Annotated in this window: 41 protein-coding genes and 2 pseudogenes; 18 read left to right on the forward strand and 25 right to left on the reverse strand. The window is 67.9% G+C overall.

Features of this window, described 5'->3' with window-relative positions; genetic code table 11:
• A partial coding sequence (locus J9611_RS15215; protein ID WP_211881300.1) for an HNH endonuclease signature motif containing protein occupies nt 1-512 on the forward strand: 512 nt, incomplete at its 5' end.
• 168 nt (nt 513-680) lie between these two features.
• Here the strand turns inward: J9611_RS15215 and J9611_RS15220 are convergent.
• Nucleotides 681-1430, reverse strand: coding sequence for an ABC transporter permease (locus J9611_RS15220; protein WP_211881301.1), 750 nt, complete (start codon nt 1428-1430; stop codon nt 681-683).
• A 360-nt stretch (nt 1431-1790) separates the two neighbouring features.
• On the opposite strand from J9611_RS15220, the gene J9611_RS15225 reads away from it, so the two are divergent.
• Nucleotides 1791-3266 carry a sensor histidine kinase gene (locus J9611_RS15225; protein WP_246527875.1) on the forward strand — a complete coding sequence of 492 codons (1476 nt, stop codon included), beginning with the start codon at nt 1791-1793 and terminating at the stop codon, nt 3264-3266.
• Here J9611_RS15225 and J9611_RS15230 read toward each other — a convergent pair.
• Nucleotides 3214-3924, reverse strand: coding sequence for a response regulator transcription factor (locus J9611_RS15230; RefSeq protein ID WP_211881302.1), 711 nt, complete (start codon nt 3922-3924; stop codon nt 3214-3216). The two genes, J9611_RS15225 and J9611_RS15230, sit on opposite strands and share 53 nt — an antisense overlap.
• A 149-nt stretch (nt 3925-4073) precedes the next feature.
• Nucleotides 4074-4325: a hypothetical protein gene (locus tag J9611_RS15235; protein ID WP_246527876.1), complete on the reverse strand. Its 252-nt coding sequence runs from the start codon at nt 4323-4325 to the stop codon at nt 4074-4076.
• Between the two features lie 232 nt (nt 4326-4557).
• On the opposite strand from J9611_RS15235, the gene J9611_RS15240 reads away from it, so the two are divergent.
• Nucleotides 4558-4860 (forward strand): DUF4193 domain-containing protein, encoded by a 303-nt coding sequence (locus tag J9611_RS15240; protein ID WP_211881304.1) that lies wholly within the window; start codon nt 4558-4560, stop codon nt 4858-4860.
• On the opposite strand, the gene J9611_RS15245 is transcribed toward J9611_RS15240, so the two are convergent.
• Nucleotides 4853-5194: a hypothetical protein gene (locus J9611_RS15245; RefSeq protein ID WP_211881306.1), complete on the reverse strand. Its 342-nt coding sequence runs from the start codon at nt 5192-5194 to the stop codon at nt 4853-4855. The two genes, J9611_RS15240 and J9611_RS15245, sit on opposite strands and share 8 nt — an antisense overlap.
• Nucleotides 5194-5397, reverse strand: a pseudogene (locus tag J9611_RS15250) (DUF6616 family protein); the annotation flags it as partial. The gene J9611_RS15245 and the pseudogene J9611_RS15250, both read right to left, overlap by 1 nt.
• 23 nt (nt 5398-5420) lie before the next feature.
• On the opposite strand from J9611_RS15250, the gene J9611_RS15255 reads away from it, so the two are divergent.
• From J9611_RS15255 to J9611_RS15270, 4 genes are all read left to right on the forward strand, one after another.
• Complete coding sequence (locus J9611_RS15255; RefSeq protein ID WP_211881310.1) at nt 5421-5711, forward strand: hypothetical protein; 291 nt, start codon at nt 5421-5423, stop codon at nt 5709-5711.
• A 51-nt stretch (nt 5712-5762) separates the two neighbouring features.
• Complete coding sequence (locus tag J9611_RS22565; RefSeq protein WP_211881311.1) at nt 5763-6206, forward strand: cupredoxin domain-containing protein; 444 nt, start codon at nt 5763-5765, stop codon at nt 6204-6206.
• A complete protein-coding gene (locus J9611_RS15265) occupies nt 6203-6655 on the forward strand; it encodes a hypothetical protein (RefSeq protein WP_307857121.1) in 453 nt (150 codons plus the stop codon). Before J9611_RS22565 ends, J9611_RS15265 begins: the two co-directional genes overlap by 4 nt.
• 135 nt (nt 6656-6790) lie before the next feature.
• Nucleotides 6791-7525: a CDP-alcohol phosphatidyltransferase family protein gene (locus tag J9611_RS15270; protein WP_307857122.1), complete on the forward strand. Its 735-nt coding sequence runs from the start codon at nt 6791-6793 to the stop codon at nt 7523-7525.
• A gap of 26 nt (nt 7526-7551) precedes the next feature.
• Here J9611_RS15270 and J9611_RS15275 read toward each other — a convergent pair whose 3' ends face one another.
• Nucleotides 7552-9042, reverse strand: a complete 1491-nt coding sequence (locus J9611_RS15275) for an FAD-dependent oxidoreductase (RefSeq protein WP_211881315.1) — start codon at nt 9040-9042, stop codon at nt 7552-7554.
• A 180-nt stretch (nt 9043-9222) separates the two neighbouring features.
• On the opposite strand from J9611_RS15275, the gene J9611_RS15280 reads away from it, so the two are divergent.
• A complete protein-coding gene (locus J9611_RS15280) occupies nt 9223-9825 on the forward strand; it encodes a TMEM175 family protein (protein ID WP_246527878.1) in 603 nt (200 codons plus the stop codon).
• A gap of 58 nt (nt 9826-9883) precedes the next feature.
• Here the strand turns inward: J9611_RS15280 and J9611_RS15285 are convergent, their stop codons facing one another.
• Nucleotides 9884-10144, reverse strand: coding sequence for a GNAT family N-acetyltransferase (locus tag J9611_RS15285; RefSeq protein ID WP_307857123.1), 261 nt, complete (start codon nt 10142-10144; stop codon nt 9884-9886).
• A 142-nt stretch (nt 10145-10286) separates the two neighbouring features.
• Complete coding sequence (locus J9611_RS15290; protein WP_211881317.1) at nt 10287-11276, reverse strand: pirin family protein; 990 nt, start codon at nt 11274-11276, stop codon at nt 10287-10289.
• A 102-nt stretch (nt 11277-11378) separates the two neighbouring features.
• On the opposite strand from J9611_RS15290, the gene J9611_RS15295 reads away from it, so the two are divergent.
• Nucleotides 11379-12047, forward strand: coding sequence for an alpha/beta hydrolase family protein (locus tag J9611_RS15295; protein ID WP_211881319.1), 669 nt, complete (start codon nt 11379-11381; stop codon nt 12045-12047).
• On the opposite strand, the gene J9611_RS15300 is transcribed toward J9611_RS15295, so the two are convergent.
• A complete protein-coding gene (locus tag J9611_RS15300; RefSeq protein WP_211881321.1) occupies nt 12025-12660 on the reverse strand; it encodes a hypothetical protein in 636 nt (211 codons plus the stop codon). The genes J9611_RS15295 and J9611_RS15300 overlap by 23 nt on opposite strands.
• A 27-nt stretch (nt 12661-12687) precedes the next feature.
• Nucleotides 12688-13962, reverse strand: coding sequence for an MFS transporter (locus tag J9611_RS15305; protein ID WP_211881323.1), 1275 nt, complete (start codon nt 13960-13962; stop codon nt 12688-12690).
• A gap of 81 nt (nt 13963-14043) precedes the next feature.
• On the opposite strand from J9611_RS15305, the gene J9611_RS15310 reads away from it, so the two are divergent.
• Nucleotides 14044-14991 (forward strand): LysR family transcriptional regulator, encoded by a 948-nt coding sequence (locus tag J9611_RS15310; protein WP_211881325.1) that lies wholly within the window; start codon nt 14044-14046, stop codon nt 14989-14991.
• A 191-nt stretch (nt 14992-15182) separates the two neighbouring features.
• Here the strand turns inward: J9611_RS15310 and J9611_RS15315 are convergent, their stop codons facing one another.
• Nucleotides 15183-16466 (reverse strand): SAM-dependent methyltransferase, encoded by a 1284-nt coding sequence (locus J9611_RS15315; RefSeq protein WP_211881327.1) that lies wholly within the window; start codon nt 16464-16466, stop codon nt 15183-15185.
• 212 nt (nt 16467-16678) lie between these two features.
• Between J9611_RS15315 and J9611_RS15320 the strand changes: the two genes are divergently transcribed.
• Nucleotides 16679-17023 (forward strand): hypothetical protein, encoded by a 345-nt coding sequence (locus tag J9611_RS15320; protein ID WP_211881329.1) that lies wholly within the window; start codon nt 16679-16681, stop codon nt 17021-17023.
• 16 nt (nt 17024-17039) lie between these two features.
• On the opposite strand, the gene J9611_RS15325 is transcribed toward J9611_RS15320, so the two are convergent.
• Together J9611_RS15325 and ligD are read right to left on the reverse strand one after the other, a co-directional pair.
• Nucleotides 17040-17984 carry an alkaline phosphatase family protein gene (locus J9611_RS15325; protein ID WP_307857124.1) on the reverse strand — a complete coding sequence of 315 codons (945 nt, stop codon included), beginning with the start codon at nt 17982-17984 and terminating at the stop codon, nt 17040-17042.
• Between the two features lie 468 nt (nt 17985-18452).
• On the reverse strand, nt 18453-19475 hold the full coding sequence (gene ligD, locus J9611_RS15330) for a non-homologous end-joining DNA ligase (protein WP_211881332.1): 1023 nt from the start codon (nt 19473-19475) through the stop codon (nt 18453-18455).
• Nucleotides 19476-19627: 152 nt separating this feature from the next.
• Between ligD and J9611_RS15335 the strand changes: the two genes are divergently transcribed.
• The gene (locus tag J9611_RS15335) at nt 19628-19996 is read left to right on the forward strand and encodes a hypothetical protein (RefSeq protein ID WP_211881334.1); all 369 of its coding nucleotides are present in this window, start codon (nt 19628-19630) and stop codon (nt 19994-19996) included.
• 82 nt (nt 19997-20078) lie between these two features.
• On the forward strand, nt 20079-21779 hold the full coding sequence (locus J9611_RS15340) for a multicopper oxidase family protein (RefSeq protein ID WP_211881336.1): 1701 nt from the start codon (nt 20079-20081) through the stop codon (nt 21777-21779).
• 21 nt (nt 21780-21800) lie between these two features.
• Here J9611_RS15340 and J9611_RS15345 read toward each other — a convergent pair whose 3' ends face one another.
• Complete coding sequence (locus J9611_RS15345; protein WP_211881338.1) at nt 21801-22997, reverse strand: macrolide family glycosyltransferase; 1197 nt, start codon at nt 22995-22997, stop codon at nt 21801-21803.
• Nucleotides 22998-23150: 153 nt separating this feature from the next.
• On the opposite strand from J9611_RS15345, the gene J9611_RS15350 reads away from it, so the two are divergent.
• Entirely contained in the window at nt 23151-23372 is a 222-nt protein-coding gene (locus tag J9611_RS15350; protein ID WP_211881340.1) for a hypothetical protein, read from the forward strand.
• Between the two features lie 48 nt (nt 23373-23420).
• Here J9611_RS15350 and J9611_RS15355 read toward each other — a convergent pair whose 3' ends face one another.
• Nucleotides 23421-23864, reverse strand: a complete 444-nt coding sequence (locus tag J9611_RS15355) for a hypothetical protein (RefSeq protein WP_372447802.1) — start codon at nt 23862-23864, stop codon at nt 23421-23423.
• A gap of 10 nt (nt 23865-23874) precedes the next feature.
• Entirely contained in the window at nt 23875-25791 is a 1917-nt protein-coding gene (locus J9611_RS15360) for a primary-amine oxidase (protein WP_211881342.1), read from the reverse strand.
• Nucleotides 25792-25934: 143 nt separating this feature from the next.
• On the opposite strand from J9611_RS15360, the gene J9611_RS15365 reads away from it, so the two are divergent.
• From J9611_RS15365 to J9611_RS15380, 4 genes are all read left to right on the forward strand, one after another.
• The gene (locus tag J9611_RS15365) at nt 25935-26546 is read left to right on the forward strand and encodes a TetR/AcrR family transcriptional regulator (RefSeq protein ID WP_211881344.1); all 612 of its coding nucleotides are present in this window, start codon (nt 25935-25937) and stop codon (nt 26544-26546) included.
• 175 nt (nt 26547-26721) lie between these two features.
• The gene (locus J9611_RS15370; protein ID WP_211881346.1) at nt 26722-27690 is read left to right on the forward strand and encodes an AraC-like ligand-binding domain-containing protein; all 969 of its coding nucleotides are present in this window, start codon (nt 26722-26724) and stop codon (nt 27688-27690) included.
• A gap of 158 nt (nt 27691-27848) precedes the next feature.
• Entirely contained in the window at nt 27849-29258 is a 1410-nt protein-coding gene (locus J9611_RS15375) for an aldehyde dehydrogenase family protein (protein ID WP_211881348.1), read from the forward strand.
• 201 nt (nt 29259-29459) lie between these two features.
• Nucleotides 29460-30962 (forward strand): APC family permease, encoded by a 1503-nt coding sequence (locus tag J9611_RS15380; protein WP_211881350.1) that lies wholly within the window; start codon nt 29460-29462, stop codon nt 30960-30962.
• A 95-nt stretch (nt 30963-31057) separates the two neighbouring features.
• Here J9611_RS15380 and J9611_RS15385 read toward each other — a convergent pair whose 3' ends face one another.
• From J9611_RS15385 to J9611_RS15425, 9 genes and pseudogenes are all read right to left on the reverse strand, one after another.
• Nucleotides 31058-31360, reverse strand: coding sequence for a hypothetical protein (locus J9611_RS15385; RefSeq protein WP_211881352.1), 303 nt, complete (start codon nt 31358-31360; stop codon nt 31058-31060).
• 2 nt (nt 31361-31362) lie between these two features.
• Nucleotides 31363-32157 (reverse strand): FAD-dependent oxidoreductase, encoded by a 795-nt coding sequence (locus J9611_RS15390; RefSeq protein WP_211881353.1) that lies wholly within the window; start codon nt 32155-32157, stop codon nt 31363-31365.
• Between the two features lie 85 nt (nt 32158-32242).
• Nucleotides 32243-33256, reverse strand: a complete 1014-nt coding sequence (locus J9611_RS15395; protein WP_211881354.1) for an isopenicillin N synthase family dioxygenase — start codon at nt 33254-33256, stop codon at nt 32243-32245.
• A 155-nt stretch (nt 33257-33411) separates the two neighbouring features.
• Complete coding sequence (locus J9611_RS15400; RefSeq protein WP_211881355.1) at nt 33412-33783, reverse strand: hypothetical protein; 372 nt, start codon at nt 33781-33783, stop codon at nt 33412-33414.
• A 104-nt stretch (nt 33784-33887) separates the two neighbouring features.
• Entirely contained in the window at nt 33888-35072 is a 1185-nt protein-coding gene (locus J9611_RS15405; RefSeq protein WP_211881356.1) for a cytochrome P450, read from the reverse strand.
• Between the two features lie 101 nt (nt 35073-35173).
• A complete protein-coding gene (hrpB, locus tag J9611_RS15410) occupies nt 35174-37888 on the reverse strand; it encodes an ATP-dependent helicase HrpB (protein ID WP_211881357.1) in 2715 nt (904 codons plus the stop codon).
• A 96-nt stretch (nt 37889-37984) separates the two neighbouring features.
• Entirely contained in the window at nt 37985-38845 is an 861-nt protein-coding gene (locus tag J9611_RS15415; RefSeq protein ID WP_211881358.1) for an NAD(P)H-binding protein, read from the reverse strand.
• A gap of 277 nt (nt 38846-39122) precedes the next feature.
• Nucleotides 39123-41390: a gluconokinase, GntK/IdnK-type gene (locus J9611_RS15420; protein ID WP_211881366.1), complete on the reverse strand. Its 2268-nt coding sequence runs from the start codon at nt 41388-41390 to the stop codon at nt 39123-39125.
• A 50-nt stretch (nt 41391-41440) separates the two neighbouring features.
• Nucleotides 41441-41635, reverse strand: a pseudogene (locus J9611_RS15425) (bifunctional D-altronate/D-mannonate dehydratase); the annotation flags it as partial.

Below are 41635 nucleotides of genomic sequence, written 5' to 3' on the forward strand. Positions count from 1 at the left end.
TCGACTACCGTGCCCTCCTCGAAAGGCTCGGGAACACCGACGCGGCGGCCCGGACGGCGTCGCACACCGGAACAGGGAACACCGGAACACTGAACACCGGGACACTGCTGTTCACCGGGCCCGTCACCGCCGCCTCGGTCCGGAAGATCGCCTGCGACGCGGACATCATCCCGGTCCTGCTCGGGGGCGAGGGCAGGATCCTGGACATCGGCCGGACCTCACGGATCTTCCCGCCCCACATCCGCAAGGCCCTCACCGCCCGGGACCGGGGCTGCGCCTTCCCCGGCTGCACCATCCCCGCGCCCTGGTGCGAGGCCCACCACATCAGCTACTGGTCCCGCGGCGGGTCCACCGGCACCGACAACGGCACGATCCTCTGCTCACATCACCACGCCCTGGTCCACAAGGAAGAATGGACCATCCAGGTCCGCACCGGCATCCCCTGGTTCATCCCGCCGCCCCACCTCGACCCGCGCCAAGTGCCACGACGAAACCGCTACTTCAGGTCATGAAAGCCGCCCTCGCCCGCGCCACCGGCGCTGGCCCCTTCGCCGGAAACGTTTGGCTTCGAAGGCGCCCGCCGTGCACGCCCGGGCGGGGAACCACCGCCGCCGCCGGAAGCTGCCGTTCGTCGTCGAGCCTCAAGGTCGGGGAGATGCGTTGCCATTTCGGCTCCGTTCTCACCCGGGCGGTGCCGGCCGCACGCGGACGGGTGCCAGGATTCCGATCAGCGTGACCGCGGTGATGGACCCGGCCGCCATGATCGAGGCGAGTACGACGATCTGGAAACGCCCCGCCTCCAGGGGCGAGACTCCCCCGAAGATCGCGCCGACGAACGCCCCCGGCAGGGTGACCAGCCCCGTCGTCTTCGTCTGGTCGGTGGACGGAATGAGGGCGGAATATACGGCGTGTCGCGCCAGTTCCAGCGTGGACTGCCGCCGCGTGGCCCCGAGGGCCAGCCATGCTTCGACCTCCTCCCAGCGCGCGATCACGGTCCCAGCGAAGTGCCGGCCGGCCAGGGTGGCGATCGTCATCGAGTTTCCGACCACGATCCCGCCGATCGCGAGGGCATACCGGGGCGTGAACCCGATCGCGCCCGTGCTGAAGACGATCACCAGGGTCGCAGTGATGCCCAGGGCCATTGAGCCGCCGACCACCCCCAGACTGTTCCAGCTCCAGCCGAGGCGGCGTGAAGCCGTCACGGCGGCGACGCTGAACATGACCAGCAGTGCGACGGAGACCCAGGCCGGGCTGGTGATCACCCCGCCGAGAATCACGCTGATGACGGCCAGCTGCGCCGCTCCGCGGAGGATGGCGAGCGCCGGCGCGACACTGTGCGGTGCGCGGAACGCCGAGAGGACCGCCACCGTGAGGACCATCAGGAGCCCGACGCCGAGCAGGGTCGGTACGAAGTCGGCAAGGTCGGTCATGAGGCCAGCCTAGCGAGAGCTGAGCGCGCGGTTGTGGTGGGCGGGCGAAATGGTACCGGCCGCACGCTGGTTGAGGAGAGCGTGCGGCCGGAACTTTGGGACTGCGACTCCTGCCGAATACTCCTGCCGATTACTCCTGCCGATTACTCCTGGCGATGACCACTGGCGGGTGTCCGGATCCTGTGCCCAACTCTCGCTCATCCGGCTGAGAGCACGCTGAGAGAATCCGAACGCTCCGGTCCGAGGCTGCCCTGTCCGGCAGGAAGATCCGGGCGGGGCGCCACGCCGGGACCAGGCGGCGGCCCGGAAATTATGAACATGGTGGTTGTCGGGGGGCCGGAGGTGGCCCATTGTTGGTACATGGAACAGCCCCCCTCAGGCGCCGCCGGCCCCTCCCGCAGCGGCGTGTCCCACTGGGGCGTGCGCAGGCGCCTGACGGCGGTCGCCGTCGGCGTCATGGCATTGGCGTTGCTGGTCGGCGGAGTGATCTTGCTGGTGCTGCTCCAGACATCGTTGATTGCCTCGACGGAATCAGCCGCCGGGCAGAAGGTCCAGGACGTGATTGCCGAACTGGAAGATCGGGACGTCGCGGACGCCAGCGACTACATCGCCGCCACGGCGCATGCTGGCCAGTTCGTCCAACTGCTGGACCCCGCCGGGTATATCGTGGCCAGCTCGGACCCCGGCGCCGCCAGCACCCCCCTGTCAGCCCAGCGTCCCGGACCCGGCCGGACCTTGACCCAGGAGGTTTCAAGTCTTCCGGGCGTCGGTGATAACGACAATTTCTACATCGTCACCACCGGTGTGCGGGTCGGGGAAGGCGACTACACGGTGATCGTCGCCTCCACCGTGCAGGTCCGGTCGGACACCATCTCCACGGTGGCGTGGTTCATGCTGGGGGCCACTCCGCTGCTGCTGGCGGTGGTTGCGGTCTCCGTGTGGCTGCTGGTGGGGCGGTCCCTCCGCCCGGTCGAAAGGATCCGGGGGCAGGTCGCCCGGATCAACGCCGAGCGCCTGGACGGACGCGTCGATGTCCCGCCCACCAATGACGAAATCCATGCCCTCGCGTTGACCATGAACACGATGCTGGACCGCCTCCAGGTCTCGGACCGGGAACAGCGCCGGTTCGTCTCGGACGCCAGCCATGAGCTGCGCAGCCCGCTCGCAACCCTGAGGGCGGGGGTGGAGATCGCTTCGGCGGATCCTTCCGGGGCGATGTGGATCGAGCTGAAGGATGTTCTGGCGGGCGAAACCGCCCGCATGGGCTACCTGGTGGAGGATCTGCTGACCCTCGCGAAGGCAAACGACGGCGGGTTCAGGCTCGAGGATGCGGACGTGGATCTCGACGACGTCATGGACCAGGAGATCCGCCGCCTGCGCTCAACGAGCGCCCACCGGATCACGGCCGAGCTCACCCCCGCCCGGATCACGGGAGACGCCCGCCGTCTGACGCAGGTGCTGCGCAACGTTCTGGACAACGCCGACCGGCACGCCGACTCAAGGATCACGATCAATCTTAGGACCGCCCCGGAGGGGGTCGTCGTCACGGTTGACAACGACGGCGGGCCGGTGCCGGAGGCGGATCGGGAAAGGATTTTTGAACGATTCGTCCGGCTCGACGGGAGCCGCTCCCGGGAAGGCGGCGGCAGCGGACTCGGCCTGGCCATTGCGGCCGGGATCATGGCTGCGCATCAAGGCTCCATCCGGGCCACGGAAGGGCCGGCGGGCGAGTGCCGCTTCGAAATGGCGTTTCCCGCTCCGGACGAGGCCGCCGCTGCCCCGCTCACCCCCCGGGATGCCCGCCGGCCGCGGCAGCAGGGATCCGGTCGGCGCTGAGCAGATATCCCATGCCGCGCACCGTCGTCAGCGTGTGGAGGTCGAAAGGGAGATCGATCTTGCGGCGCAGGTAGCCGACATAAACCTCCACGACGTTGTCTCCGCCGTCAAAGGCAGGGTCCCAGACGTTGCTGAGGATCTCCGTCTTGGAGACGATCTGGTCGTGCCGGCGCATCAGGTATTGCAGGAGCCCGTATTCCCGGGCCGTGAGGCTGATGCCTGTATCGCCGCGGCAGACGCTGCGGTTAACGGGGTCCAGAGTCAAGGTCCCGAGGGTCAGCACGACGGGCCGCTCGGGAGCTCCCCTGCGGATCAGGGCCCGGATGCGGGCCACGAGGACCAGGAAGCTGAAGGGTTTGGTCAAGTAATCATCGGCGCCCAGGTCAAAGGCATCGGTCTGGTCGTATTCGCCGTCCTTCGCCGTGAGCATCAGAACCGGTGTCCAGATCTTGCGCTGCCGCAGTTCCTTCAGGACGTCATAGCCGTTCTTGAGTGGCAGCATCAGGTCCAGCAGGATCACGTCATAGGAGTTGTCCGTCGCGGCCCAAAGGCCGCGGACGCCGTCATGCGCGACATCCACGACGAACCCTTCATTGTTCAGCCCACGGCGGACCGTAGCGGCCAGGATTTTTTCATCCTCCACCATCAGGATCCTCAATGCCGGACTCCTCCCTTTGGGACAGTATGGCGCGTCCGGAACCAGCTTAGGTTTTATCCGTGGCTTCCACACCGGGACGAAAGTCCTCAAGGGATCCCTTGGAGTCTGCGGGACCTGCTGTGACGGCCCGGGGCCCCCGGCTGGCCGTCCTACGGTACCTGCGGAACTGGCCCGAACAGCCAGCCGGACACATCGCTGCGCAGGACAACGTGCGGCCCGCCCGTGGCGCTGACGCTTCCGCTTGGAACGTAGTAGCCCCGGCCCAGGCCAGGGCCCCCGGCCGCCCGGTCCAATGCGTCGGTGAGCTGCCTGCTCAGGTGTCCTTGAGGCCCGAGGGCGCGGAGTTCATCCAGTTCGCTGGGGGTCAGCCGTCCCAGTACCGCGGTGATATCGGCCATCATGAATCCCTTCCGCCTGTTGTGCCTAAGGCAACAGGCTAGGCCACTGCAATTAACGGGGAATGTCATCGAGGTGACCAACAACGAACGATCCCGGGTGCCCCGGGTTACGGAGGTATGCGCAGACTGTCGTGAGGGTCACTCCGCTGTGGCCTCCGGTACCCGGCAAATTAAGGGATTGATGCTGTACCGTTCAATCCCGGAACGCCAGAACAACGGAAAAGAGTATCACCAGGTGGCAACCGATTATGACGAAGTCCGATCCGACGTCGCGGAATCCCGCAACGCCTCCTTGGAGGCCCTCCGCTCCGCGAACGCGCCGGACGCCCGCAGCGTGGCCCGTGAGCTCGACGAGGCCGACACCTCGGAGGGCGTGGAACTGCCGGGCGCTGACCTCTCCGGCGAAGAACTGACCGTAACGGTCATCCCGCGGCAGGAAGATGAGTTCACCTGCTACTCATGTTTCCTGGTCCGGCACCGTTCCCAGCTCGCCCGCGAAAAGGACGGCCACGCGTATTGCGCTGACTGCCTCAGTTAGGCGGTCGGCCCGCGGTCGATGAACTCCGGGCCGATGAACTCCGCGCCGATGAACTCCGGTAGGCGACGGCCCGGTTGGCGCCGTCGACCTCGAAACGGTTGGGTCGGTGGCCAGCGTCGGTGCGTCCGATTTCGTGCAGCACCGTTCCGAGGAATAGCACCTCGTCGTCATAGTGCCCGCCGGCGACCAGACCTGCGCGACGCCGCTGCTGCGGCTGTAGAAGTAGCTCCGCCTCGGTGACGAATTCGACGGCGGCAACCGTCGCGGCGGCCTGCGGCCAGGAACCGATGGCCTCCGGCAGGTCTTCGAACGCCGTGGGCACAACGGCCGTCATCAGCGCACGTCCTCCCCCTTCAGAGCGAGGTGTTCGGCGGCGATGGCGTCGACGGGGCGGAGTGCGCCGAGCACGTTGACCTGCTCGAACCAGGTGTACCAACCGGAACGCTCGACGCCCTGCAGGAAGGCGCCCGCGAGTTCGGCGTTCGGCGCCTGCCACACCGCGAACCAGTCGTAGTCCGCGCTGTAGTCGGCCGATCGGTCGCAAAGGCCCCGGCCATCGCGTGGCCATCGTGATGCAGCCGGGGGTGGTGCCGCTCGATCTGGTGGTTCACATGCAGATCTTCAGACCGTGGCCGAACCACCTGCTGGCGGATGGCGCGGTCGCCAACCCGCACCGGGTCGATCTGGTCGGCAGCGACGGCGAATCCTGCGGCGATTGGCCGGGCGCCCACGGGATCGCGGCGCTCGACACGGCCGCCACCGTCGTCGACTCACTTCTGCCCGCGGACCCCAGCACGCCGCCCCAGGAAAGGATTTACCGGTGCTATTTCCCCGCGCCGGGCGGAGAATGAAGGAGTAAACTCTCCATGATTGCTCATTCCCAGCGCCGAGGATGGTACGCCGTGAACAATGGAAAGGTACGGGCCGCACTCCTGCTGGCCCTCGTATTGGCAGGGACGGCCGGATGCGCCTCCGGCGGCGGATCAACCGCCACGCCGTCGGCGCCGGCCCCGACGGCGACCGCGACCGCCAGCATGCCGGCGGAATCTTCCTCCGCCATGACATCCTCCCCGGGGACGGGAAGCGTCATGGCATCCGCCGCGGCCATCTCCATCAAGGACTTCGCCTTCGGGGATCCGATCACCGTGTCCCCGGGCGCGACGGTGATGGTGACCAACATGGACACCGCGGAGCATACCGTGACGGCGGACCAGGGCTCGGCGTTTGACGTGGAGGTCAAGGGCAGCGGCGGAACGGCCACCCTTACGGCTCCGTCAAAGCCTGGGACCTATGCGTTCCACTGCACCTACCACCCGAACATGCACGGGACGCTGACGGTCAAGTGAGCGTGCGAAGCCACTCCGGCGGTGCCGTGGGCGTGCGGGGAAATGACGTGGCCCTGCGGGTGTTCACTGCTGTAGCCCTGTTCATCGATGCCGGCGTCCACGTCCATCTCGCGCCCGGCTATCAGGCCGGGAACTCCGCCGGGATCGGGCAGGGCAACCTCTTCCTGCTCGAGTCCGCGGCCGCCGTCCTGGTTGCGCTGTATGTCCTCGTGCGGGGAAGCAGGGCGGCCTATGCGGCAGCCTTCATCGTTGCCGTGAGCGCCTTCGCGGCGGTGGTCCTCTACCGCTATGTGAACATCCCCGCGTTCGGTCCGTTCCCGGCCATGTATGATCCGGTCTGGTTCTTCGAAAAGTCCCTCAGCGCTGTGGCGGAAGCCGCCGGGGCAATTCTCGCCGGCATTGGGTTCGCCCGGGCCGGCGCCCGGCGTCCGGTCCGGCGTATCACCTGACTGTTCTCCCGGATTTCCCCTCCCGGGGGTTCGGCGCGTCTTCGCCGGTCATGCGGCGTTGCCGGGGCGGCAGCCGCGGATCCTGCTAGCATGTGGGCGGGGTGGTTCATGCCAAGGACAGCGGAGCATCGTGCCGTGGCCGACGTGGCAGCGGCAATGGCAGCGTTTTTTGTGCCCGGAATCTGGATCTCGGACCTGACCATTCCCGACGTCGGCCCGCGTGCCTTGGCGCTTGCCGCCGGCGCCGCCGTGGCCGGCCGAGCGGCCGCCTCCATTCTTCGACGCAACCCTCGGCTGTCCACCCCCGCGGACCGCGTCACGCTGCTCAGGGCCGTACTGACAGCGTGTTGCGCCACGGTAGTCGTGGCCGACCTCTTCGCAGGGTCCGGTCCCGGTGTGCTCCTCGTCCTTCTCGGCACAACTGCACTTTTGCTCGACGCCGTGGACGGCCGCGTGGCCCGGTCCACGGGCACCGCGTCTGCCGCAGGTTCACGCCTGGATACGGATACCGACGGCGCGCTCGTGTTGGTGCTCTCGTGTGCAGCGGCCGCGGCGTTCGGACCCTGGACCCTCTGCACCGGGCTGATGTACTACGCGTTTCTCGCCGGCGGCTGGTTCAGGCCGTCCCTGAGGGAACCCCTGCCACCCAGTAGTGCCCGCAAGGTCATCGGGGCCGTCCAGCCCTCAGCGTTGTTGTTCGCCCTGGCCCCCGGGGTCCCGCCCGCTCTTGGCGCGGTGGCGGCCGGCCTGGCCCTCGTGTTGCTCGTCGCGTCGTTCGGCCGGGACGTCGTCGAGCTGGAGCGCCTCCGCCGAAGGCCCCCGTCGGGTGTCGCCGCAGGGCCGGGCGCCGCCGAAGCCGCCCGAATGTGAGCCTGCCGGCCGGCAGGTGCCCGGCTTCAGCGCTCGCGGACAGGTGAGGGCCTGGGCGCCAGGTTTCTGGTGGCGGGGCCCTGGATGACGGCGCCGTCGGTGGAAAACCGGGAGCCGTGGCAGGGGCAGTCCCACGTCACGTCGGCAGCGTTGAACTCGACGGTGCAGCCCAGATGCGTGCAAATAGCCGAGTAGGCCCGGAGGCGCCCGGCCCGCTCGGCATAGACTGCAACCTTTTCTCCGTCCAGTTCGACGACGGCCCCCTCGCCCGGGGCGGGCATGGCGTTTACCGCCCTCGCGAAGCTCCGCTCCACGGAGGGTGCCGCGGTGCTGACCGGGCTGGCACGGAGGCTGTCGAACAAGCGCGCCCATGGGTTTTCCCGGCCGCACAGGGCGTCGGCGAGGATCAGGGCACCGGCGGTGCCGTTGCTCAGGCCCCATTTCCGCAGGCCGGTGATCACATGGATGTGGGCGGCCGACGGCGGCATGCGCCCCACGAAGGGCAGCCCGTCAACGGGGATGCCGTCCTGCGTGGACCAGCGGAAGACGGATTCGCCGGCGCCCAGCCGGTCACGGGAAAACGCCGCGAGCCGGCGGTAGCGCCCGGCGGAGTCGACGGTCTCCTCCGCCGGGTGCCCTTCGCCGCCGGCCAGCACGTAAGCGGCGCCGTCGACCTCGATCGCCAGGATCGAGCGCATCGGCTCGTCGACGCTGATATACGTTCCTTCCAGCGGCGCGGAGCCGGCGCGGCTGGCGACGAGATAGGAACGGTGCAGGACGGACCGCCGGTCGAAAAATCCGCCGTCGCCGAACGGCACATTCGTGGCCACGATGGCATCACGCGCCCGGACCGAGCCCCGCTCGGTCTCGACGATGACCGGCGGGCCGTCGCGGAGTGCCACAGCCCGGGACTCCTCGAACACAAAGCTGCCCGCGCCGTCGACCGCGCGGGCGAGGCCCTGCAGGTACTTCACGGCGTGGAGCTGTGCCTGGTCATCGAAGCGGACGGCGCCCTTGACCGCAAAGGGCAGCGGCACGTCCGTTGTGAAGACGGAGGGAAGGCCGAGCCTGGCGGCCAGGGCCGCTTCGTCCCGGACCAGGGCAAGGGCCTCGTCGGTTTCGGCGTAGGTGTAGTTGGCCACACGGCGGAAATCGCAGTCGATTCCCTCCTCGGCCACGACGCGCGCGATGTGTTCGACGGCGGCCTGGTTCGCGTGGCCGTAGCCGCGGGCAGTGTCCTGACCATGGCGGGCAGCCAGCGCGGTGTACGCCAGACGGTGCAGGGACGTGACCTTGCCGGTGGTGTGCCCGGTGACTCCGGTGCCGACGCGCGCCGCCTCAAGCACTGCGACGCTGTGGCCGGCCCGTTTAAGGGCGAGCGCTGCGGTCAGGCCCGCAATGCCGCCGCCAATCACCGCCGTGTCGACCTCAATCCCGCCGGCGAGCGGGGGATAACCGGTGGCCCCGGCGGTGGCGACCCACAGGGAAACCGGTTTTCCTTCGAAGCGCTCACTCATGGCGATGCCTTTCGACCAGCATGCATCCGAGTCCCGAATCTGCGTGCTTTACCCAGTGAAGATGGTCGGAATGTAGCACCGTTCAGAATGCATGCCTAGAGGCGGGCGGGCAGCGGAGAGTCCTGGGCCGGCGGGTAGCCGCACCTCTGCCCACGGCGTAGACTCGAGCAAATTTCCACGATGAAGGCCTTTCCCATGAACAAGAACCGGCTGGAGGCATTCAGCGACGGCGTGCTGGCCATCATCATCACCATCATGGTGCTCGAGCTCCATGTGCCCGCAGAGCCCAGCTGGCGTGCGCTGCTCGAGGAACTCCCGACGTTCTTCAGCTACCTGCTGAGCTTCATCTTTGTCGGGATCTATTGGAACAACCATCACCATATGCTGCACCTGGCCGGCAGGATCAACGGCGGGGTCCTCTGGGCAAACCTGCATCTGTTGTTCTGGCTGTCGCTGTTCCCTTTCACCACGCGCTGGCTGAACGCCGGCCTGGAGGAGATCCCCGTCCTGGTCTACGGGCTGAATCTGCTCCTCGCCGCCATCGCCTTCTACATCCTGAAGTCGGCCCTGATCGGCCGGCAGGGAAGGAACGGCCCCCTGGACGTGGCCATGGGCCGGGACTGGAAGGGAAAGGGATCCCCCATCCTCTATGTCCTGGGCATGGGGCTCAGCCTCGTGAATCCGGTCCTGGGGCTCGTGGTCTACTGCGGGGTTGCCGCCATCTGGCTCATTCCGGACCGGCGCGTCGAGCGGTTCCTCGCGGCCGCCGAACACGACGGCTGACCTCCAGGCCACGTGGCGCCGCATTCATCAACTGCTGCCGCGCCGGGGCAGGCGTTCGTCAACGCCGGGCGCGCGCCGCCAGCGCGCTGTCCAGAAATTCCAGAATGGCCGGGGTGGGCGTTTTGATATTCGCCGCGTACTGGCTGTGCCTTCCCAGATAGCTCCTGTTGCACGGGCAGACCGGGACGCTCACGAGGCCGGCGGCCACCGTCTCATCAAGCGCCCGGGCCGCCAGCCGGCCGGCAAGTCCCTGCCCGCCGTGCTCTTTGTCGATGACCGTGTGGGTAGAAAATCCGCCGGGAATCTTCGTCGTCGACATAGGCCGCCCGGCCGATGACGGTGTCGCCGTCGAGCACTTCGAAGCGGCTGCGCTCGGGGTTGTTGCGGATGCTGATCGTGGTCAAGGTTGTCTCGAATCTCTCCGGGCAGGCGTTCCGTGGCCGGGGTTCAGTGGCCGGGGTTCAGTGCCGGGGGCGCAGGCGGGCGTTCGGGAGTGCCGGGGCCGGCAGCGGTCCCGGGCCGCCGGCGGGGAAGGTGCCGAACCGTGGGCCCCGGCTGACGGGGTCGGGAGGGCCTTCAGCGCCGATCTCGGCCTGCCATTGGGCCCGGTATCCGACGATTTCTTCGTGGGTCCTGCCGACGAAATTCCACCACATGACGATTTGTTCGCCCAGGGGCTCCCCGCCGATCAGGAGTACGCGCAGCTGTTCGCTGCCGGCTGTCAGCGTCAGGGAAGGCCGCCCGGCGGGCAGGAACGCGAGGTGGTCCTTGGCGACGGACTGTCCGTCCAGGACCAGGGTTCCCGTGTCCACCAGCACGCCGTGTTCAAAGGACGGCTCGGTGTCGAGGGTCAGCTCCGTCCCCGGCGCCTGGATGATCTCCGCGCCGAGCAGGGCGGTGTGGGTGGTGACAGGCGAGGTGGAACCGGCGAGGGAGCCCAGAAAGACCCGCATCGTCCAGCCCTCTCCTGTGAGCGCTTCCGGGCGGTAGTGCTCGAAGGCGGGTTCCATGTGGCGGGCACGCTCCGGCAGCGCAATCCACAGCTGGGCACCATGGAGGACATCGGTGTCCGGAGTGGAGAATTCGGAATGGCTGATTCCGCGGCCTGCCGTCATCAGGTTGACTTCGCCGGGCCGCACCGCAGCATGGAAACCGGCGGAATCCTGATGCTCGATCTCCCCGGTGAACAGCCAGCTGACCGTCTGCAGGCCGGTGTGCGGATGGCGGGGGACCTGCATTCCGCCGGAATCGCCCACGCGGTCCGGGCCGTAATGGTCCAGGAAGCACCAGGCGCCGATCAGGCTGCGCTGGCGCTGCGGAAGGGTGCGCCGCACATCCATCGCCCGGGGGCCGCCCAGCGGGACCTGCCGTGGGACCAGTATTTCCACGCCGGCTGAACTGCCGGCGGCCTCGCAGAGAATTTCCCGGGGGGCGACTTCGGTATTGCTCATGAGGACAGCCTAGTGCCGCCGGGGACGGCCGTCCCGGTTCCCACCGTGCCGTCGTCGTGGCAATGTCCCGACGACGAGTGGGTCACCCGGCATCATGGACTCATGCCCGTTCCCGAATCCCCCATCACCATCGCCGTCGGCGGTACCCGGATCTCCGGCGTCTATGCCCGACCCGACAACCCCTTCGCCACCCTCGTCGTCGCCCACGGAGCAGGTTCGGGGATGGAACATCCGTTCCTGTCCGGTTTCACCCGGGCCCTGAACGAGGAGTCCGTCGCGACGCTCCGCTTCAACTTTCCGTACCGCGAGGCGGGCAGGAAGTTCCCGGACCGGCCACCGGCCGCGATCGCGGCCTGGCGGGCTGCCATGGAGGAGGCCGCCTCCCGCTCCAACGGCGAGCCGCTGTGGGCCGCCGGCAAGTCCTTCGGCGGGCGCATGGCCTCGATGGCCGTGGCCGAGGGCATGCCCGCGGCCGGGCTGGTCTACCTCGGCTACCCTCTCCATCCGCCGGGCAAGCCGGAAAAGCTCCGCGATGAGCACCTCTACGGCCTGACGCTGCCGATGCTCTTCCTGCAGGGCACTCGCGATCCGTTCGCCACCCCCGAACTGCTTGAGGGCGTGGTGGCCACGATTGGCCCGTCCGCGACGCTTGAGTGGCGCCAGGGCGGCGGACACACCTTTGAGGTCGCGGGCCTGAAGCGCAGCGCCGAAGAGGTGGGGGCATCACTGGCGGGCGCGGTCGCGGCCTTCATGACGGGGCACCGAAGCTGAGGAGGACGGCCGTGGGTGTCCACCCCGAGGCCGTGTAGCCAGCCACGCCCTGCGGGTCCACGACTGCGTAAAGGGTGCCGGCGCCGTGCACGCCCGCCTCGTCGGCGAGCGCAGCCACAACCGCTGCCCCCAGGTGATCGGCGTCGTCCGGACTCTGCGTGCGGACTCCCCCGATCACGGCCAGGCCCTCCTGGATACTGATCCGGCCGCTGGCGACCGGATGGTCGAAGACCGAAATCTCGACAACGTCGTACAGCTCCAGGGGCGCCTCGGCGAGCTGGGCATCCTCGGGCAATGCCGGCACGGTGTCCAGATCATCCGTCCGGGCGGCGAGCAGGGCTGCCTCTCCGACGACGGCCAGGCCGCGGGCCCCGGCATACTCCCGCGCCTGCCCGGGCTCGGTGGTTGCCAGCGTCAGGACGGCACCGGGTTGCTTGAGGACCATTGCGGCCACGTGGTCGACGCCGGTTCCCGGCCACGCGAGGATGTATTCTGCCTGGGATTCCACGTCCTGTACGGCCACGACGCCGTTCCCCTCGACCGCCGACGTCCGGCCCTGGACGGCGAGCCATCCGGCGGCCCATCCGGGAAGAGCGTCCTGCCATTCAGCCATGGTGTGTTCTCCTTTGATTCGCCTGGTTCAGGGAAGCGGTGTGCCTTCCGGCCGGGAAGCGCCCCGGCCGTAGGTCCGGACCAGCGTCAGCGTCGTGATGGCTATCAGTACCATCATGACGCCGCCGAACATCACGACGGCCGGGACCAGCGGGATGGTCTGCATGATCAGCCCCAACAGTACGACGGGCAGCGCCATGCCGATATACCCGACGAGGAAGAGCCCGGCCAGCGCCTCTCCACGGGTGTCCGCAGCCGCAATTGTGATCACGGTTCCGATCGCGGATTTAAACGTGACGCCGACGCCCGCCCCGGCAACAATTCCGCCGGCGATCAGCAGCGGAAGGGAGGACAGGATGATGGCCACGGTGACGAGGACGAGGCCGGCAGCCAGCAGTGCCAGCCCGACGGCGAACTGCGCGGTGCGCGCCCAGCGTGAGGAGAGAACCTGGAAAGCCGCCGAGGAGGCGAAGACCACGAAGGCCACGGCACCCGCCACCACGTGGGATTTGTTCCCCAGCTGCCCGGCGACAAAGGACGGGGCCAGTGAGGTGAAGAACCCGAACATGGCGAACCCCACGAAGGCCATCATGGCCGCCGCCGCATACTGTCCGCGCGCAGCCCGGGGAACCACGACCCGCTGGGGCCGGTAGACCCACGATTCGTCGACGTTCTTGAGGGTTTCGGGGACTGTCACCACGAGCAGCAGCCCGATCAGCAGCAGGAGCGCGAAGGCGACATACGGGGTGTACAGCGGCAGGGGCCCGTATTCGGCCAGGAATCCGGTCAGGAGCGGCCCGAGGCCAAGGCCCCCGATGTTGGCGGCGGTGGAGATGACCTCCGCGCGCCGGGAGCCCGTGCCGGGGCGCGCTTCGCTGTTGAGTTCGGTCATATGCGCCGTGGCCGTGGCCGTGAGCATCCCGATGCCGAGCCCGCAGATGAACCGCGCCAGCAGCAGGCCCGGCAGATCGGGCCAGACCATGAAGATCAGCGCTGAAAGGACGTTCAGCAGGACGGCAGGGGCGATGATCCGGCGGCGGCCGAACCGGTCCGAAATATGGCCTGCCAGGAACAGGCTGGCCACCACCCCGACGGCGTACGCGGCGAAGATGACCGTGATGGTGAACGCGCTGAACCCTTCCCTCTGCTGGTACAGGACATACAGCGGGGCGGGGGCGGCTGCGAAGGCCATGGTGATCATGAAGACGAAGGTGACGATCCAGAATCCGCGCCCGTGCCGGCGTTGGTGTGCTTGCTTTGTCGCTGTGGCCGCAGGGGCGGCGGCCGTTGAAGTGTTAATCATTCCTCCAGTATCGGACCCTCCCGAAATCGCGTCCAACGTTCATTCACGGTCGAATTCATCGCCATCGGCGATAATACTTTGATGCAGATTTCCCAGATTGAATACTTCGTGGCGGTTGCGGAGGCTCTCAGTTTCACCAGGGGCGCCGAGCGCGTCCACATCGTGCAGTCCGCCGTCTCGGCCGGAATCCGGCAGCTGGAACGCGAACTGGGGGCCGAGCTTTTCGTCCGCCACGGACGGACCATCCGGCTCGCGCCGGCCGGCGAGGCGCTGCTTCCGCGGGCGCACCGGATCCTGGCGGACATCCAGGCGGCGCGGGACGCCGTCGACGCCGTCCGCGGGACGGTGCGGGGGACGGTGGCCCTGGGCACGCTCGCCCACGCGGGCTCCATTGACGTGCTCAAGATCCTGCAGGCGGTCCGCCGGGACTACCCGGACATCGTCGTCAAGCTCCGGCAGACCGTGCAGGGAACGCGCAGCAGCCTGGCGGATGTGCGCTCCGGCGCGCTTGACCTGGCGCTGGTGTCCGTATCCGGGGAGGCCGCGGCAGGGATTGAACTGCACGCGCTGCATGCAGAGGAAATCGCCTTCGTCTGCTCAGACCATCACCGCTTGGCAAAACGGAAACGCGTCGTCCTTTCAGAGATCGCTGATGAGCGCTTCATTGATTTTCCCGAAGGCTGGGGCAACCGTTCCACCGTGGACGGCGCCTTCACCGCGGCCGGGCTGAACCGGACGGTCCAGGCCGAGGTCGTTTCCTTCGGCATGGCCCTTGAGCTGGTCAGGCAGGACCTCGGCGTCGCCTTCCTGCCGGAGTCCGCACTGCAGGAGTCCGAACTGCAGGAGTCCGCGCTGCAGGACGACGGCGTGCCGGGCCTGTGGACCATCCGCACGCCGCTGGTCTGGCGGATCCAGCTGGCCCGCTCGGCCGAACGGCAGGCCACGGCGGCCGAACACGTCCTGATCCGCAAGTTCCAGGAAGCCGGACGGCCGGATGCATCCCCGGCCCCGGGAGGGCCCGCTATTTGACGACGCCGACGGCTTGCCGTGGCCGAACCGCCCGCCCTGGCGGGCGACGGTGCAGAAGTCCACCTCGAAGGACTTTCCGGTGGGCGGCGACGCCATGGGTGGGTGGCTGTCCGCCGGGCCAGCTCACCACGGTGTCCTCCTTGTGCCTGCTCGCGAAGGTGTCCCAGTCCCGGGCGTTCCACGCATCGGCCTCAGAACCAGGCGGTGCGGCGCAGCGGCGGCTCGCTGCCGCCTGGGCGTTGCACGAGAACCTGGTTCACGCCCGTCAGTCCGGTCTCGAAGCCCAGCGCGCTGGCGGCCATGTAGAGCCGCCACACCCTGGCCCGCCCGCCGCCGGACGCCGCCGCCGCTTCATCCCAGTGATCCTCCAGGTTACGCACCCAGGCCCGGAGGGTCAGTGCATAGTGCCTGCGCAAGGCTTCGACGTCGAGCACTTCCAGGCCGCCGGATTCGAGGGCGCCGACCATCTCGGCGAGGCTGAGCATCTCGCCGTCCGGAAACACGTAGCGGGGAATGAACGAGTCAGGGTCCGGGGCCGTGGGTCCGGCGTTCCAGGAGATCGCGTGGTTCAGCAGCCGGCCGCCGGGACGCAGCAGCCCGTGCAGTTGGGAGACGTACCGGTTGATCTGCTCGCGGCCCACGTGCTCGGACATGCCGATGGAGCTGATCGCATCGAACGGTCCGTCGTCGACGTCGCGGTAGTCCTGCACCCGGATCTCCACGCGGTCCGTCAGCCCGGCGTCGGCCGCCCGCTTGCGGGCCACCGCCGCCTGTTCGGTGGAAAGCGTGACGCCCACGACGTCGACCCCATAGTTCTGTGCGGCGTGCAGGGCGAAGCTGCCCCAGCCGCAGCCGACGTCCAGGACGCGCATGCCCGGCTTGAGGCCCAGCTTGCGGCAGACCAGATCGAGCTTGGCCTCCTGGGCGGCCTCCAGTCCGGTGTTTTCGTCTTCCCAGACCGCACAGGAATAGACCATCGAGGGGCCGAGGACGATCGCGTAGAAGTCATTGCCGACGTCGTAGTGGTGTGAGATTGCCGCGGCGTCCCGGCCTTTGGAATGGCGCCGGCCGTGACGGGCGACGCGGGCTTCCTCCGGCGGAGGTGCCGGGTTGGGCCCGAGGGCGCCCAGCCGGACGGCGGTGGTGAGCAGGGTCCGAAGCTCACGCGCCGTGAGCGGCCGGAAGGGGCCGGGCTCGGCGAACTTGCCGGCGGAACTCAGGGCCGCGAAGGCCGCGAAGATGTCCCCGGGAGCATCGATCTCCCCGGCCACGTAGGCGCGGCTCAGCCCGAGTTGCCCCGGCGACCAAAGGATCCGGCGCAGCGCCCGCCGGGAGCGGAACTCGATCTTCGGGGCGTCGGCGGGGCCGGCTTCAGAACCGTCCCAGGCACGCAGCCGCAGCGGGATCTCCTGGGTTCCCAGGACGACCGCCAGCGCTTCGGCCAGCCGAGATGCCGCCCCCGTGGTTTTCGTCATATTCATTGCCTCTCTTCCGGCACCGCAGACAGGGCAGGAAGCGCCCGACGCTTCCCTTGCTCCAATCTATTGGCCAACACGTGCTATTGGCCAACACGTGCTTCCGACAGGGTCCAAGTCCGACAGATTCTTCGGCCGCTGTGGAAGCCGCGGTCCGTTCGAGGCTGTGACGGCTCTGGCGCTCCCTGCGCCGGATGTCTATCGTGATGGCTATGGCTGAGGAATTTGCGTCCCTCGTGGAGGCGTTCAAAAACGTGGGAGTGTCCAGGGCTTACGGCGCCGCCGTGCAGATCGCCGGTGAAGAGATCATCCCGGTGGCGTTGGTGACCTTTGGCTTCGGTGGCGGCTCCAGTCCTGACGACGGCAGCGGCGGTGAGGCTGCTGCCGGCGGAGGAGGAGGCGGCGGCTGCGTGCTTCCGCTGGGCGTCTATGGGCCGGGCAAGGACGGCCATGTGGTGTTCCGGCCCAATACCGTGGCGGTCCTGGCCGGGCTGGTCCCGCTGGCGTGCGCCCTGGGGTTCGCTGTGCGCGGGGTCGTCCGCGCCGTCAAGGCTTAGCGGGTACTGCGTGGCCCTACCGGGACCGGGCGTTGAAGACGTCCGCGCCGAAGCTGTTCAATCCCGGCGCCCCGGCGTAGCCGAGCCGGGGCAGCGAGAAGATGTCCTCGATGCTGGCCAGCAGACTGAAATGGTTGTACGGCTTGTCCGAAGACGATCCCCCCTGGGTAAAGGGCGAGATCACCAGGGCACCGATCCTGCCCCCGGCTGTGCCGCCGGGCACCATCCCGGAGGGCCCGGTCTTATTGCCTTCAGCCTCGTCGAACGTGATGACCAGCATGCCGTCCTGCCTGAAGGCCGGGGAGTCAAGGATGGCCGGAACCTGCTGCCGGAGCCAGGCATCGGCGCTTTCCAGACCGCCCGGGCTTCCGTCGACGCACGGACTGTCGTGGCCGTCGTTGCACAAATTGGGCGTGATGTAGGACAGGTTCGGCGTGGTCCCGGTGGACTGCAGATCACCGGCGAGCGCGGTGAGATCAACAACGTTGCTGTGGCATTCCGGGGACGAGGTGATCGCCGCAAAATAGACGAAGGGATTGTGGCGGGTGGCGTACTGGTCCCCCACTTGGGCGCCCTGATGATCATCCTTGGCACCCGGCTCCGGATGCTGGCAGGGGGTCTGCATGTCCTCCATGTAGCCTTTCCAGGTTTTACCAGCCGCGCTGAGCTGACCGGCGACGGTGGGAACCGAGGACGGATAAACGCAGCCGGTACCCTGGACCTGGCCGGGGGAAGTGGCCCCGGTCTGCTCGAACAGGGCATACCTCGGGCAGTCGCTGCGGGTCATCGGATTCGACGCCTGCCCCGAAATCTGGGCCAGATAGTTGGGGTTCGAGTTATGCGCGATCCCGTAATACTCGGAGAGCAGCACCCCCTTGGCGCGCAGCGTCTCTGACAGGTACGGGGCCGCGGATCCGGCACCCCAGACCCTCTCGTAGCCCTTGTTCTCGAGGTTGATCACGAACACATGCCCCGGCTTCCCGGACCCCTGCGTTGAACCCGGAGACTCCGCTCCGGCAGAAGCGCCGCCGTCGGGATTGCGGGAACTCGGCGCTGCCGTCGCCGGGCCGGGGCCGGGCGTCTGCGTTGCGGAGCCTGTGCCAGGCGAGGGGCCACCGCCGGGCGGTGTCGAATCGCACGCCGTGGCCACCAGTGTGAGGACCGCGGCAAGAATCAGCCACGTGGCACGTGCCGCGGGCTTCCTGTTCAGAGTTACTGCGACATTCCGGCTCATCATTTCCAGCCTTCCCTCGCCCGATCCGCCGATCGCCCGATCCGCCCGATCCGCTGGGACGGGCATCCCCAGTACTGGAACCATTCCACGCGCGGATCGGGATTGCCCCCATAGTCCCTTGGTAATCCCTGTGAATGCCGCCGTCTGCTGGTTCAACGGCAGCGGCTGCCCGGGGTGTAGCCGGCAGGGCGTCCGCTAGTCCTTGCTGCGTGCCCGGCTGGGCTGCACCCGGGACGGTTCGCCCGGCATCTTCGGGAAGTCCGGCGGGAAGGGAAGCTCTCCCAGCCCTGCCGCGAGGTCCCGCTCCCACCATCCGAGGAGTGCATCGATGGTGCCCGCGCTGGAATGCATCGCCGCCCAGGGATCACCGGTGTCCTTGAGCCGCGCCGGCACGGTGAGAACGGTGAAATCATCGGGGTTGGCTCCCGCCAGCTCGTCCCAGCCGATCGGGCAGGAGACGGTGGCGTTCGGCAGGGCGCGGGGGCTGTAGGCCCCCGCGATGGTGCGGTCGCGGTTCGCCTGGTTGAAGTCGACAAAGACCCGGGTTCCGCGTTCCTCCTTCCACCAGGCCGTGGTGACCTTTTCGGGCATCCGCCGTTCCAGTTCGCGTGCCGCCGCGATCACGGCGTGCCGCACCTCAAGGAACTCGCGGGTGGCCTCAATGGGGGCAAAAACGTGCAGCCCGCGGCTTCCGGAGGTCTTGATATAGGCGGTCAGGCCGGCCTCGGCGAGGACGGACCGCAGCTCCAGGGCGGCGGGGACGGCCTCCGCGAACCCGGTGCCGGGCTGCGGGTCAAGGTCGATCCGGAGCTGGTCGGGGTTGTCCGGGTTACCGGCCCTGGACGCCCACGGGTGGAACACCACGGTGTTCATCTGCACCGCCCACACGGCGGCCGCGACCTCGTCCATGACCAGCTGGGGATGCGAGCGTCCGCTCGGGTAGACGACGGTCACCGAGCGGACGAAGTCCGGGGCGCCCTTGGGCGGATTCTTTGAGAAGAACTGTTCGCCGTCGACGGTGTCCGAGAACCTCTGCAGCGTCACCGGCCGGTCGCCGTTCGCCGCCAGGAAGGCGTCCCCGACGTCGACGATGTAGCGGGCAAGGTCCAGTTTGCTCACGCCCAGCTTGGGCCAGAGCACCCTGCCGGGACTCGATAGCCGCAGTTCCCGGGCGCCCTGCGGACTGTTGACGGTGACCGTGGCTTCTTCCCTGACCATGGGGACAAGCTACCCCCGGAGCGGCCGCAACCCAATAGCCCGGACCTGCGCATCAAGGTGTTTCTCCGTTCTGCCGACTGTAAAGGTTTCCCCAAGCTCGGGAGCGCACCATTCCTGACAGGGATACCGGGACCAGCGCACGGAGGTGCTTCATGAAATCCAGTCTTGCAGTCTGTCTCGGCGGGATCCTGTTGCTGACAGGATGCGCCTCGACCACCGACAGCCCCAGCCCCACCCCGACCGCGACGGTCACCGTCACCGCATCCGCCCCGCCGTCGGCGGTGACCTTTGACCCGCAGACCAGCGGCAAGGTCCTCGCGGACAGGATCATGGCCCGGGCCAAGCCTAAGGATGCCGGGACCACCATATCCTCAGTGGAGTGCAAGAACTTTCCGGATATCAAGATAGCCACCCATACCGACTGCCAGATGGTCGTCAACGGCGTCAAGCGGGGGTACCAGGCGACCTTCACGCAGCGTGACGGCCACTACGAGATCAAGGCACAAGACCTGACGTGGTGAGCGGGCCTGCCCGCGGGCAGTTTCGGCCTGTTCCCGCACCCGGCACCACAGCCCGGACCCCGCACCCCATTGAGGAGAGGTCATGACGTCTCGCAGGGAAGTTCTTCAGGTGGGCGCGCTGGGCGCCTTCAGCATGGTGGGAGTAAAGACTTCAGGCGCCGGCCTGGTGCCCGCGGCCCCCTCCCCCATTACCTCCAGTCAGCTGGCTCCCCGGAACACGCCGGTTCCCTATCGGGGAATATTCCGCCGCCCGCCGGAACTCGTACCGTTTGCCACGGGCTTCGACGACGGCGACCGTGCGCGCCCCTTTGAGCGGTATGCCCTCACCCAAAAGCTCGGCCAGGCGCAGTTTGTGCCCGGGCTGATGACGACCCTGGCCGGCTATAACGGCATCTTTCCGGGCCCGACCATCCGGGCCACCCAAGGCACGCGGATCGAAGTCCGGATCCGGAATGCCTTCCCGGGATCCGGCCTGCTTTTTCCCGGCCCCATCAACACCGTCACCCACCTGCACGGCTCGGCCTCGCTGCCCCAATACGACGGCTACGCCAACGACATCACCGTTCCGGGAAATGTCAAAAACTACCACTACCCCAACTGGCAGACGGCACGGACGCTCTGGTACCACGACCACAAGCACCACATCACGGCCCAGAACGTTTACTCCGGCCTCGCCGGGTCCTATCCGCTCTCCGACAGGTTCGAACGCGCCCAGCTGCCCCAGGGCGAGTTTGACGTGCCGCTGATGCTTTCGGACGCCTTGTTCAACGCCGACGGCTCGCTCGGATTCAACGACAACGACCAGAAGGGGCTCTGGGGCGACATCATCATGGTCAACGGCGTGCCGTGGCCCACCATGAAGGTCAAGCCGCGGATCTACCGTTTCCGGGTGCTCGTGGCCTCCATTTCACGTTCCTACCGCCCGACGCTGTCGACCGGGGATCCCGTCTACGTCGTCGGAACCGACGCCGGCATGGTGCCGACAGTCCAGGCGGTGAAATCCTGGCGGCAGGGCACCGCGGAGCGCTACGAGATCCTGATCGACTTCCGGCACTACAATCCCGGGCAGATGATCGAGCTGCGGAACCTCAGCAACAAAAACAACATCGACTTCGCCAACACCGACAAAATCATGCAGTTCAAGGTCGTCCCGGACCCCGGTACTGGAGCCGGATCCATCTCCAGCATCCCCGCCACGCTGGACGACGGCGGGACGCCGAATCCGGCCCAAGGCGGCATCTCCACGATGGCCCTGACCCCCGGCCTGGTCGTGGCCAAACGGGATCTCAGGTTCAGGCGGGACCACGGCGAATGGACCATCAACGGCGTCCGCTGGGACGACGTCGAGAAGTCCGGTTTTACCAAACTGTTTGGCAACCCACGGCCCTTTGCCGTTGAGCAATGGACCATCACGAACGAATCCGGCGGCTGGTTCCACCCAGTCCACATCCATGTCGTCGACGCCAAAATCATCGCCCGCAACACCAACGGCGGCAAGCCGTTCGCATGGGAGAAGGGCCCCAAGGACGTCTTCTACGCGGGCGAAAACGAGTCCATCACCGCGCTCATGCAGTTCAACACCGGGCCCGACACCGGAGGAGGCGGACGCTACATGATCCACTGCCACAACCTGGTGCACGAGGACCACGACATGATGGTGCAGTTCTCGATAGGTGATCTGCGGAAGAACGACCCGATCACCACTGACCCGCCCATCCGTGACCCCCTGCCCGCGGACCATTTCCGTCCGGTGTACCGCCCCGGATTCCCGGCCGGGACCTGACGCCGAGGGTGTTGCAGTTCCTTAATCAACACCGCGGCCCTCCAGCTGGGCTTCGATGGCGGTGGCGGCGGCAGTGGCCCCTCCTGCGCTGCGGACGGTCCTGCCCATGGCCGCGACCTTCTCCCGGATCCCACGATTGGCGCTGACCTCGGCAACAGCGCGCAAAAGGTCCGGCGCAGTCACATCCGCGGCCGTCAGCCGGCGGCCCAGGCCAAGTTCCTCCAGCCGGCGGGCCGTGGCCTCCTGCTCGGGCTGCTGCGGGACGGCCACCAGCGGGACGCCGAAATAGAGAGCTTCCATGGTCGAGTTCATGCCGGCGTGCGTGAGGAAGACATCCGCCTGGCGGAGCACCTGAAGCTGCGGAAAAAACGGCTGGATCCGGATATTGGCGGGAATCGGCCCGAGCGAGCCGCGGTCCGTCTGTTCTCCGATGGCCATCGCGACGTCCCACTGGCTGTGGCCGAACGCATCCAGGCACAGCCGGAAGAAGTCCGGGCGGCGGTTCAAGGGGGTGGTCCCCAGTGAAATGAACAGCAGGGGACGAGGCCCCTCGTGCGTCCACGCCGGGCCGGATTCCCGCCGGCCGACGCAGGGACCCACAAACTGGAACCGTTCATCGAACGTCCCGCCCATGGGCTGGAACTCACGGGGAATGAAGACGATATTGAACGGCGCGGGCGGTCCGTCGAAGATCCGGGGCGTCTTTACCCCTTGTCCGGCTGCGAACTCAGCGACCAGGCGGGCCGCCGTCGTCCATGCCTCTTTCATCTCCGGGGGCGGCGCGGCGGGAAGCGCCCTGAACGAGAAGTGTTCGTTGGTGGCATAGGTGGGCATGAGTGCGATCGCAGGGACACCGATCTTCTCCGCCGCCATGCTGCCGCTGAGGGTCATCGCATCGAAGCAGACGGCGTCGGGCGGGTCCTCCCGGAGATGTTCGACCAGGGCCGGAAAGCTGCCCCGAAGGTCCTCGAACACCCGCTGCATCAGCGGAAGCAGCTGCGGCCCCCGGCCCGGTTGGCCGGGGCCCGGAACCGGCAACCAGGCCATCCAGTCCTCCCCGGAGGCGCGAAAAACCGCCCCGGCGTCCTCGATCCGCGGCGCGAAGCCGGCGGCGGTGAAATAGGTGACCCGGTGGCCGCGGCGAACCAGCTCGGACACTACGGCCAGGGTCGGATTCACGTGGCCTGCGGCGGGAATCGACACGAAGGATAAATGCATGACGGTCACTCCTCGTCCCCTCGCTGACACCGGATCAGCGGCGTTTCACTTCATGATGCGCCTGCAACCCGGATGCCGCGACCCCGTTCCTTTTTAAGGACACCGCCACGCGGCCTGTTCCCAGGACCGGACCAAGCGTGAAGAATGGCATCCATGACTGCAACATATGACGCGTCCCGGCCCGTTACCTCCGACGCCGCGGAGGCCATCGCAGCGGCGGTCCGGGAGGCCACCGAGGAACTGCGCGACACGCTGCACCGGCACGGGATCGACGCCACCTTTGACGACATTGCCCTGCTGGGACACTCGGAGTCCTGGGACGGCGAGGGACAGCGCTGGGTCCAGGTCAGCTGGGACGGTGAAGGCAAGGGCTAGCACGGACGGCCGGCTTCCCGGAATCACCGTGGCCGCCGTCAGCATCCGTCAGCGTCCGGCCACAACGCCCCGGCGGCGGAGCCGGGCCAGCAGCGTCGCGGCGAGGAGCGCCGTCGCGATTTCCAGGGCGATGACCGCCAGCGAGGCTTCGGCAACGGACGTTTCACTTCCGGCGGCAGCCCGGGCGGATGTTCCATGGCTGTGACCGGCCGACCCTGCTGACAGCAGCAGGAATGCGTGCAGGACAGCCATTGCCAGGGCCGAGGCCATGACCTTATGGACCGCGCTGGCGCGGGGGTGCCGCCAGATGTGCAGGGAACAGGGCACGCACACTGCCACCATGGCGAGCATCAACACACCCAGCCAAGGGCCATGGCGGTTCTCCGCGGCCAGCCACAGGTGCGCCGCACACGACGCGGCGGTCACGGTGGCGCACATCCGGGAGTGGAGGACGGGGCCGGCCGCCCGGGCCCGTGCCGGGATCGTCTTCACGTGCGCTCAGCTATGCATGGCAGTGGCCGCCGGCGGCCTTGGTCGAGGCCGGCACGTCCAGCACGGGGCTGCGGTCAAAGAACCCGTCCGGGCGCAGCTTGAACCCCACGGTGTCGACGGGCATGATGGGCCAATCCTCCGTCCGCGGGAAATGGGTCAGCCCGAAGGTGTGCCAGAGAACGATGTCCTGGCCGTCGATGTCACGGTCCTGCGCCACGTACGCCGGCAGCCCGGCTCCCCCTGGATGCTGGTTCACGAAGTCGCCCGTGGGGTACCGCTCGTCGTCGGCAAAGCGGGTGACCCACAAGTCCCTGGTCGCAAAGGCCGCCCTGCGGGCGATGGAGGATTCCGGGTCCGCCAGCAGGGTGGGCTGGCCCTGGGCGTGGAGCTTGTAGCCCACGGGCTCGCCGAGGCGGTTCCTGGACTCCGGGTTGGAGATGACCCACGTCCGTCCGCTGCGGGCGTCAGCCTCGCGGACGCCGTCGGACTCCCGGGCCAGGACGGTGCGTTTCCGGGAGAACGCGTTGCCGCGCTCGTTGCCTTCGCCCATCGCCTGGCGGACCACGTCCTCCTCCTCGACGCGGTTGGTGAACCCGTCGATCGTCATGTCCAGCCGGGCGCTGAAGAGGTGCTGGTGGTAGGGCGCGCCGAGGCCGGGAGCCAGCTGGGAGATGTTCGCCGAGCCGCCGTCGGGGAAGGCGCTGGTGAACACGACGCCGGTGGCCTTGGCCTCGAACTCGATGGTGCCGTCGAGGTAGAGGTACCAGTAGAAGCCGTAGTCGTAGTTGCCGATGGTGGTGAAGAAGGAGATCACCAGCCGGCGGTTCCGGCGGGTGTAGCTGATCCCGGACCAGAGGTCGCTGTGCTTGGCCAGGATTCCCCAGTCCTCCTCGTGCATGCAGATGCCGTTCCGGATCTCCCGGGGGTTGCCGAAGGCGTCGCTGATGACCGGGCTCAGGTACGTGATGTCTCCCAGGCAGTCGCAGCCGAGTTCCAGGGAGTTGGCGTACTGCCCCACGAGGTACTCGCCGGTGTCGAAGTAGTTCTGCCACGACCGGATCGGCGACGGATCCCCATAAGGGACCACCATCTCGGCGATCGACGCCCGGCTGATGATCGGCCGCAGCCGGTCACCGTCCTGGAAGGCGATATTGTGCAGCACCACGCCTTCGCGGGCGTCGAAGCCGACGTCGACGCTCCACTTCTCCCACTCCACATGGTTCCCGCCCGTGACGGTGAAACTGGGCCCCTCCGGCTGGGTGATGCTGATGGGCTTCTGCGTGGTCCGCAGCGGCCCCGTCAGCTGCGGGTCTGTGTAGTTGCCGTGTTCGGCGGGAACCGGGACGGCCCCCAGATCGATAACCTGGTCCACCGTCTTGCTGACGACGTCGACATAGGCGACGAGCCCGTCGACAGGGTGCGCCCAGGCGCTGTCTTCCGGGAAGTCCTGGACGAACGCCAGTCCCCGGAGGATCCGGCGCCCCTTCTCCTCGGGGTATTCGAAGACGCCGGCGGACAGGGGCGCGACGCGGACCTTGGCGACGTCCAGGTTGCGGGCCGCGAGCGCCTTGAGCCATTCGGGGTGGGTTGCGAGTATCGACTCCACCACCTCGAACTCCTCCTCCAGAACGGGCAGTTCGCCGGTGATGGCAGTGTCCAGCTCGACGGCGGTTTCCACGGTGCCGTTGGTCACCGAAACCACCGCGTCCTTGGGGGCCGCACCGGCCACGTCGTGCAGGAACACGCGGAAGCGGCGGTTCACCGGTGCTTCCTCTTGTCCGCGGGGCGGGTCCAGCAGGCCCAGGTAGGCGATGCGAGCAGACTCCCCCAGCAGCCCGGCGGCCCGCAGGATGTCCCGAACCTCGGTAATTTCTGCGGCGGAGGCCAGCGAATGGGCGGCGGTGTCGACGTCGATGGCGGCTGTCATGGCAACTCTTTCCGTGGGTGGGCGGCCGCGGCCCGGCAGCCCAGGTTTTTATTCTATGCTTGTAGATAATACCTGCACGTAAGATGCATCACAAGGGGCCAGCCCCTATCGCCTGGCCCGCGCGGCCCGTTTGGAGAGTTTGAGTGCCAAAGATTGTCAACCACGACCAGCGACGCCTTGAGCTGGTGGATGCCACGTGGCGCATCATTGCCCGGCATGGGATTGAGGGCGCCACCATGCGCGAGATCGCCACAGAGGCCGGCTTTGCCAATGGTGCCCTGAAACCCTACTTCCCCACGAAGGACCACCTCATCACCTTTGCGTTCGGGCACGTCTTCAACCGGACAAACCAACGCATCGCCGACACCTCGGCCGGCAAGGTGGGGATGGAGGCGCTGCGCGCCTTTTGCCAGGAGGTGCTGCCGCTGGACGAGGACCGCATCAACGAGGCCCGCATCGTCATCCCTTTCTGGCAGAAGGCCCTCACCGACCCCGTCAAGGCCGAGCTGCATGAGACCTCAATGAACCAGTGGCGCTCCGCCCTGGAGGGACATCTGCGCCGGGCGCGGGACCGGGGCGAAGTCACGGTCCCAACGCGGGATGAGGACATCGTCAACCAGCTGATGAGCATGCTCCTGGGGGCCCAGATCGTCGCCGCCATGTCTCCCGGGGAACATTTGCCTGCCCAATTGAGCGCCCAGCTTGACGCTTACCTGCTGCTCCTGAACCCGGCCGCGCAAGGCACCCGGCCCTGACCCTCCATTTTATTCGCCAGCGGTTGAAAATAAGTGACAGCCGGCACATGGGCCGCTACAGTTGTGGAAAGTGTTGTCCGCCACAGCCCCCCCTTCGTGCCACCGCGGCGCAGGGCATCCTACGGCGGCCAGCAGACTCCCGCCGACACCGGCCTGCACCACTAAGGGACCTCGAATGCCCGTCACCGCCGCACGCGAAACCGCCGACGCCGTCCAAACCGCCGTCGCCCATTCCTTCTCCGCGTGGCACGATCTCATTTCCGAATCCTTCGTGCCGTTGCATGTGCGCTCCAGCAACCCCGAGAAATTTCACGGCCGGCTGCGCTCCCGGCTCCTGGATGAGCTGTCCATCATCGAGGTCACGGCCACCGGCCACAGCGTGCACCGTACGCCATCACTCATCGCCCGTTCGGACCGTCCTTATTTCAAGCTCAACCTGCAACTGGCCGACACCGGGCTCCTGCTCCAGGACAACCGCGAGGCCGTGCTGCAGCCAGGCGACCTTGCCGTGTACGACACCAGCCGCCCCTACACGGTGGCCTTCGAGTCCGATTGCCGCACGCTGGTGCTGATGTTCCCCCACGACGCCCTTGACCTGCCGGCCGGTTCAGTGGGCCGGCTGACGGCCACGCGGATGGCCGCCGACAAGGGGCTCGGGCGGATGATCAGCCCCTTCATGACCCAGCTGGCGGAAAATCTCGAGGTGCTCTCCGGCCCCAGCGGGCACCGGCTGGCCCACAACACCGTGGACCTGCTGAGCACCATGTTTGCCGCGGAGCTGGACCAGGCCCAGGACAGCCCCGAGCGCCCGCACGAGGAACTCCTGGGCGGAATCCGCCGTTTCATCGAGGCAAACCTGGCCGACCCCGGGTTGTCCCCGGCAAGCATCGCGGCCGCGCACTTCATCTCCACGCGGCACCTGCACAATGTTTTCCAGGAGGCAGGAACCACGGTGGCCCACTGGATCCGCACGCGGAGGCTGGAGAATTGCCGGCGCGAGCTGCGGGACCCCCTGCTGGCGCACCGCCCGGTCAGTGCCATCGCCGCCCGGTGGGGCCTCGTGGACGCGGCGCACTTTAGCCGCATCTTCCGCTCCGCCTTCGGCGAGCCCCCCAGCACATATCGCCGCCCCGCCTGGGCCTGAACAGCCCGGCGCACCGCAGCAGTGGTTGTTCGCCTTCGGTCAACAGGCCTTCGCTAAATGACAAGACGGGGCGCTGGCGGTCAATGAAACTTGAGGCATCAAAGAATCACAACATTGCCCCACTGGCTTTGCACCTACCGACTCGAAGCGGAGTTTTCATGGAAACGTTCACTGACCTTCTCACGGCGATCACACCGGTCGCCGGCGAAACCCGGACCATATTCGACCCCGCCACGGGGGAAGCGGTGGGCGAGGCGCCGGTTCACGATCTTGGGGACCTGGAGCGTGCCATCGCTGCCGCCACCGCCGCCCAGCCGGCATGGGCGGCCCTCGGTCATGAGGGGCGGAGTGCGGCCCTGCTCAAGGCGGCCGACGCCGTCGACCACTCTGCTGAGGAGCTCGCCCGGCTGCTCTCCCGCGAGCAGGGGAAGCCGCTCAACGGCCCCAACGCCCGCTTCGAGGTCGGCGCCTGCGCCGCCTGGCTGCGCGCCGCCGCCGCCACCGAGCTGGCCGCCGAGACGTTGGTGGACGACGGTGAAACCCACGCCGAAATCCACTACCGGCCCATCGGCGTCGTCGGCGCGATCGGCCCGTGGAACTGGCCCATGATGATCACGGTCTGGCAGATCGCCCCGGCCCTGCGCATGGGCAATGCCGTGGTCGTCAAGCCGTCCGAATACACCCCCCTCAGCGTCCTTGCCCTGGTCCAGGTGCTGAACCAGGAACTTCCCGAGGGCCTGCTCCCGGTGGTCTGCGGCGGCCGGGACGTCGGCGCCCGCCTGGCCGAACATCCCGCGATCGGCAAGATCATGTTCACCGGATCCACGGCAACGGGGAAGGCCATCATCAAGTCCTCGGCCGGTACCGTCAAGCGCCTGACCCTTGAGCTCGGCGGCAACGACGCCGGGATCGTGCTCCCCGACGCCGAGCCCAAGGCCATCGCCGAGGACCTGTTCTGGGGTGCGTTCATCAACACCGGACAGACCTGCGCGGCCCTGAAGCGGCTCTACGTCCACGAGGACATCTACGACGATGTCTGCAAGGCCCTCACCACCGTCGCCGCCGCCATGCCCATGGGCATGGGCCTGGACGAGGCCAACGTGCTGGGCCCGCTGCAGAACAAGCAGCAGTTCGACATCGTGTCCCGGCTCGTGGACGCGGCCAAGGACTCCGGTGCGCGGGTGCTGGTGGGCGGCAACCCGGAGGCGGGGCAGCCCGGCTACTTCTACCCCGCCACGCTCGTGGCGGACATAGACAATGACAACCCGCTCGTGGCGGAGGAACAGTTCGGCCCGGCCCTGCCCATCATCCGGTACAGCACCGTCGACGAGGCGGTCGCCATGGCCAACGGCCTCGACGTCGGGCTCGGCGCCTCCGTCTGGTCCTCCGACAAGGACCTGGCCCGCAGCGTGGCGGCACGCATCCAGGCCGGCACCGTGTGGATCAACTCCCACGGCGGCGTGGACCCCCGCATTCCGTTCGGCGGGGTCAAGCAGTCCGGCTACGGGCTCGAATTCGGAGTCGAAGGCCTCAAGGCCCTCGGCGTGCCCCAGGTCATCAACGGCTAAGGGCTCCGACGGAGCGAGCAGAGACGGGGCCGTCGCCACACGTGTGGCAACGGCTCCCTCTGCATTTGGGACAACCTTGCCGGACTTGGTCCCCGTGGAAGTCCTGCACTGGTAGTCAATGACGGTGCCGCGAACAACAAGCTAAATGCTGTGAGCACTGACACACTCAAGACATCTTTATTCTCCCAATGGAGGTTTTTAATGTCACACGAACAAACCCTTCCGTCCACCGGCACCGCCGCAGGCAACGGGAGCAACAACGGCCTGAGCAAGCGCACGCTCGGCGTGCCCGCCCTGGTCTTCATGATCATCGCCGCCTCCGCCCCGTTGACGGTGGTGGCCGGCGGCATCCCCAGCAACTTCGCCGTGACCGGAAACGTCGGCATCCCGCTGTCATTCATCGTGCTCGGGGTCTGCCTGGCGCTCTTTGCCGTCGGCTACGCGGCCATGAGTGCGCACATCCGCAATGCCGGTGCGTTTTACGCCTACATCGCCCAGGGGCTCGGCCGTGCCACGGGGGTGGGCGCCGCGTGGGTGGCGTTGATCTCCTACAACGCGATGCAGATCGGAATCTACGGCCTATTCGGCTTTGCGTCGGCGTCCTTTGTCAACGGCAAGCTTGGGCTCGACGTCCCGTGGTGGCTGACCGCACTGGTGGGCTTCGTGATTGTCGGCTGGCTGGGGATCAACAAGGTCGACCTGTCGGCCAAGATCATCGGCGTCCTCGTGGGGCTGGAATTCCTGGCGGTCATCGTTTTCGACGTTGTCTCCTTTGCCGCCAGTCCGGAGGGTGTCAGCGGCGCCGGGCTGGCGCCGTCGAACTTGTTCACGGCCGGCGTCGGCGCAGCCCTGGCCTTTAGCATGGCGGCGTTCATGGGCTTTGAGTCCGCCGCCATCTACAGCGAGGAGGCCAAGGATCCCACCCGGTCCATCGCGCGGGCAACGTACATCGCCGTCGGCGTCATCTCACTTTTCTACGCCTTCTCCGGCTGGGCCATGACCGTCGGCACGGGCCCGAGCCAGATTGTGGCGAAGTCCCAGGAGTTTGGTCCGGACCTGCCGTTCGTCTTCCTCTCCGGCCACGGCGCCGTGATCGTCTCCGACATTGCGCAGCTCCTGTTCATCACCAGCCTGCTGGCCGCCCTGATCGCCTTCCACAATGCGGTGGCCCGGTACGTGTTCTCGCTGGGCCGTGAAAGCGTATTGCCGCGCGGCTTCGCCCGCGTCAACGCCCGGCACGCCCCGGTTGCCGGCTCGCTGACCCAGTCCGTGCTGGCCCTGGCCATGCTGGCCGTGTTTGCCATTGCCGGCGTCGGCTCCGAGTTGGGCGAGATGTACCCGGTCCTGACTTTCTTCACGTGGCTGACCAACACGGCGGCCTTCGGCCTGGTGCTGCTCCTGGTCCTCATCTCGGTGGCCGTCATCGGCTACTTCCGCAAGCACGCTGCCGGGTATTCCCTGTGGACCAGGGTGGTCGCGCCCGCCCTGGCGGCGCTGACGCTCGGGACCGTGTTCGTGCTGATCGTAGTCAATTTCAATGTCCTGATCGGCTCGGACGGCTTCTCCCCGCTTTCCTGGATCCTGCCGGCGCTGGTGGTGGTGCCCGGCATTGCCGGGCTGTTCTGGGGCCTGCGGCTGAAGAGGGACCGCCCTGACATCTACCGGGGCATCGGCTTTGGCGGCGCCCCGGACACGTCCGCCTGACCGGACGGACGCCTCGGTCACAGCTGCCCTGGGCGGCCCGGCTTCTGCCGGGCCGCCCAGGGCCATTGTTTCAAACATCAACGGCTGAGGTGCCTTCAGCCGGGGATATTGAGCATTTCGGCGTACCTGCCGGTCATCATGTCCTGTCCCTTGATCCGCGAGATGAGTTCGGTGCCGGCGATCTCGCCGCCGGGGAGCTGCCCGGAACCTCCTTCAGGCCCGAGCGGGAGGATGATGACGGGCGGCGCCGGGGTATAGCTGACGCGTTCGGCGTCTCCGGCGAGCCAGGAGCGGATATTGGCGGCGGCGATCTTCGCCTGGCTGCCTGCGATGCCGGCCTTGTTCGCGTCAATGGCTGCGATGTCCCCCACGGCGTAGACGTCCCTGGACCCTTCCACCGTCAGTTCCGGCGTGACCGACACGTACCCCCCGGGGTGCGCGCCGCGAGCAGGTCCCCGGCCAGGTAGCCGGTCTGCGGCGCAATGCCGTAGCAGCGGAACCAGATGTCGGCGTCGACGGCGGTGCCGGCCGCCGTCGAGACGGAGAACCGCCCCGGTTGCCCGGCGGCGATCTCCGGGAGCCCGGTGAGCGGGCTCCCCATCACCTGCTCCACCCCGAGGTCCCGCAGTTGCCGGTTGAGCTCATCCCGCAGCCGCTGGTCGTAGGGCCCGGGCAGGATCTGTTCGGCCTGGTCCACCAGGACGATCTCTTTGTCCAGCCAGGCCGCGGCGAATTCGCCGGCGAATTCGAGTCCCACCGCGCCGGCGCCCAGCAGCATGACGCGGCGGGCCCGCTCGAGATGTTCGTGGGCCGACCGATACTGCTTGAGCGCGTCCCTGGTGCTGTCCGTGTCACTTTTTGCCGGGAAGGGGTAGCTGGACCCGGTGGCCAGGACGATGATGTCCGGGGTCAGCCGCGTCCCGGAAGCAAGCTCGACGCTGCGTCCGTCAACCCTGACGGCCCGGTCGCGGACGACCCGGCCACGGGCGAGAAGATGGTCATAGGGCAGGAACATGCGGAGCAGGAATTCGGGCCGCACGACCGCCCGCAATGTCGCGATATTGTGCACGAATGCGTCTTTGGGCTCCACCAGGGTGACCGCGGCATGCTCATCGAGCGCCTTGGCCACGTTGATGCCGGCATACCCTCCGCCGATGATCGCGATCGAGGACTGCAGCGATGCTGGATCGTTCATGGACGTCCCTTTGCCAAATGCTGTTGAACGCCGGCACCAGAGAGTTACCGCCGGTCCTCCGGCGGGAATCCGCAGCGGACAGGCGTCAGCCGTTCATCAGGTCAGCGTGGTGGACCGCGACGACGTTCGGATGGGCCCGCAGCCGGTAGCGGAGGGCGTTGTCGCCGTAGGTCTCCAGGATCGGGCTGCTCGTCGGGTCCACGGACAGGCCGCGGGCCTTGGCTTGAAACTCCGGGCTCACCGCGAGCTGCGGCATGGTCGCGTCCAGCGCCGGATTGTAGAAGAACGGCAGCGAGACCCGGTCGGTGCCGCGAAGGGGCGAGATCACGCGGTGCAGGGTCGCCTTCAGGTAGCCGTTCGTGGCCAGTTCGAGCATCTCGCCGATGTTGACCACGAACGTTCCGGGGACCTGCGGTGCGTCGATCCACTTCCCCTGGTAGTCGACCTGGAGACCGCCCTTTCCGGGCTCCACCAGCAGCAGCGTCAGTACGCCGCCGTCGCGGTGGGAGCCGACACCCTGCTTGGGCTCCGGGTCGGACTCCCCCGGATACCGGACCACCTTCAGCAGAGGGAACGCGCGGTCGGCGAAAGCGGCGTCGAAGGTGTCCTCGGGCGCGCCAAGCGAGACCGCCACGGCCCGCAGGAGGGCGAGCGAGATGGCGCTCAGCCGTTCGGTCCACTCGGAGACAATCTTCCGCATCTCCGGCAGCGCTTCCGGCCACAGGTTGGGCCCCTCGAGGCGCCAGTAGTCCGCGACGCCGGGCCCCGGCTCCACAGCGTCACGCTCGACGCCGATGTCGATCTGCTCGCGCCAGTCCACAGCGCCGTCCGTGAGTTCGCCGCCGACCCTGGTGTAACCGCGGAACTGCCGGCTGTGGACGTTCTCGACCGCGAGCTTCTGGTCCTCGGGCAGCTCGAAGAAGCGGCGGGAGATGTCCAGCATGGCGTCCGTCAGTTCCGGCGGGACCCCATGGCCGGCCAGGTAGAAGAAACCGACCTCATGCATGGCGTTGCGCAACTCGTCACGGAATAAGGACGCCTCTTCCGGGCCGGCATTCAAACGGGAGAAGTCGAGCACAGGCAATGTTTCGAGTGGCAACGTCCATATTCCTTTTCGGTACCATTGGCAAGCTGAAGCCTTAATTAGCCTCAATGTTACGCACAGGTCTGCTGCGTTGGACATTAAAGTGTCGAAATAAGACATTTGGGCCGACCCGCGATCCGGTGGAAGCGTTGCTCCTGATGGAGGTGCGGTTATTGCTTGTCGGTCCGGGCCTTGCGAGCGGGATCGACCTTTCCGTCGGCGCCGTAGTCACCCTCGGAGTACCGGCCGATTTCCGACTCGGCGGTGCGGCCTGGAACCGCCCCGGCGTCGCCGTAGTCGGCCTTCACATACCGGCCGGCTTCCTCGGCCTTCTCGCCCAAGGGCTCAGGGAGGCCGCCCTCGCTGCCGGCCCTGCCGTAGTCGCCCTCGGCGTACTGGCCTTCCTCATCATCCGCGTGCCGGCCCCGCTCCCTGCCGGTCTTGCCGTAGTCGCCTTCGACATAGCGGCCGCGCAGTTCGGGATCTTCGGGTTCTTCCGGCCTTTCCTCCGCTGGCTCTTCAACGTTGCTGTCGGTCATCATCTTGCCTTTCCCACGACGAACTGATGCGTCTGTTTGGGCGCTCCTTAATTTTAGCGAGGCCGGATGCGACGCGACAGGGTACGGTTGGCGGGCAGCGCTACGCCTCAGGCGGCCTGCCACGTCACGGGAATCTGTTTGAGGCCGTAAATGATGGTGCTTTCCATCCTCTCCAGTTGCGTCCCCGGCGCCAGTGCAAGCCCGGGCAGGCGCGAGATCACAGCCTGCAGCGCAATCCTGGCCTCAAGCCGGGCAAGCGGCGCGCCCAGGCAGAAGTGGATGCCCTGGCCGAAGGCGAGGTGGCGGTTCGGGGATCGCTGGATGTCGAAGGCATCCGGACTCGGGAAGTGGGCCGGATCCCGGTTCGCCGATCCGATCCAGGCGACCAGGGGCGAACCGGCGGGGATCCGGCGGTCGCCCAGCGTCGTGTCGGCGGCCGCGACGCGGTACATGGACTGGACCGGGGACCGGTAGCGGAGCACTTCTTCGATCGCGTCCGGCATCAGTGCCGGCCCGGCTCTGAGCCGTTCGATCGTGCCGGGACGTTCGGTGAAGCTAAGTACCGCGTTGCCGATCAGGTTCGTGGTCGTTTCGTTGCCGGCGACGAGCAGCAGGGCGCAGAACCCGAGAAGTTCGACGGCGTTCAGGTGCTGTCCGTCGATTTGCGCCGCCAGCAGCCTGCTGATCAAATCGTTGCCGGGACGGCGCCTGCGCTCCTCGATCATGCCTATGAAATATTCCGCCATTTCGTGGTGGGCAGTGCCGTGGCCGTCAGGGGCGCCGGGGCCGGACTCGTCGGGTGCCGGCCGGGCCTGGCTGACGATGACGTCAGACCACTTTTTGAACCGGTCCCGGTCCGCTGCGGGGATCCCCATGAGCTCGGCGATGACAATAACCGGCAACGGATACGCCAGTTCCTCAATGAGATCCATTGTTCCCAGGGGGGCGGCCGGGGCCAGCAACGCATCCGTGATTTCCGCGATGCGCGGGGCGAGGGCCTCCACGGCCCGGGGCGTGAATGCCTGCGTCACCAGCGAACGGAGCTGGCGGTGACGGGGCGGATCGGTATTGATCAGGCTGGCGGCGAAGAGTTGGCCCGTCCCGGACGGATTGTCCCCTGCCATCCGGGAGGAAAAGGTGGAGTGCTCGGAAAGGACCCGCTGCACGTCGTCGTAACGGTAAACGTGCCAAACCCCGGACTCCTGGTCATGGAAAACGGGCTGGCTGCGGCGCATCGCTTCGTAGTGACGAAAAGGATTCAGCGGCTGCTCAATAGCCGGTACACGCGTCATGACAGGCCCCTCTGATCCGTCGGGCGGCTTCTTCCGTCGTTGAACTCCCACCTTATTACCGTTCAGCCCTCACCTGAATACCCGGCACCATCCACTTGAAGTCAGCTCCTGGCCTTGGTCCTGGCCGTCGCCGGCGCCGTCCACGGGTCCTCCGGCCACGGATGCTTGGGGTAGCGGCCCCGCATCTCGGCACGGACCTGCGCGTAGGGTCCGGACCAGAAGGAGGCCAGGTCGTCGGTCACGGCCAGCGGCCGCCGCGCCGGTGAGAGCAGGTGGAACAGCACCGGCACCCTCCCGCCCGCCAGCCGTGGCGTCTGGTCCCAGCCGAAGCACTCCTGCAGCTTGACCGCCACCACCGGCCGGCCGTCGTCCCCCACGTCCGGGTAGCTGATCCGCACCCGCGAACCGCTCGGCACCTCCAGCGTCTCGGGTGCCAGTTCGGCCAGCCGGGCCGCATCGGGCCACGGGAGCAGCCGCCGCAACGGATCGGCCAGATCAATCTGGTTCACGGCGGCCCCGCCGGCCAGGGCTTCAAGCTCGGGCGCCAGCCACTCGTCCAGCCGGGCCAGCAGGGACTGCTCGGAAACGTCCGGCCACGGATGGCCCAGCTCCCGGTGCAGCAGGGCCATGCGGCGGCGCAAGGCGTCGGCCGCCGTCGAGAATCCGATCGTCCCCAGCCCTTCCAGCGCCAGTACCCTGGCCACCGCCGCGCGTCCCTCCGCCGCCGAGGGCCGTACCGGCGTTGAGGACAGCACGATCGCTCCCAGCCGGCGTTCCCGCCGCGCCGTGACCCGGCCCTGGCTGAACTGTGCCTCCACTGTGTCACTGAGGAGATGCCGGGCGGCGGCCTCTGCCGTGTCCGCCGCCAGCGGCGCCGCGGACCGGATGATGGCGCCGGTCCCGGCCGCGTCGCGCCCTTCCGCGCGGGCCACCTCAGCGACTGCCAGCCACTCGTGCCCGGACAGGGGGCTGCCGGCCGGCAGCCCGGCCCGGGTGCCGGAGGTCAGCAGGTAGCGCTCCGGCCCCGCGCCCGGGACGCGGCGCGCCACCCGGTCCGGGAACGCGAGGGCGACGACGAAGCCGACGGCCTCCGGCGGTGCCACCGGCGCGGCCAGCGGCATGGCGGCAGCGGGCACAGCGGCAGAGGGCACGACGCCGGCCGTCTCCTGGCGGGCGATCGCCTCCATCCGGCGGACGTCCTCCGCCCAGCGCCGGGCCGCCGGATCCTTGCCTGCCCGCAGGGTGCCCAAAAGACGCGTGAGATCGGCGCCGGGGGCACGCTGGTCGCCGGAAACGAGGGCGACGGCCTCCGCCGCGGTGTGGCGGCCTACGGCGGCGGTGCCATCCAGCAAGGCACGCCCCAGCCGGGGATCGGCCGGAATCCTGGCCAGGGTCTTCCCGAGTGCCGTGGCGTGGCCGTCCGGGTCCACGGCGCCGAGCTCCCGGAGCACCTCGACGGCTTCCTCCATCGCCGCCTGCGGCGGGGCATCGGGAAGGGCCAGTCCGCGGCCCCCGGGGGATCCCCAGCAGGCCAGGACCAGGGCGGCACCGGTCAGGTCCGCCACCGCGATCTCCGGCATCCGGTGGGCGGGCGCGGCGCCGAAGGTTTTCTGGTCATAGCAGCGGACCACCCGTCCGGGCCCTTGCCGTGCGGCCCGCCCGGCACGCTGTTCCGCGGAGGCCCGGGAGCAGGACACGGTGACCAGGCCGGACATGCCGCGGTTGGCATCACGCCGCGGCTCGCGGGACAGGCCTGAATCGATCACCAGCCGGACGCCGGGAACGGTCAGGGAGGATTCGGCGAGTGCGGTGGATACGATGATCCGCGCCCGCCCGCCGGGTTCCCGCCCGGAGACGGCGCGGTCCTGCTCCGCCGGGCCCACCTGGCCGTGAAGCTCCAGCACCTCCGCGGCGCCCCTGCTCCGCAGGCGGGCCGCAACATGGGACACCTCCGCCGCGCCCGGCAGGAACACCAGGGTGTCGATGTCCGCACCGTCTGCGAGGGCTGCGGCGTGCGAGGCCGCGGCCGTGTCGGCCACGTGGTCCAGGAAGGCCCGGCTCACGCCGCGCGGATCCAGCCGCGGCACCGCCGCGGGGGCCCAGTCAACGTCCAGGGGGTACAGGGCGGACGGACAGTCGACGACGGGGGCGGGCCCGCCGCCGTCGTGCTCCCCGAGCGGGGTCTCCCCTACGGGGGCACCCCCGATCAGGGCGGCGAAGCGCGGCGCGTCCAGGGTGGCGGACATGGCGACGAGCGTGAGGTCGCCGCGGAGTTGGCGGACCTCGGCGAGCATGCCAAGCAGCAGGTCGGTCTCCAGCCCGCGTTCGTGGATCTCGTCGAGGATCACGGCGTCGGTGTCCCCCAGCCCCGGATCGGCGAGCAGGCGGCGCAGCAGGATCCCCGGGGTGACGAACTCGATCAGCGTTCCGGGTCCTGCCTGGCGTTCGCCGCGGACCGTGTACCCGACGCGGTCCCCGAGCCGGCTGCCGTCCAGGGCCGCAAGGCGGCGGGCGGCCGAGCGCGCGGCGACGCGGCGCGGCTGGGTCACGACGATGCGCGGTCCCATGGCCCGGCTCTCCCGTCCGTTTTCCGGTGCGGCGCCTGAGGCGAGGTTGGCCAGCAGCGGCGGAACCAGGGTGGTCTTCCCCGTGCCCGGCGGGGCCTGGACAACCGCGGCCGCTGCCGGACCGCCCGCACGCAGCGCGGCGGCGAGCTCCCCCAGCGAGCCGGCGAAGGCCAGGCCGGCCCCGAGGGTACCCAGGTCGAAGGGCCCGGGGGCGGAGGCAGGGTCCCGGAGGACAGGCGGGGATGTCACCCGTCCATTGTGCCCACAAACTTTATGCCGCCGGGTTCGCACCTGCCGCCGGCTCCCCGCACGGCGCGTCAGGGGAGCCGACGGCCCGGCGGTGCCTCAGCCTGCGTGTGCCGCGCGGACCGCTTCCAGCAGGGAGGTGGCCGGGCGGCCGAGCAGCTTGGCCAGGTCCTCGCTGTCGGTGTCCAGGTCGCCCGCGGCGGTGTTGGCCTCAAGCGCCGCGAAGAAACCCGCCGTCCCTTCGTCCAGCCCGGCCGCGACCAGGCCCTGCCGGTATACGTCCAGGCTGACGTTGCGGTAGGGAATGTCCCGGCCCGTGATGTCGCTGACCGCCGCGGCCAGCTCGGCGAAGCCGAACGGCAGGCCGCCCAGTTCATAGATCTTGTTCCCGTGGCCCTTCCCGGCCAGGACGACGGCGGCCGCGGCAGCGAAGTCCGCCCGCGTGGCAGCGGCGACCTTGGCGTCCCCGGCGGCGCCGAAGACCGCGCCGGCCTGCAGGTACTGGCCCAGCTGGCCGGTGTAGTTTTCCGTGTACCAGCCGTTGCGCAGGAAGGTGAACTCGATGCCGGAGCCGCGGATGACGGCCTCGGTGGCCTTGTGCTCGGGAGCCAGCGCGAGGGCCGTGGTGTCGGCACGCAGAACGCTGGTGTAGGCGATCCGGCGGACGCCGGCGCCCTGGGCGGCCTCGACGACGTTGGTGTGCTGGGCCACGCGCTGGCCGACCTCGCTGCCGGAAATCAGCAGCAGGTTGTCGACGCCTGCCAACGCTGCGGCCAGGGCCTCCGGCTCGGTGTAGTCGGCCTGCCGGACGGTGATGCCGCGCTCCTGCAGCCCGGCCGCTTTGGCCGGGTTGCGGACAATGGCAACGATGCCCGCGGGGTTGATGTCCTGATCCAGCAGGGCATCAATAACAAGCGCGCCAAGCTGGCCGGTGGCTCCGGTAACGGCATAAGTGGTCATGATTTTCCTTAATGATCAGCTGGATAAGTCAAGGTCGGCATTACTTGTATCTACAACTAATGTAGGCGCGTTTTATTGTAAGGTCAAGTAAATAGCGGCGGATCCCGGGACGGGGACCATTCCGGTGCGGATTTTCCCCACTATGGCTCCCGACGGCGTGTTGCCGGGACCCGGCGTCGCATCCGGACCTGATGCGGCGAGACGCGGGGAGCTTGGCGGGCGGACCGGGCCCGCCAGCCCTGGTGTTGGCTGGTGGGCCCGGTCCCTGCCGCTCCGGCTAGAGCTTGGTGTCGAAGGAATCGCAGAAGACGTTCTCGTTGAACGTTCCCTGGAACTCCGACTTGCCCTGGATCTTCTCGATGGTGGCCCGGATGGCCTCCACGGACCCCGCGTGGGCGTGGATGGCGGTCTTGACCATCGGCACGTCAATGAGGTGGTTGGGCTGGTTCAGTGACACAAACACCGTGGGGACCTCGGTGACGTACCACGGGATTTCCGCGGCCATGGGGGTGGACCACTTGATCCGGATGGCCGCTTCCTGGGCAAAGCCTTTGACGTTGGCGAAGACAAACGCGGCGTCGTACTTGTCCGCGTAGTCCCCGGTGGCTTCCTCGGAGATGACGGACATGAAGTTGATGCCCGTCTCCCCCGCGACTTCGCGCTGGTCCGCCGTCTTGAACAGGTGCACTTCGAAGCCGGCCTTCTCCAGCTCGTCCTTGACCGTGTCCAGGTAGGCCAGCGGATCGGCGCGGGTGAAGTCCGAGCCGCCGGAGATGCCGTACAGCCGGATCCGTTTGTGCGTCCCAGGCGTGATGGGCAGGTTGTTCGCCGTGTCCTTAACGAGGGTGACCGTCTTGCCGGCAATCTGTGCCGCGATGGCCCGGTGGGCGTCGCTGCCGATGAGATCCAGCGCTTCAACGGCCGGAACCAGGGTTCCGCGTGCCTTGGTGTGAAGGCCAAGGGATGCCTTCAGTGCCAGGATCCGACGCAGGGCATCGTGGAGCCGCTCTTCCGTGATGATCCCGGCCTTGTAGCCGTCCAGCATGTACTGGAAGTCCTCCGCCGGATTGCGGAAGAACAGGAACATGTCGCAGCCCGCGGCGATGGTGGCCGGGACCAGGTCCCGGCGCTTCATGGCCTGGGCCAGTCCGATCATCTGCGAGGCATCGGTCAGGATGAGCCCGTTGAAGCCGAGCTCGCCGCGCAGCAGGTCCTGCAGGAGTTCCGGTGCCAGGGTGGCAGGCAGGATGTCCCGGTCCGCCAGGCCCGGACGGAAGTGACGCGACAGCTCCGGGGCGCCGATGTGGCCGATCATGATGGACTGGACACCGTGCCCGATCATTTCCCGGTAGACGTGGCCGTAGCTGGTGTTCCACTCCTCGTAGCCGAGCGTGTTGTAGGACGTGACCACGTGCTGGTCGCGCTCGTCGATGCCGTCGCCCGGGAAGTGCTTCATGGCGCACACGGTGGGCGACTCGCTGATGCCGTCGAAGTACTCCTTGGCCCGCTCCACCACGATCTCCGGGGTGTTGCCGAAGGACCGGGTGGAAATGACGGTGTTCCGCCAGTTGTAGTGGATGTCCACGATGGGCGCGAACGCCCAGTTGCAGCCCAGTGCCGCGGTCTCCACGCCGGCGACCTGCCCCATCTGCCGGGCGATCGACTTGTCCGGGTGCGAGCCGGCCTGCAGGTGCGTGGACACGAAGGTCCCGTCGTCGCAGCTTCCGGCGCCGCCCATCTCCGGATTGGAGGCCACCAGAAGGGGCACCTTGGTCCTGGACTGGGCGTAGCGGATGTGCTCCTGCACCGCGGCCGAGGGGCCCGGCCGGTAGCGCATGCCGCCGACGTGGTAGTTGTCCAGGACGCCGTCGAGGTACTCCGGGGAGTAGTCGTTGTTGTGGTTGATGAACAGCTGCCCGATCTTTTCCTCAAGCGTCATCGAATCCAGGGTGGCGTCCACCCAGGCGATGGCGTCGTCGTCGAGGTTGAAGGGTGCCGCTTTCAGGTCCACCAGGAACGGCCCCGAAGGCTCCGTACCGGGCGGTGCCATGGCCGCCGCCGCCGGGGCAGCCGTGCCGGCGAGGCCGGCCAGCGCCTCGCTGACCACCTGGTCCACCGGCGCGGCGATGTCCACCACGACGCCGGACTCGTCCGCTTCGAGCGGTTCCAGCGTGGCCAACTGGGAGTCCAGCAGCGCGGCCGGCATGAAGTGGCCGCTGCGGCCTTCCAGCCGGGCGCCGAGGACGTCCTTGCTGCCGTGCAGGTGCAGGAACACGGTGTCCGGCGCCTGGGCCCGGATCGCGTCCCGGTAGCTGCGTTTGAGCGCGGAGCAGGCCAGTACCAGGCCGCCCGCCCCGGCCGTGGCCAGTGCGCCGCCCACGGTGGCCAGCCACGGCCAGCGGTCCTCATCCGTCAGCGGGATGCCGGCGGCCATTTTGGCGACGTTCTCCACCGGATGGAGGGAATCACCGTCGAGGAAGGGCACGCCCAGTTCACGGGCGACGAGGTCGCCGATGGTGGTTTTGCCGCAGCCCGAAACGCCCATGACAACAACGCGGTGCCCGGCAAGGCCTGTGGTTTCGATTTCGTGGCCCGTCACCAGTCGTGGACCGTTCCGTCGACGAGGCGGTTGTAGGGCAGGTAGGCCTGCTGGTACGGGTACGTGGCCGCGGCTTCCTCGTTGAACTCCACGCCGATGCCGGGCGCCTCGCCCGGGTGCAGGTAGCCGTCGGTGAACGTCATGGACTGCTCGAACACGGTGTTCGTGGCGTCCGAGTGCTGCATGTACTC

This window comes from Pseudarthrobacter albicanus (genome assembly GCF_018224015.1).
GTDB lineage: Bacteria > Actinomycetota > Actinomycetes > Actinomycetales > Micrococcaceae > Arthrobacter > Arthrobacter albicanus.

Bases quoted from the DNA above. Each gene is read 5' to 3' on its own strand.
- J9611_RS15220 (WP_211881301.1), bottom strand. From the start codon at position 1,430: ATGACCGACCTTGCCGACTTCGTACCGACCCTGCTCGGCGTCGGGCTC.
- J9611_RS15225 (WP_246527875.1), top strand. From the start codon at position 1,791: ATGGAACAGCCCCCCTCAGGCGCCGCCGGCCCCTCCCGCAGCGGCGTG.
- J9611_RS15235 (WP_246527876.1), bottom strand. From the start codon at position 4,325: ATGATGGCCGATATCACCGCGGTACTGGGACGGCTGACCCCCAGCGAA.
- J9611_RS15245 (WP_211881306.1), bottom strand. From the start codon at position 5,194: ATGACGGCCGTTGTGCCCACGGCGTTCGAAGACCTGCCGGAGGCCATC.
- J9611_RS15275 (WP_211881315.1), bottom strand. From the start codon at position 9,042: ATGAGTGAGCGCTTCGAAGGAAAACCGGTTTCCCTGTGGGTCGCCACC.
- J9611_RS15280 (WP_246527878.1), top strand. From the start codon at position 9,223: ATGAAGGCCTTTCCCATGAACAAGAACCGGCTGGAGGCATTCAGCGAC.
- J9611_RS15285 (WP_307857123.1), bottom strand. From the start codon at position 10,144: ATGTCGACGACGAAGATTCCCGGCGGATTTTCTACCCACACGGTCATC.
- J9611_RS15290 (WP_211881317.1), bottom strand. From the start codon at position 11,276: ATGAGCAATACCGAAGTCGCCCCCCGGGAAATTCTCTGCGAGGCCGCC.
- J9611_RS15295 (WP_211881319.1), top strand. From the start codon at position 11,379: ATGCCCGTTCCCGAATCCCCCATCACCATCGCCGTCGGCGGTACCCGG.
- J9611_RS15300 (WP_211881321.1), bottom strand. From the start codon at position 12,660: ATGGCTGAATGGCAGGACGCTCTTCCCGGATGGGCCGCCGGATGGCTC.
- J9611_RS15305 (WP_211881323.1), bottom strand. From the start codon at position 13,962: ATGATTAACACTTCAACGGCCGCCGCCCCTGCGGCCACAGCGACAAAG.
- J9611_RS15310 (WP_211881325.1), top strand. From the start codon at position 14,044: ATGCAGATTTCCCAGATTGAATACTTCGTGGCGGTTGCGGAGGCTCTC.
- J9611_RS15315 (WP_211881327.1), bottom strand. From the start codon at position 16,466: ATGACGAAAACCACGGGGGCGGCATCTCGGCTGGCCGAAGCGCTGGCG.
- J9611_RS15320 (WP_211881329.1), top strand. From the start codon at position 16,679: ATGGCTGAGGAATTTGCGTCCCTCGTGGAGGCGTTCAAAAACGTGGGA.
- ligD (WP_211881332.1), bottom strand. From the start codon at position 19,475: ATGGTCAGGGAAGAAGCCACGGTCACCGTCAACAGTCCGCAGGGCGCC.
- J9611_RS15335 (WP_211881334.1), top strand. From the start codon at position 19,628: ATGAAATCCAGTCTTGCAGTCTGTCTCGGCGGGATCCTGTTGCTGACA.
- J9611_RS15340 (WP_211881336.1), top strand. From the start codon at position 20,079: ATGACGTCTCGCAGGGAAGTTCTTCAGGTGGGCGCGCTGGGCGCCTTC.
- J9611_RS15345 (WP_211881338.1), bottom strand. From the start codon at position 22,997: ATGCATTTATCCTTCGTGTCGATTCCCGCCGCAGGCCACGTGAATCCG.
- J9611_RS15350 (WP_211881340.1), top strand. From the start codon at position 23,151: ATGACTGCAACATATGACGCGTCCCGGCCCGTTACCTCCGACGCCGCG.
- J9611_RS15360 (WP_211881342.1), bottom strand. From the start codon at position 25,791: ATGACAGCCGCCATCGACGTCGACACCGCCGCCCATTCGCTGGCCTCC.
- J9611_RS15370 (WP_211881346.1), top strand. From the start codon at position 26,722: ATGCCCGTCACCGCCGCACGCGAAACCGCCGACGCCGTCCAAACCGCC.
- J9611_RS15375 (WP_211881348.1), top strand. From the start codon at position 27,849: ATGGAAACGTTCACTGACCTTCTCACGGCGATCACACCGGTCGCCGGC.
- J9611_RS15380 (WP_211881350.1), top strand. From the start codon at position 29,460: ATGTCACACGAACAAACCCTTCCGTCCACCGGCACCGCCGCAGGCAAC.
- J9611_RS15390 (WP_211881353.1), bottom strand. From the start codon at position 32,157: ATGAACGATCCAGCATCGCTGCAGTCCTCGATCGCGATCATCGGCGGA.
- J9611_RS15400 (WP_211881355.1), bottom strand. From the start codon at position 33,783: ATGATGACCGACAGCAACGTTGAAGAGCCAGCGGAGGAAAGGCCGGAA.
- J9611_RS15405 (WP_211881356.1), bottom strand. From the start codon at position 35,072: ATGACGCGTGTACCGGCTATTGAGCAGCCGCTGAATCCTTTTCGTCAC.
- J9611_RS15415 (WP_211881358.1), bottom strand. From the start codon at position 38,845: ATGACCACTTATGCCGTTACCGGAGCCACCGGCCAGCTTGGCGCGCTT.
- J9611_RS15420 (WP_211881366.1), bottom strand. From the start codon at position 41,390: ATGGGCGTTTCGGGCTGCGGCAAAACCACCATCGGCGACCTCGTCGCC.